Genomic DNA, 47,397 nt, shown 5'->3' on the forward strand with positions numbered 1-47,397 from the left:
CCGCTATCACTACGGCAGCCATGAAGAGCTCCGGCACCACCTGCAGCTCTTCCTCGACGCCTACAACCACGCAAGGCGCCTGAAGACCCTGCGCGGCCTCACCCCCTACGAGTTCATCTGCAAAGCCTGGACGGAACAGCCAGCCAGGTTCATTGCCGATCCGACCCACTACACCCTGGGACCAAACATCCTAGGTCTGCGCCTCGTCGTGATCGAGGTGAAGGGCAGGGCAGCTCTTGAACAACGCTGTTTGCTCAGCTTTCCCCAAGGATCAGTCGGGCGGTGTTCTCGTCGGTGATCAGCCCATTGGCGAGGTGACCTCGGAAGGCGGCCTCCACCGCAGGCGCGCGATTGGTGCCCGAGGCGACGATGATGGTCGGCCGGTCCGGCGGCGGCCGCAGCGCGAACGAGGTAAGGCGCGGGTGATACGCCGCGTCGACGATCCGGCCATCCGCGTCGATCGCCCGGCCGAGCAGTTCGCCCACGGCACCGCGCTCCATCGCCTGCCCGGTCTCGGCCGCGGTGATGAAGCCGTCCACATAAAGGGACGCCTCCGGCCCCCAGTAACCGATGCCCATCATCAACAGGCTCGCCTCGCCGACCAGCGAGCGCAGCGTCTGGTAGCCCGGCTGCGCCTGCAGCACCTCGCGCTCCTCGCGCGAGCCGGTCACGACCGGCATGGGCAAGGGATAGCATTGCGCGCCGATGCGCTCGGAAAGCCAGGTGACCACGTCATAGTGGCTGGCCCGGCCATCACGGGTCAGGTTGCCCATCAGCGATACGCATTTGTGCTGCGGACGGCTCATCGGGCGCAGCCGCCGGGAGACTTCCCGCATGGCCTTGCCGTTGCCGATCGCGATGGTCAGCGGGGCCTTTTGTTGCAGCACCGTCTCAAGGTGCAGCGCCGCGAGCAGGCCGACCGATGGGATATCCTCCGTCGTACCGAGCTCGTTCAGTGCCACCTCGCAATATTGCAGCTCGAAGCGGTCCTTCAGCCGCTCGGCAAGCTCGATGCAGTCGCTCAGCGGATGAACGAGCTGGAAGCGGATCAGCCGCTCGCTCTGCGCCAGGGCGATCAGGCGCTGGACGATCTGGCGCGATACCCTCAGCTCGGCCGCGATCTGATCCTGGGTGCGGCCCTTGTCGTAGTAGAGCCAGGCCGCGCGCGCCGCCATGTCGAGCCGCCGGTCGCCGTTCACGTCATGCCGCTCACCGGTCCCGCTCATGCCGAGATCGTCTCCGACTGCAGTGCCACAGGCCCGCGGCACGCGGCCCGGCCGAGCATCGCTGCCAAGCTCGCGCTCGATGCAGTGGCACAAGTCACAGCTTGAGAAGCCGGGCGATGTTGCCGCCCACGATCTTCGCGTAGCCGTCGCGATCCGCGGTCGCCCGATCCATCTTCTTGAACTCCCATTCGTAGTCCACGAACGGCGAATCCGTGCCCCAGATCACCTTGTCCGGGCCGAGCTCCCGCACCGCTGTCTGGATCTCGAAGATCGGCGCGCGCGAGGTCTCCAGATAAAGGTTCGGGTACTGGCGGGCGAACGAGATCGCCTGCTCGACCGACCAGAAGAAGCCCATATGCGCCATGAGCAGCGAGACCTTGGGGAAGCGGGCTGCCATCAGCGCGAACTCGGGCGGGCTGTTGTACAGGTCGCTGGCACCGTGGACGATGACCGGGATGTCGAACTCCTCGGCCACCTGGAACAGCGGGTCGACCAGATTGCTGTCGGAGAGGTGAAAGCCGTTCAGGGTGGGATGCAGCTTCAGCCCCTTGAAGCCCCACTCGACGACGCAGCGCCGAACCTCGGCGGCGGCATCCGGTTGCCACGGGTTGACGGCGCAGAACGGGATCAGCCGGTCCGGGAACTGGTCATAGGCTTCCTTGATGGGATCGTTGGTGAAGTTGCCCTCGACGAAGGGGAACATGACGGCCTTGTCGACACCAGCGGCGTCGATCTTGGCCACCAAGTCCGCGCCGGTCTGACGGGCGCCCGGGCGGATCCCCAGGTGGTTGTGGGCGTCGATGACGAGCATGGCGATCCTCCGTGTCAGTTCCGGCGCTTCAGTGCGCCTACAGCCATGGCCAGCAGGATGAAGGCGCCGTTCAAGGCGAAGCGGTAGGGCGCGCCCAGGCCCATCATGGTCAGGCCGTTGCCCAGGAAGGCGATGAACAGGGCGCCGATGAAGGTCCCGAGGATGTTCATGTCGCCGTGGCGCGAGGCCAAGGTGCCCAGATAGGCGGCGGCGAACGCATCCAGCAGGTAGGGCTCCGCGCCGCGCGGCATGGCGATGCCTGTACGCGAGACGAGAGCCACACCGGCAATGGCGGAAAGCAGACCCGCCACCACGAAGCCCAGACCGAATACCCGGCGGACATCGATCCCGGCGAGAAAGGCCGCGCGGACATTGTTGCCCACTGCCCTGGCCTGCCGCGCGAACGGCGTGAGATGCATCAGCACGAGGGTGAGCAGCAGGATGGCCGCCGCCAGCAGTGTCAGGACGGCGACCGGCCCGACCGAGCCCTGTCCCAGGAACAGGAAGGGCGCAGTGATCCCGCGCGGCAGGGTGAACAGGATCTGCGGCTCGGCGCCGTTAGTGGCAAGCAATTCCCCTGAGCGGATGACGAACATCATCCCGAGTGTCCCGATGATCGCGGGGATGCCGACATAAGCCATGAGGATGGCATTGATGCCGCCTACCGCCAGGCCGAAGCCCAGCGGCAAGAGGAACGCCAGCCAGACGGGATAGCCGTTGATGATCAGGATGGCCGCGATCAGCCCGGCCGCGTCCGCGACCTGGGCGATGGACAAGTCGACGCCCCGCATCGACATGACGATGGTCAGGCCGATGGCGAGAATGATCAGGATCGTGCTCTGACGCAGTACGTTGGCGACATTGGCCGGGCTCAGAAAGCCGGGCTTCAGCGCGTAGAAGATCAGCAGGACAATGATCATGCCGATGATGGCGCCGTAGTCGCGCAAGAAATCGGTCGTCCTGCCGAGCGCCGGGCCGGCGGCTGTCGTAGAACTCATGGGCCGCACTCCTAGAAGATGAGCACCTGACCGATGTCACGGCGACGGATGACACCGAGGGTGATCGCGAGGATGAGCACGGCACCCTGGATGCCAGGCAATGCCTGACTGGAGATGCCGATCAGGATCAGGCCATTGGAGAGCGACGCCAGGAACAGCGCCGTCACCACGGTGCCGGTAACGTTCAGCTCGCCGGAGCGCGACAGCGTGCTGCCCAGGAAGGCGGCTGCCAGGGCGCTGATCAGGAAATCGATGCCGGTCGCGAGCGCCGAGGCGCCATAGCTGTAGGAAGCCAGCACCACGCCGGACAAGCCCAGGACCAGCCCGCCCAGCATGAACGACGCGACCGCATGAGGTCGGCGCGGGATGCCGCGCAGCTGGGCGGCCGCCAGGTTCTGGCCGACGGCGTACATCCGCATGCCGAGCCTGGTGTGGCGCAGGACCACATGCAGCGCGAGCGTAACGATCACCAGCAGGACGAAGACGAAGGGCACCGGGCCGACATAGCCCTGGCCGATGAAGAAGAAGCCTGGCTGATCGGCCAGGGTCATCGCCTGACCGCCATTGTAGAGCAGCGTGGCACCCATGGTCAGGAACATCGTGCCGAGCGTCGCCACGAAGGGCGGCATGCCCAACGCGATGACGAGCAGGGCGTTCAACGCGCCGATCACGAGGCCGACCATGCCGCCCACCAGGATGGCCGCCGCCGTGCCCATGCCGGCCAACAGCGCTCCGGCGGCAAGGTTGGTGGTCAGTTGGCTGACCGCGCCCGCCGACATGTCGAACCCGCCGGCCACCAGCACGATGGTCAGCCCCAGCCCGATGAAGGCCAGCACGCTGCCCTGCTTCAGGACGTCAAAGATGTTGCCGGGGTAGAGAAACTGCGGCGCCAGCATGGCGATGACGGCCAAGGCCAGGACCATGCCGGCGATCGTGCCCCAGCGGGTGAGCGCGCCGCCGACGGTCGGCAAGGTCGCATCAGGCTCGGTCGGCAGCGCATCCTGGGCAGGGGCCGAGCCTTCTCCAGCCGCGCTGTCCGCTGCCGTGCTGCCCGAAGCCCAGTACAGCAGGGTTTCCGGATCAGCCTCGTTGCGATCCAGCAGTTGGCTGATCCTGCCCTTGTGCATCACGGCCACGCGATCGCACATGCCGGCGATCTCTTCGAGATCCGACGAGATGAAGATCACCGCGGCGCCCCGACGGGCCAGCTCGGTCATCTGCCGGTAGATCTCCACCTTCGAGGCGACATCGACCCCGGTGGTCGGCTCGTCGAAGAGGAAGATCTCGGCGTCCCCGGTCAGCCAGCGGCCGATGACGACCTTCTGCTGGTTGCCGCCGGAAAGGTTCTTGGCGGGCTGCCGGATGGTGGGAGGCTGGATCGCCAACCGACGCACCAGATCCAGGGCGTCGGCCTTCTCGCGCCTCAGGTTCAGCAGGCCGAACGGCGCCCAGCGCGCGATGTTGGGCAAAGTGAGGTTGTCGCGCACGCTCAGCTGGGTGATCAGGCCCTCGTGGCGGCGGTCCTCCGGAATGAGCGCGAAGCCCTGGCGCTTGGCGGCGCGCGGGTTGCGCGGGGTCGAGGGGGTGCCATGCACGGTCACGCTGCCGCCGCTGCGGGGCAGGGCACCGATCAGCGCCATGGCGAGCTCGGAGCGCCCGGCCCCCATCAGGCCGGCGATGCCGAAGATCTCGCCGCGGCGCACCGTCAGGTCGACGCCGCGCACGGCGGCCGCCTGGCTCAGGCCGCGCACCTCCAGGAGCGGCGCGCCGATCGCCACCGGCTCCTTGGGATAGAGCTGGGCGATCTCGCGCCCGACCATCATGGCGACGATGTCGGCGCGCGACATGCCCGCGGCATCCCTGGTCGCGATCAGCCGCCCGTCGCGCAGCACCGTGATCCGGTCGACGAGATCCAGCACCTCGTCCAGATAGTGCGAGATATAGATGATCGTGACGCCCTGGTCCCTCAAGGACCGGACGATGCCGAACAGCAGCTCCGCCTCGGTCTCGCTCAGGGAAGCGGTCGGCTCGTCGAGCACCAGGACCTTGGGGTCGCGCAGCAGCGCCGCCGCGATCGCGACCTGCTCGCGCTGCGCCACGGTCAGGTCGCGGGCCAGCGTGTCCGGGGAGAAGCCGGCACCGACCCGGGCGAGCACCTGCCGGGTCGCCTCCCGCATTGCCGCCAGGTCGAGCAGGCCAGTAGCCGAGACGATCTCGTGGCCGAGAAAGGCGTTCCGCGTGACGTCGAACTGCGCGACGAGCTGCTGGTCCTGGTGGACGATGACAATGCCATTGGCCTCGGCATCGCGCGGATCCCGCATCCGGACGGGGCTGCCGTCGACCAGGATCTCGCCGCCGTCCGGTCGATAGACGCCGGTCAGCACCTTGACGAGGGTCGATTTGCCGGCGCCGTTCTGGCCGAGCAGGGCGTGGATCTCGCCCTTGCGGACCGAGAAGCTCACCTCGTCGAGTGCAACGACCCCTGGGAAGGTCTTGCGGATGGCGCGGCATTTCACGGCAAGCGGGAAGGTCGCGTCCGCGGGTCGTTCGACTGTGTCCGGATGCATCGATGCGTGCTCACGGCAGAAGGCCGCGCGGGGTGGCCACCAGTGCCGCCCCGCGCTCGCCGTTCGTCAGGGAAGGATCGGATGGACGATCTGCAGCTCGCCGTCCTGCGGCCAGCGTGCCTCGACATCGGCGCGGTCGATCGCCAGATCCTCCCACACCGTACTGCCCCAGCGCTTCTCGGCGGCGGCCACCGCATTGGCATGGGTGGCCAGCCAGGCATCGGTGAAGAGCGTGCTCGGGAAGTCTGCCTTGCCGCCGATGCCCTGGATCAGGATCTCGGCCGCCAGCGAGCCGATGCGGGGAACATCCTGCACGACGGTGGCGATGAACGGGCTGTCCTGGTCGAGCAGCATCTGGAAGCCAACGCGATCGCCGTCGATCGCGGCGACCTTGATCTCGCTGCGCCCGTTGCGCCGGATGGCCTCGACCGCACCGGACACCAGCAGGTCGTAGGCTCCCCAGACCGCGGCGACGCTGCCCGGCTCGGGATTGGCGACCAGCAGGTCCTCCATCTGCGTCTGCACCCGCGCGGCGCTGTGCTCGGTCGGCACTTCATGCAACCGAACCTGCGGATAGTCCTTCGCCAGGGCCTCCAGGACGCGCTTACGGGTCTCCAGGATCGGTGCCCCCGGCACCCAGAACACGTAGACGTCGCCCTGATAGTCGATGCTCGACAACAGCGCCCGGCTCATCAATGCCGACATGAGCGCATCGTCGCCGCCGACATCGGCCAGGGCGCCGCTGGTCTTCGAGCCGACCGAAGTCGTCACCACCGGGACGCCGGCGTCACTGGCCTTCTGCACCACGGGCGCCAGCTGCTGGGCGTCCCCGAGTTGCACGACGACCCCCGCCACGCCGGAATTGATGAGGCTCTCGATATTCTCGTTGTGCTTGCGCGGGTCCGCGCCACCGTCGGTCACGACTACCTCGGCGCCGGCGGCCTCGAGCGTCTTCTGCGCGCCAGAGATGATGTCGCGATTATAGTCGTTGGTGATCTCGCGCGCGGCGATGCCGATCTTCTTGCCGGCGAGCTCCTGCGCGGGCGCGACCAGAGGCGCAAACGCGATGGCCGCGGAGACGGCGGTCGCCGCCAACGCCTTCAGAAACGTCATGAATGCCTCCCTTGAGACCCAGAGGACGATGTCTTGATGACCTCCGGTCGATCATTTGACCGATGCCCGAGTAACTGCTCGACAGCTGTCCTGGTGTCAAGGCAGCGTTGCCACCCAATGCGCGTTGCGAAGATTACGGCAGATGCTATCGGTTGCTCTGTTGCCCGGCACCATACGCTCACGTCTCCAATGCCCGAACACCGAGCACTTACGTCGCCTCAACGCTGCCGGAGCGCTGATGTTCTGATACGTTTGTACGTCATAATGTCACTACAAGAATCGCCGCCTCGTTCTCACTCATGCTGGTCGTCAGGCCGACGGCAGGCAGTCCGTGGATAGGTATGCAGTCATTGACATGGAGGAACATCAATATATGGATGCTGATTCAGCATATGATACCACATGATGATCATTGGCAGGGTTTACTCGATGGTCCATCCTCCGTATTCCGCTGCGGCATCGTCCGGATACCGGCATCCAAGGAGCATTGTCCTGAGCTGTTGTGCCGCGTTCGTACGGTCTCACGATGCTGGCTCCGGCTGACGGGCCGCACGCTTGCGCCTGCGCCGCCATCAGGAGGAGGTCGAGCGCGTGTGCCGCGGCATCGCGACGGGCGCCCTGGCTTGCACCGATATCTTGGCCGCGGTCACGCCGGGTGGCGGCAAGTCGGCGCTGCCGGTGATCGCGGCGGCCCGGCTGCTCGGGGCCACTCCGCCGGGGCAAGCCCAGCCGATCGTCGAGCGGATCTGCTGGGTCGTGCCGCGGGACACGCTGCGCCGCCAGGCCGAGGAGGCGTTCGTCGACCCGACCTGGCGGCACGTGCTCGGCCACCAGCATGCGGTCCGGGCTGCCGACAACGCGCCTGACCCCTGCCGCGGGCTGGCCGGCTATGTCACCACCTATCAGTCGATCGCGGCCGCACCCGCCCTGCACCTGGCCGAGTTCCGGCGGCACCGCTACCTGCTCTGCGTCGACGAGCTGCACCATCTGCCGGGCCTGAGCGATCTGGATGCGGCCGCCCTGGCCGCCGAGGACACGGCCTGGTCGCGGGCCCTGCTCCCACTGTTGGAGAATGCCGGGCTGCGTCTGCTGATGTCCGGGACGCTGGAGCGCTCCGACCGGCGGCCGATCCTGTGGCTCAACTATCGCCGGGACCGCCTGACGCCAGGCCAGCACCGGGTCGAGCTGGGCATCCCGGGCTGGGCGGTGGTGGGCTACGACCGGCGTGCGGCACTTGCGGAGCGGGCGATCATCCCGATCCGGTTCGGCGCCCTGGACGGCCGTGCCGAGTGGCTGCTCAACGGCGAGTTCTCCTCGGTCGAGTCGTTCTCCGCGGCCAGCGACAAGCTGCGCCCGATGCTGTTCACCGCGCTGCGCACCGGCTACGCCGAGGCAGTCCTGCGCCGCGCGTTCGCCGACTGCCGCGCGCATCGTGCCCGGCGCCGTGCCGCCCTGGGGCTTGGGCCAGCCCAGGCGGCAGCCGGTCTGGGCAAGCTTCTGGTAGTGGCTCCGGACCAGGCGGCCGCCCGGCGCTACACCGAGATCCTGCGCGGCTGGTTGAACCCGAAGGGAGCAGAAGCCGGCGTGGCCCTGGCCATCTCGGATGAACGCGACGCGGCCGAGCGCATCGCCCGCTTCCGGCTGCGGCCCGACCCGTCGGTGCTGGTCACGGTCGGCATGGCCTATGAGGGCATGGACGCGCCCGAGATCAGCCATGTCGCCTGCCTGACCCAGATCCGCTCGGTGCCCTGGCTGGAGCAGATGGCGGCCCGCGCCACCCGCTTCGATCCGCATGGCGGCAGCTACGAGGAGCAGCGGGCGCTGATCTATCATCCCGACGACCCCCTGTTCCGGATGTTCCGTCGTGCCATCGAGATCGAGCAGTCCGGCCGCGCCCGGACCCGCCGGCGCGGCGACCAGGCGGAACTGCCGCTGGGCGATCAGGACGACGGCATGATGCGTCATGGCTCGGTCCTGCGGCCGCTCTGGTCGGAGGCGACCGAACTGCGCTTCGAGACGGTGCTGCCGCGCGGTGCAGCCGGAGCGCTGCCCAGCAGCATGGCCCCGGCCGGCGACCGCCTGCCGGAGACGCCGACCCAGGCAGAGCAGCGGCTGCGTCGCCAGCTGGGCCAGCTGGTGGCCGCGCAGGTGATCGAGGACGCGGAGACGCGCCTGCCGGGCCAGCCCTGCGACTACCACGCCTACAACGCCGTGCTGAAGCGGCTGTTCGGCAAGGCGCGGGGCAGCATGACCCAGGCCGAGCTCGAGGCCGAGATCGGCTGGCTGGAGCGCAACCGGATCCGCAGCCAGCTCGAGCTGATCCGGGACGACCCCCGCTATGGCTGGTCTGCACGGCAGCGCCGGACGAGCGTGCGGCCGGGCCCTGATCAGCCGGGCAGCCGTGCTTCGGTCAGACGCGAACGCGGCAGGGTTGCCGGGGAAGCGGGATAGATGAACCTGGAGGAGCTGGCACGGATGCTGGCGGCGAGCGGTGGCCACTGCGGGCTCCGCTGTCCGGTACCGAACCGGCAGCCGCACCCCTGGCGCAGGACCTGACACGTCTTTGCGTAAGACCATGGCCGCGAGGATCCGCCGAAGGCGCACAGATGTCGCCGAACGACCGGATGGGCCGGTACCATGCAGCCGGCCTCTCGATGCCGACGAGGCGACAGGGACGCCGGGCTAGCGCTTACTCAAGCAGAAACCCATGAGCCCGCTTCAGCCCAAGTCACGCGTATCGATGCCTATGGCCGCTTCACCTCTGGGTCGAGGTTACGGACGGTGAGGCTGGCCGTCGCTCCATCTGCCGGTCTTTCTGTCAGTTGCGATGCGATCGATGATAGCTTGAGCGCTATAATTGGCGACGGGCATCGACTCGGTCGGCGGATGCACCTGGACCGAGTTTTACGAGCGCGCCGGCCTCGACATCCTGTGATCCCGGCAAGGTAGCACCCGTCATCTCCTTGAACAGCTTGGCCAGCGGCTTGTCCGCTGGCAGGGCTGCCTGATCCTTTCCGGAGAACGCGAACCAGGGAAGTCCGGCCTGGGCATAATCCTCGGCGGATGGCGGGTGATTGGATGCCACCCGCCAGTGGCCGGCTTTCAGAACTTGGCGTGCAGGAGGGTGACGCAGACCCGGTCCGCCTGGGCCATATCCCAATCACCCAGGTCGAACGGATCGGGATGGATCACCTGCCGCATCCTGCCGCCAAGCCCATGGTTCCAGATGGCAGCATACGGGCAGATACTTCCATCCGGGCACGAAGGCAGAGCGCATCCTGCGCTTCCTCCCAGGCGTGCCATCGCCTCGGCCTACCAGATCGGTAGGATCACACCGCCGCGCGCGGCAACCTGGCCCGGCAGTCTGCCGGCATGATCGTCCGCATGACGCAGCGGGAAGGCAGCGAGCCTGGGCGGGAGGTCATAGGTCCGATCCGTGTCCGACATCCGCAGCATGCGCTGGAAATCGATGGAGAAGCTCGCTTCCGCCTCGATCTGCGGAAAATGGAAGGCAAGCTGGTCATCCTCGAGCGTGAGCTGAGCAGGCAAGCTCCACCAGGAGCTGATGACGGTACGCAGGTACCGTGCTGGCGCAGGATCCATGGCGCCGGAGGAATCCGTCGTACGCGGCCTGAGCCATGAAGATCTGCTGCCGCAGCGCCTCCTCCCAGCAGGAAGCAATCCACCAGACAGCCCCGGACCCGCGCGAGACGCGCAGGTTGCAGCTGCAACCATCGCACCCGCCGCCGCAACGGCTCCGCAACGTCAGGGGCCGACTTTGACCTCTACTGCTTCTGACGGAGAGGTCACGTGCAAACCAGATGCGGAACACGGGCGGTGGTCGTTGGGTCCGGGATCGCAGGTCTGGCAGCAGCCCAGGCCCTGGCGGACCATTTCGATCTCGTGCTCATCCTGGAACGGGATGCGGAACCCCTCGATGGCCAGCCCCGCCCTGGCGTCCCGCAAGGCCGGCATCCCCACCTGCTCCTGTGCGGGGGAATGAACGCGCTCTCGACCCTGTTCCCGGGCCTGGTCCAGGATCTCCATGCCGCCGGCGCGGTCCCGCTCGACGTGGGGCGGGACCTGCAATTGGAGCTGCCGGAAGTGGGTGCCCTGCCCAGGCGGGAGCTGGGGCTTGCCACCTTCTCGATGACCCGTCCGCTCCTGGAGCAGGCGCTGCGCCGGCGGGTCACCCACCGCGGCAACGTCGAGATCCGCTACCGCACACGGGTCATCGGCATCCTGAACGCGCCGTCCGACGGCAGGGTGACCGGCGTGCACTACCAGGAGGGGCTGGGCCGCTACGGCATGACCGGTGCCGACCTGGTCGTGGATGCCTCCGGCTGGGCCAGCCCCACGCTGGACTGGCTTGAGACCAACGGGATGACGCTGCGGCAGACGGTCGTAGGCGTCGACATCGGCTACTCGTCCGCGGTGTTCGCCCCGCCCACTGCACCTGATGCGGACTTCGTCGGTGCGGCGACATTTGCCGACGCACCGGGAAGCAGCCGGTCCGGCTATGTGCTCCAGGCCGAGAATGGCAGTTGGCAGGTCCTGCTGGTGGGGCGGGGCGACGATCGTCCGCCCACCGATCCCCGCCAGTTCATTGCCTACGCCCAGGGCCTGCTGACCCCGACGATCGCCGACTTCCTGGCGCGTGTGGGTCCACCGCCGCATGTCAGCTGCTTCGCGTTTCCCAAGAGCGTCTGGCGGCATTTCAGGGGTGCGACCCGCCTGCCCCGCGGCCTCCTGCCGATCGGTGACGCCATCTGCCGGTTCAACCCGGTCTATGGCCAGGGCATGAGCGTCGCGGCGCAGGAGGCGGTGCTGCTCCGCGACCTGCTGGAGCGACAGGCGGGCTCCGCTGATCCGCTGGCGACGCTGACCGACCAGTTCCTCGCCGGTGCCGAGCGGTTCATCGAGACGCCATGGGCAGTCTCCACGCTCCCGGATTTCGTCTATCCGCAGACCAAAGGCGAGCGGCCGGCGCGGCTCGAGGAGGAGCTGCAGCAGCAGGCGGCGCTCCGGCGACAGGCACTGGTCGATCCCGACGCCTGCCGCCTGCTGTCCGAGGTCCATCACCTGCTCAAGCCCCTGCAGGCGCTGCGCACCGCCGGGCTGGTGGCCGCCTAGCTTCCGCAGGATCCGCGGTCGCCGGGCACGGCAGGCGGCCCGGCGACCGTTCCCTGAACCTCCTTCTTCGCAAGAGCCGATCCGGCGACGGGTCGGCTCTTGCCGTGCATGGGCCGCCGGTGTCGCTGTGACCGACATCACTGCCTCGATCGCAGGCGCAGCTATGAGCGCCGCGGAATGCTGTCCTCGGCGGCTCCGACGGTGCCGCCCGGGGCAGTGCGGCCGGACCCGCCATGGCCCGGCCAGACGAGGTAGTGCGACTGCATGCTCATGATGGACCATGCTACCGGCTGGCAAGCGCGGCCGCGGGGACCCGGCATGACCGACGACAAGGGGGACCGGGCGCGCATCCTGGTGATCGATGACGACCCGGCGATGCGGCAGATGCTCACGACCTACCTGGAGCAGAACAATTTGGCGGTCAGCTCCGCCCAGGGGCGGCGGGACATGTCGAGCCATTTCATGCGCCGCGAGCCGGATCTGGTGATCCTCGATCTCCATCTGGGCCGTGAGGAAGGGCTGGATCTCCTGCGCGAGATCCGGGCTTCCTCGGACGTCCCGGTGATCATCGCCACGGGACAGCGGCACGAGGAAGTGGACCGTGTGTTGGGCCTCGAACTCGGCGCCGACGATTTCGTGACCAAGCCCTTCGGCCTGCGCGAGCTGCTGGCGCGGGTCCGTGCCGTCCTGCGCCGCCGAAGCCCGGCGCGCGCTGGCGGCTCGGCCGGCATCGACCGGCGGCGCTTCCTGTTCGGCGGCTGGCAGCTCGACTGCACCACCCGCCGCCTGACCGGCCCGGATGGGAGCGCCGTGCCCCTCACCAAGGGAGAATATGCGCTGCTCATCGCCTTTCTGGAGGCGCCGCAGCGGCCGCTCACCCGCCTGCATCTCCTACAGGCGACCAGGGTCCACGAGGATGTCTTCGACCGGAGCATCGACGTGCAGATCCTGCGGCTGCGGCGCAAGCTGGAGACCGAGCCCGGCATGCCCGGCATCGTCCAGACCGTGCGCGGCATCGGCTACATGTTCGCGCTGCCGGTCGAGATCGCCTGACCCGGCTACCGATGTAACCGTATCGGTGCCGGTGGAGAGCGTCGTGTAATCTGACCTGGGCAGGATCGTCTCCGTCATCGGACGGAGAGTATCATGCAGTATCGATGTCGATCATCTTCGGCGGCCCGAAGTCGGTGGCAGCGAAGCGTTGCCACCATCGCCCGCCTCGGCAAAGCTGTGATCGGAAGCCTCGTGGCCAGCTTTGCCACCGCGGCCGTCGCCCTGCATCCGGAACTGATGCTGCCTTCGACGGAGTGGTGCCAGGACGAGGCTCCTCCCGATCCGGATCCGGTCCCGGAGGATCCAACACCGGCAAGAGGAGCCTGAGCCATGGCGATCTCGTACAATCAGCCGAACCTTTCGCTGGACCAGGTCCAGCGGCGGAACCAGCCCGTGCCATGGTGGCAGGCGCTCCTCCACCCTGCCCGCCGGCTGTGGTGCGGCATGCGGCGTCGCATCGTCATGCACCGCACCCAGGCCCTTCTGGAGGAGCTCGACGACCGTACGCTCAAGGATATCGGCCTCAACCGGATGGACGTCCGGTGCCTGTTCCAGGAAGGTGGGCAGCTCAGCGACTGGCGAAGCCGGGACCTGACGCGGCGATAGATGATGGCACGTGCGGGATGGACTTCGTTTGCCGGGGCGGCAGCGGCGATGGTGGCGGGAGCCTTGCTTCTGCCTGCCCTGGGTTTCCCCTCCCACGCGCAGCCTCCGGTGCCACCGGCCGCGGACGGAGCGATCACGCCAGCCGTCCTGCCGCCATGGGCACCGCATGCACCGGTGGCGGAAGTGGCGCTGGGAAGGAAGCTGTTCTTCGAGCGGCGCCTTTCGCGCGGCGACCGGTTCGCCTGCAGCACATGCCATGACCTGGACGCGGCAGGCACCGACTCCCGTGCCGTCCGCGAAGGCATCGATGGCCAGCCTCTCCGCCGGGACACGCTGTCGGTGTTCAATGCCGGCCTCAGCGCCACCCTCGGCTGGACCGGCGCCTTTTCGAGCCTGGAGGCCCAGGCCATGGCCTCCATCGAAGCATCTGCGATCATGAGCGCGAACTGGCAGGAAGTGATCGCCAAGCTCGAGGACGATCCCGGCTACCGGACGGATTTCTCCACCGTCTATGGAACTGGTCCGAACCCGGGCAACATCGCCAGCGCGCTGGCTGCCTTCGAGCGGACGCTGGTGACGCCCGGCAGCCGGTTCGACCGCTACCTGGAAGGCGACGAGACGGCGCTCACCCCGCCCGAACTGGCCGGCTACCGGCTGTTCCGGGAGATCGGCTGCATCAGCTGCCACCAGGGGCGCAACATCGGCGGCAACCTGTTCGAGCGGTTCGGCCTGTTCATGTCGCCGGGAACCGGCGGGAAGCAGACCGATCCGGGGCGCCAGGAGGCTACCGGGCGCGAGGCCGACCGGCATGTGTTCCGCGTCCCCAGCCTGCGCAATGTCGCGGTCACTGCACCCTATTTCCATGATGGCAGTGCCGCGAGGCTGAACGAAGCCGTCACCGTCATGGCGCGCACCCAGCTCGGCCGCTCGCTCGGGCCGGTCGAGATCGACCGCATCGTCCAGTTCCTGGGCACGCTCACTGGCCGCTACCAGGGGCGCCCGCTGCGCGCGGCGGAGGTGCCACCGGAGTGACCACCCTGGTCCGGCCGTTCCTGACAGTTGCAGCCCTGCTAGCGCTGATCACCTACCTGATGCTGCAGGGCATGGCCCCCTACCTACCGGAGCAGGAGCAGCGCCTGCATGCCGTGGATGCCATCGTCCTCAATCAGGCGGCCCTGGAGCGCGACGCGCTGCGGATCCGGGCCGGCCTGCTGGCGAACTACGATCCGCTGGTCGATGCCAATGCAGGGCTGCAGCACGCTCTCCAGCAGCTGCAGACGGACCTGCCGGACTGGCCACAGGTGGCGGAGCGGTTCGCCGCCATGCGCCAGGCGGTGGCGCAGCAGGAGCCGCTGATCGACGCGATCAAGACCAGCAATGCACTGGTGCAGAACTCGCTCGCCTACTTCACTTTTCTCGTCTCCGGCCAAGCCGCCGCCCATGGCGGCCTGGGTGCCGAACTCGCCGGTCTCGCCACCGGCATGCTCCGCTTCAGCAAGGGTGTGGGGCATGTGGATGCCGACACGCTGACCAGGGCGCTCGACCAGTACGATCGGGTGGTCCGGGACGAGCCGCCGGGGGCCTGGCACTCGATCGGCGCGCACGGGCGCATGATCCTCCGGCACATGGCGATTCTGGACGAGAAGCTGGTGGAACTCGGCCGGTCACCGGTCGAAGCCAGCACCGTCGCGTTCCGGGCTCTGCTGGTCGAGCGCTATGCCGCACTGGATCGCGAGGCATCGACCTATCAGGGCCTGCTCTACCTCACCGCAATCCTGCTGCTGGGCTACCTGTCGGTCCTCTACCTGAAGCTCCGCCTGAGTGCTCACGACCTTGGTCGGCATGCGCAGGAACTGGAGATCCGCGCGGCGGCCCAGTCCATGATCGCCGAGCTGTCCACCTCATTCATCGACATTCCGCCGGAGCAAATCGGGCCTGGCGTCAGGGATGGCATCGCGCTGCTGGGGCAGCGGCTGGGGGTCGACCGGGCTTATCTGCTGTTCGCCGCCGACAGTGGCTGGGAGGCGTGCTGCACGACCGTCTGGCCAGCCGGGCACGGGAATGGCGACTGGCCGGACCCTGCCTTGAGCCTTCTCGCGGCACCCGAGCTGATCAGGCTGGAACAGGACGGCTGCATTCCGATAGCCTCGGTATCGGCTCTGCCACCGGGCACTGCGCGCACCGCTCTGGAAGCCCACGGCATCCGTGCCTGGCTCGGCATCCCCTTGTGGCAGAAGGGCCAGCGCGTGGGCCTGCTCGGATTCGACCTGACCCGAGGCCCGCGTGACTGGAGCGCCGACGGCCTGCAGCACCTGCGGATCGCGAGCGACATCTTCGCCCATGCGCTGGAGCGGCAGCGTGCCGAGATGGAGCGCGCGGCACTGGCAATACGGCTGGCGCAGGCGGAGCGGATGGAGGCGATCGGCACGCTTGCCGGCGGGATCGCGCACAATTTCAACAACATTCTCGGCGCCATCCTGGGCTATGCCGAGATGGCGGCCCAGGCACTGACGGTCGGCTCCCAGGTCCACCGGCATGTCGAGGCGGTGCATACTGCCGGGATGCGCGCAAAGCTGCTGGTCGACCAGATCCTGACGTTCAGCCGCCGCGGCGAGGGCAACCGGACGCCGGTCGGGATGGCACGGCTGATCGAAGAGACGACCGGGCTCCTGAATGTCGTGCTGCCGGCAACCGTGAAGGTCGAAATCGATCGGCTCGACGCCAATGCCTTGGTGATGGGCGATCCGACGCAGCTTCAGCAGATCATCATGAACCTCTGCACCAATGCCGCACAGGCGATGAACGGTGTCGGCCGGATCAGCCTCGCCATCTCGGTTGTGGAGACTGCCGGACAGCGCAACTTGTCCCATGGCACGATGCCGGCCGGGCGCTACGTCCGCATCGGCGTCAGCGACGAGGGCCATGGCATCGATCAGGCGACGCTTCAGCGGATCTTCGAGCCGTTCTTCACGACCAAGCCATCCAGAGGCGGCACGGGGCTGGGCCTCGCCACCGTTCATGGGATCGTTGCCGACCATGGCGGGGCGATGAACGTGCTGAGCCGCCCGGGCCAGGGAACGGTGTTCGAGGTCTATCTGCCCGCAACCGCCGAAGCCGACCTCCCCCTGCTGCCGGTGGATCCATCCCGCGGGGATATTCCGTTCGGCGCCGGCCAGGTCGTGCTGCTGGTCGACGACGAGGAGATGCTGGTGTCGCTCACGGAGGAGATCCTGGCGGGCCTCGGCTATGAACCGGCAGGCTTCACCGACCCGTTACGGGCGGTTCAGGCCTTCGAGGCAGACCCCGAACGCTTCGATCTCGTCCTGTCCGACATGGTCATGCCCGGCATGACCGGCGACCAGCTCGCCGATCGCATCACCCTCCTCCGGCCGGACGTGCCGGTCGTCCTGATGACCGGTTATGGCGACCTCGTCGCGCCGGAACGACCCGCGGGACGGGACGGTCATCCGGTCCTGCGCAAGCCGCTCTCCTCGATAGACCTGGCCAGGGAGCTGGCCCGGCGCCTGCCCTCAGGAGGCATGCACCCCGCGAACGTGGGCTTAAGCCGCTGATCGTCGAACCGACGGACATGATGCTCTATTCCTTGCGCGACTGCGGCGCCTTCACATGGCAGCCGTCCACCAACGATCAGCGACAATGCCAGCGCCCTCGACGACGCTCAGCGGCCGGCTGCTTTGAGGCCTTGGCCGACGATCTAGGTGCCGTCTTGCGTATGGCGGCGGGGCCCAAGGCCGAACCGAGTGCTGCGATCCTGGACAGTCGGACGCGACGGTCCTCGCCCGAAAGCGGCGACTGAGCCGGCTACGGCGGAGCCGAGCGCAAGAAGGGATCCGAGTTCCCCCTGGCCGTCGACCCGCTCGGCCATTTCCTGGCCCGGCACGTCACGCCTGCCAACACCGACAACCGTGCCGAAGTGGGCGCCTTGCCTGGGCAGGGCAGGACGCCACGGGGCAGGACATCGATCTGGCCTGCGTCGATCAGGACTGCACCGGTCAACAGGCCGCGGAAGCGGCCAGAGCCCATGAGATCGACCGCGAGGTCGTCAAGCTGGCCGAGGTCAAACGCGGTTTCGTCCTGCTGCCGCGGTGCCCTTGGCGGTCTGCCGACCGCCGTCCCTGTGGGAAGCGGATCATCGGCCTGCTGGCCGATGATGGGGGTGGAGAGATCCTGCGCCTGGGCGACCCGCCTTTGGCGTCTGGGGAAGCACGACGAGCGCTACGTCAGCACCTTCGCCGACCTCCACCTCGGCGCGTGCACCTGCATCATGCTCACGCATGACCACCCGACTTAGGGCAGGTCCGTAATAGGCTCTAGCTGCAAGACCGACTTCGTCATGCTCCGCACCACCGCCTCCCGTCCGGGCTCCTTCCAGGCGCGGCCAGCCTCCCGGTCAGCCAGAGGTTTCAACAGAGCAAAACGGGCTCTGAGCACAAGATGTGGCTCTCGATGATATCAACGCCGATTGGGGCGCTTGTCAGCAATCAGGTCCTGGTCATCGATCTCGAAGCCGGTATCGCGCAAGGCGCACAGGACGAGGTACCGGGCGTTGATACATGAACCGTCGAAAGGCGTGGTGTGTCCTGCGAGTGCCGGTCAGGCGACCGCACAGTGATCGGCTGAGCATGGCGGATCGGCTTGTTCACGACCAGGATGCGCAGGGCGAATTCGGTCGATCATGGCCCGAACGTTCGCGCCACAAGGAGGTCATCGTCCCGGCACGTCAACCGGGAGATGATCATCTCGGCAGAGCACGCTGACCTCGGCCGTTGGCCTCTTGCCACGCGATCGGGCCATGGGTGCTGATCTTGGCGACATGGCGCTCACGCTCGCTACCGCCAAGCGCCCTGCCGGTGTCCGATGGAGGAGGAAGCAGGCGGGACGATGATCCTGACTGGTGAGCACGGCGGCCGGTCATCCATGCTGGCAGCCGCAACGTACTGACGAACCGGGTCATGTGGCGTCACTTCGTCCAGTTTCGATTGAACTGGACGATCTTGACGATTGCTGGCCTGATTTTGTCAGTTCCCGATTCATGGACCGTTGGAAGCTGGCAGCAGATCGCGAGGCGAGAACATGCTGCGATCGGCGATGCGGTTCGCCGTCCGACCCGCACCAATACAGCGCCAGTCGTGCCGGCAGAACCACTGCTCGGCCTCATTGAGTGGCAAGAATCATTTGGATCCGATGCTGCACAAGGCCCAGAATATTCGAGCTTCTCATACTTCCCGGTGTGCAATATAGTACCCGCTGGGGATCCGGGGGGCCATCGTCCCCGCCAACGCAGAGGACGCTCGGGCAATGAAGAGCACCTGGGTGGGCGGAAAACCGCGGGCTAATCTTCACGCCAGTCCCTGGCGCTGGATCCGGATACTCGCCATGCTGACCCTTCCAGCGGGGCTCGCTGCCTGCGATGCGGAGCCGGAGGCAGCAGTACCGGAGGTCCGGCCGGTCCGGACGGTCACGGTCGAGAAGCGCGCGGCCGGCATGCCGGTGATCCTGACTGGCCGTATCGAGGCCGAGGACGAGGTAGCGCTGGCCTTTCGCCTTTCGGGACGCATGATCGAGCGGCCGGTGGCCCTGGGTACCAGGGTCGAGCCCGGCGACGTGATCGCCCGGCTGGAGCCACACAACGAGCTCAACGCGCTGCGGGCGGCAGAGGCCAATCTCGCGGCTGCCGAGGGCCAGCTGGTCGAGGCGCGGGCGGAGTTCCGGCGCCAGCAGACCCTGGCCGAACGCGGCTTCGCGGCACAGGCTGTCTATGACCGGGCCCGCCAGGCACTGCAGACCGCGCAGTCGGCGGTGGATTCGGGCCGGGCGCTGCTGAAGAATGCCCAGGATCAGGTGAGCTTCACCGAGCTCGAGGCCGATGCCGAAGGTGTGGTGACCACCATCGGTGCCGAGCCGGGCGAAGTTGTTCAGACCGGGCAGATGATCGTCCGGCTGGCTCGTCAGGGCGGACGCGACGCGGTATTCGACGTGCCAGCCCAAGTGATCCGCTCCGCCCCGGCCGATCCGGTCATCGCCATCACCCTGACCGAGGACCCATCGGTGGTCGCCACCGGGCGGGTCCGCGAGGTCGCACCCCAGGCCGATCCGGTGACCCGCACCTTCGAGGTCCGGGTCGGGCTGGCCGACCCGCCGCCGGACATGCGGCTGGGTGCCACCGTGACCGGGCGGATGGAGGTCGACCAGGGCGAGATCATCGAGCTGCCGGCCTCCGCCCTCACTCAGCACGAGCGCCAGCCCGCGGTCTGGGTGGTCGATCCGGCAGAACAGACCGTGGCCTTGCGCAGCGTCGACGTGCTGCGCTTCTCGCCAGGTGCAGTGGTGGTGGCGGCCGGCATCGATCCCGGCGAGACGGTGGTGACCGCGGGCGTGCAGGCGCTCCATCCCGGGCAGAAGGTCCGCCTGCTCGAGCCCGCGTCGTGAGCGGGTTCAATCTGTCCGGCTGGGCGCTGGGCAACCGCTCCCTGGTCGTCTACCTCATGATCGTGGCCGTGCTCGCGGGCATCGCCGCGTTCATCGGCATCGGCCGCAACGAGGACCCGGCCTTCACCATCAAGACCATGGTGGTGCATGCGGCCTGGCCCGGCGCCACGCTGGAGGACACTGCCCTTCAGGTCACCGAGCGGATCGAGCGCAAGCTGCAGGAGCTGCCGGGCCTGGACACGCTGCGCAGCCAGACCCGACCGGGTCTGGCCACCATCTTCGTCGATCTCGAGGGTTCGGTGACGGCACCGGAGATCCCGGCGATCTGGCAGCAGGTGCGCAACGACATCGGCGACATCCGCCACACCATGCCGGCAGGACTGGTCGGGCCGTTCTTCAACGACCGGTTCGGCGATACATTCGGCATCATCTACGGCTTCACCGCCGACGGCTTCACCCATCGCGAACTGCGCGACCAGGTGGAAGCGGTCCGCTCGGAGCTGCTGCACGTCCCGGACGTCTCGGTGATCGAGATCATCGGCGCACAGGACGAGGTGATCTTTGTCGAGTTCTCGATGGAGCAGCTGGCCAGCTTAGGGGTCGACCGGCAGGCGCTGCTGGCGGCCCTGCAGACCCAGAACGTGGTCCGGCCGGCAGGCGTCATCCAGACCGGCGACGAGCGGATCTCGGTGCGGGTCACCGGCGCCTTCCAGTCCGAGCGCGACATCCTCGACATCACCTTCGTGGCGGGGGGGCGGATGCTCCGGCTGGCCGACATCGCGACGGTCCGGCGCGGCTTTGCCGACCCGCCGCAGCCGATGTTCCGGGTGAACGGCCAGGACGCGATCGGGCTCGGCATCGCGATGCGCGAGGGCGGTGACATCCTGGCGCTGGGCCGCAACGTCAAGCAGGCGATGGCCGGGATCACGCGCGACCTGCCGGTGGGCATCGAGCCGGTCCTGGTGGCGGACCAGCCGGTCACGGTCGACCTGGCGATCGGCGAGTTCACCACTTCGCTCTGGCAGGCGATCCTGATCATCCTGGTGGTGAGCTTCATCAGCTTGGGCGTGCGGCCGGGCCTGGTGGTGGCACTCGCCATCCCGCTCACGCTGGCGATCGTGTTCCCGCTGATGCAGGCGTTCGCCATCGACATGCAGCGCATCTCGCTGGGTGCGCTCATCATCGCCCTGGCGCTCCTGGTCGACGACGCCATGACCACCACCGACGCCATGCTCACCCGGCTGGCCGCCGGCGACGACAAGGTGGCGGCAGCCGAGTTCGCGTTCCGCCACTATGCATTTGCCATGCTGGCCGGCACCTTCGTCACGATCGCCGGCTTCGTGCCGGTGGGCTTCGCCCAAAGCTCGGCCAGCGAATACACTTTCTCGCTGTTCGCCGTGGTGACCATCGCCCTGCTGGCCTCCTGGCTGGTGGCGGTGATCTTCGCGCCGCTGCTGGGCGTGGCGATCCTGACCCGGCCGAAGCAGGCGGTCGCAACCACGCCGCGCGTGGTGCGGTGGTATCGTCGTCTGCTGATCACGGCACTGCGGCTGCGCTGGGTGACGATCGCGATCACGCTTGCTTTGTTCATCGGCTCGATCCTGCTCCTGCCGCTGATCCCCAGGCAGTTCTTCCCCTCGTCCGACCGGCCGGAGCTGGTGGTCGACCTGACCCTGCCGCAGAACGCCTCGATCTACGCCAGCCAGACGATGACCAGCCGGTTCGACGACCTGCTGGAAGACGATCCCGATGTGGTGCGCTGGAGCACCTATGTCGGGCGGGGGGCCATCCGCTTCTACCTGCCCCTCAACGTCCAGCTGCCCAACGACTTCTTCTCCCAGGCAGTGATCGTGGCGGCCGATGTCGAGGCGCGCGAGCGGCTGCAGCAGAAGCTGGAGCAGGCGCTGGCCGAGCGCTTCCCGGAACTGGTCAGCCGGATCTACCCGCTGGAGCTGGGCCCGCCGGTGGGCTGGCCGGTGCAGTACCGGGTGAGCGGCCCGAACCTCGACCGGGTGCGCTCGATCGCCCTGGACCTGGCCCAGCTCGTCGCGGCCAGTCCGCGGGTCGAGACCGTCAATTTCGACTGGATCGAGCCCACCCGGGAAGTGCGCGTCCATATCGACCAGGAGCGCGCCCGGCTGCTCGGGCTCAGCACCGACGCAGTGTCCGGCGTGCTCAACGCGGTGCTCACCGGCACGCCCGTCACCCAGCTGCGCGACGACATTTATCTGGTCAACGTGGTGGCGCGGGCCACGGACGAGCAGCGGGTCTCGCTCTCGACCCTGTCCACCCTGCAGGTCCCGCTGCCGGGCGGCCGGACCGTGCCGCTCAGCCAGTTCGCCAGCTTCGAGTACACCCAGGACTTCCCCCTGATCTGGCGGCGCGACCGCGTGCCGACGCTGACGGTCCAGGCGGATGTGGTCCCGGGCGAACTGCCGGAATCGGTGGCCGACGAGCTGGCGGACGGGGTCGCGGATCTCGGTGCCCAGCTGCCGCAAGGCTACCGGATCGCCGTAGGCGGCACGGTGGAGGAGAGCGCCAAGTCGCAGGCCTCGGTGGTCGCGGTGGTGCCCGCCATGCTGTTCATCATGCTGACCGTGCTGATGGTGCAGCTGCGCAGCTTCCAGCGCCTGTTCATCGTGCTGACCGTGGCGCCGCTGGGGCTGATCGGGGTGGTGCTGGCCCTGCTGGTGTCCGGCCGGCCGCTGGGCTTCGTCGCCATCCTCGGCATCCTGGCGCTGATCGGGATCGTCACCAAGAACGCGGTGATCCTGATCGGCCAGATCGAGAGCGAGCGTCGGCAGGGACGGAGCGCCTTCGACGCGGTGGTCGAGGCCGGCACCGCGCGCTTCCGGCCGATCATGCTGACCGCGATCTCCACCGTGCTCGGCATGATCCCGATCGCACCCACCGTGTTCTGGGGGCCGATGGCCTTCTCGATCATGGGCGGGCTGCTGGTCGGCACCGTCCTGACCCTGATCTTCCTGCCGGCCGTTTATGTCGCCTGGTTCAGCCTGCGCGGCAGCCCGGCCCCAGTCGAGGCACCGGCGGTGCCATCCAGCGCCGCCAGCGGATGAGGAGACGACCGATGATCACGACCAGAGCGCGCCTATGGCCCGTTGCCCTCGTGATGCTGGGGGCCGCCTGGGTACTGCCCGGTGCGGCGGGCGCGCAGGATGCCCCGCCCGCCTATGACTGGGGGCGGCTGGCCTTCGATACCGCCGACACCGACGGCGACGGCCTCATCAACGAGGCGGAGATGACCCGTGATGCCGCGGCCGGGTTCGCGGCACTCGACAAGGACGGCAGCGGCACCCTCTCGCCGATGGAACTGGGCGAGCATGATCCGGCCCTGTTCGCCAAGGTCGATGCGGACGGGGATGGGCTCCTCACCTTCAAGGAGGTGATGACCAACAAGGTCCGGGCATTCGACCAGGGTGATCGGGACGACGATGGCGGCCTGAGCTTCGACGAGATGGTCACGATCGTCGATATCGAGACAGGAGAAGCGCGATGAACCCCGCCAACCCGACGCGCCGGCCCCGTAGCGTCACGATCGTCCTGGCGCTGCTGGCCTCCGGCGCTCTCGTCGGCTGCGAGAATGGCGGCGGCGGGACTGCGTCGCCGGGCGTGGGCACGGTGGGTGGTGCGGTTGCGGGTGCCGGGGTCAGCCGGGCGGTGTTCGGCAACAGCAGCTCGGCCATGCTGATCGGCGGTGCCGTGGGCGGCCTTGCCGGCAACATGACCCTGGACCGCCAGGCCGAGGAGCGCCGCCGCCAGCAGGCGGTCGAGGACCGGCGGACCGCCCAGCAGCTGCAGCTCGACTTCGAGCGCCAGCGGGCCCTGCAGGAGGAGCAGACCCGGCTCGAGATCGAGGAGCAGCGCCTGTTCCGCGAATGGCAGCGCGAGCGGACCGGCAGCTGACACGCGGGCACGACCGGATGCGCCCGGCTGGAGCTGAATGGATGCAGGGCGCATGAGCCGGCTTCGCCGGATCGGTGCACGGACGGGCTGGGCGGCCAAGCGGGTAGCGCTGCTCATGCTGATCGCGCTCGCCACCTTCCTGGCGACCCGCATCTGGGATTCCCAGCGCGGCCTGCCGCTCGAGGTCTGGCACACCTTCGTGCCCGACGAGCTGAGCGTCGAGGAACTCGACCGGGCCGACTGGGCGGCCTACCTCGCCAGGGAGCAGGAGATCTTCGACGAGCTGCGCGTCAAGGTGACCCAGCAGCTCGAGCCGGAAGACCGCGTTCCGGTCAACCGCTACTTCGACCGCAGCCCGATCTATCCCGGCCGCTTCGCCGACGACTGGAACCGCTCGCACCTGCTCGAGCCGGACGGTCCGCCAAGGGGTGCGGCGGTGCTCCTGCACGGGCTGACCGACGCGCCCTACAGCCAGCGTCATATCGGCCAGCTCTACCGGGACCGAGGCTTCGTCGCACTCATCCCGCGCCTGCCGGCGCATGGCACCGTGCCGGGAGCACTCACCGACATCGAATGGGAGAGCTGGGCGGCGGCGACGCGCCTGGCCGTGCGCGAAGCCAGGCGGCGGATCGGGCCCGACCGGCCGCTGCACCTGGTGGGCTTCTCCAATGGCGGGGCGCTCGCCATGAAGTATGCCCTGGACGCTCTGGAGGACCCGGAGCTGAGCCGGCCGGACCGGCTGGTCCTGATCTCGCCGATGATCGGCATCACCGCCTTTGCCCGGTTCGCCGGCGTGGCCGGCTGGCCGGCGATCTTCCCGGCCTTTGCCAAGGCCGCCTGGCTGGCCGTCCTGCCCGAGTTCATCCCGTTCAAGTACAACTCGTTCCCGATCAACGGGGCGCGCCAGTCCTTCCTGCTCACCCGGGCACTGCAGCCCCGGATCGCCCAGCTGGCACGGGAGAACCGCCTCCATGACCTGCCGCCGGTCCTGACCTTCCAGTCGGTGATCGACTTCACCGTCAGCACCCGCGCCATCATCACCGCGCTCTATGCGCAGCTCCCGGAGAACGGCAGCGAGCTCGTGCTGTTCGACCTGAACCGGACCGTGAAGTTCGGCCCGCTCCTGAACACCCGCGTGGATGCAGTCCTGAACCGGGTCCTGCCGTCCGCACCCAGGGCATTCCGCACCACCATCCTGGCCAATGCCGGGCCCGACAGCCTGGACATGGTCGAGCGGGTCACCGAAGCGGGGTCTGTCGAGGAGCGGACCCGGCCGCTGGACCTGCGCTACCGCAAGGACGTGTTCTCGCTGTCCCACGTCGCCCTGCCCTTCCCAGTGGAGGACGGGCTCTATGGGCTGGACCCAGACCCAACTGAGGATTTCGGCATCCATCTGGGTGCCATGGCGACGCGGGGCGAGCGCGGTGCCCTGATCGTCAGCCTGGACTCCCTGCTGCGCATCACGTCCAACCCGTTCTTTCCCTACATGCTGGACCGGATCGCCGAAGAGCTCCCTCCGTCAGTCGAAGCCGCGACACCACCGCGATGAGCGCCATGCGGATGCGCGAGCTGTACCGCGCGATCTGGCGGGTCACCGGCCGCCAGCAGTTCGTCCTGATCACCCTGTCGGTGCTGGTGGCAGCGGTGGCCGCCCTGCCGCTCAGGTTCCAGCAGCTCGCGATCAACAGCCTCGTCTATGGCGGCGAGGTGCGTCAGCTCGCCTGGCTGTGCGCCGGCTTTCTCCTGGCACTGCTGCTCAGCGTCGGGCTGAAGCTGTTGCTGGGCCTGCGCATGGCGAAGGTGGGTGAGCGGGTGGTCCTGCTGATCCGGGAGCGGCTCTACCGCAATGCCGCCCATGATCGGGCATACGAGGCGGGCGACGCGCCCTCACCCGGGACGCTGGTCGCGATGGTCTCGGCCGAGGCCGAGGCGGTCGGCTCGTTCGCGGGTGCGGCGATCGCTTCGCCAGTCGTGCAGATCGGCACGCTGGCGAGCGTGATCGGCTTCATCGTGGGGAGCCAGCCATGGCTGGGTCTGCTGGCACTGGTCGTGGTGGTACCCCAGACGGCGATCGTGGTGATCGTCCAGCACCGGATCAACCTGCAGGTGCGGGCACGGGTCCAGTCCCTGCGCGATGCATCAGGCCGGATCTCCAAAGGCGACCTGACGACCGTGGACGATGCGGTGGTCCAGGACTTTCACGACATCTTCCATATCCGCTGCCGGATCTTCGCCCTCAAGCTGTCGTCCAAGGCCGCGCTCGCGGCGATCAGCGGGCTCGGCAAGGTCGGCATCCTGTTCCTGGGCGGCTGGCTGGTGCTGCGGGGCCAGAGCGATGTCGGCACGGTGGTGGCCAGCCTGACCGGCCTCATCCGCATCGAGGGGCCGTGGCGCGACCTGGTGGGCTTCTTCCGCCAGGCCAGCACGGTGCGGGTCAAGTACGGCATGCTGGCCCAGGCGGTCGCGACCCGGCCGGACCGCTAGAACGAGCCCGCGAGCGAGCCCAGCAGGATCACCGCCACCAGGGCCAGGACCGCGCCCACGATCGCCACCATGAACAGGTCGACATAGCTTTCGCGATGGGTCGAGCCGCAGACCGCGAGCAGGGTCACGACCGCCCCGTTGTGCGGCAAGCTGTCGAGCGTGCCGGCACCGATCACCGCGACCCGGTGCAGCAATGCCGGATCGATGCCGGCCTGCCTGGCGATCTCGAGATAGGTGGCGCCCAGCGCGTCGAGCGCGATGGTGAGGCCGCCGGACGCGGAGCCGGTCAGCGCTGCCAGGATATTGGTGGCGGCGGCCAGCGAGACCAATGGCCCCCCGCCGATCGCCAGTACCCATTCGCGCACCAGGGCGAATGCCGGCATCGCCGCCACGACCGCGCCGAATCCCACCAGGCTCGCCACGCTCAGGATCGGCAGGACGGAGGCGTTGGCACCGGCGTCCATGCTGACCCTGAGGGTGGCGAGCCGGCGGCCGCTCACCAGCAGCAGGACGAGGATCCCGGCCGCGAGGCCGGTCGCCACGGACCAGACGCCGGCCACCACCTCCAGCGAGACGGCGCCGAACCGCTCCTCGGCCAGGTAGCCGGTGTCCAGGCGCGGCAGCACCAGCATCACCATCAGGAAGTTGACGACCACTACGACGGCCAGCGGCAGCACCGCGAACAGGACCGGTGGGCCGTCGGGCGCGCGACGGCCGCGGTCGATCTCGGCCGGATCGAACTCGCGTGCGCTGGTGGCCCGCTCGCGCACCAGCTCATCCGCGGCAGCGTCTTCCGGACGCGCGTCAGGCAAGGTGCCATAGCCCTGGCCGGTCTTCCGGGCAGCGTCTTCCCTGCGGCCGAGCCACCACAGGCCGAAGCCCAGCATGATCACCGAGGCGAGGATGCCCAGGCCGGGTGCCGCGAACGGGGTGGTGCCGAAGAACGGCATCGGGATCGCGTTCTGGATGGCGGGCGTGCCCGGCAACGCCGACATGGTGAAGGTCGAGGTGCCGAGCGCGATGGCGGCGGGCATCAGCCGGCGCGGGATGTCGGCCTGACGGAACAGCGCCTGGGCCATCGGTACCAGGACGAAGATCGCCACGAACAGGCTGACCCCGCCATAGGTGACCAAGGCACCGGCCAGCACCACCGCCAGGATCGCGCGGCGAGCACCCAGCCGCTCGGTCATGAACGACGCGATGGTGGCGACGGAGCCGGAATCCTCCATCAGCTTGCCGAACAGGGCGCCCAGCAGGAACAGCGGGAAGAATTGGGCGACGAACCGGGCGGCACTGCCCATGAAGGTCTGGGTCCAGTGCGCCAGCAGCGGCTCGCCGGAGAAAGCAGCGGCGACCAGTGCCGCCATGGGCGCCAGCAGAAGGACGCTCCAGCCCCGGAACGCCAGCCACACCAGGAGGGCCAGGCCCAGGAGGATGCCGGCCAGCCCCATCGGCTCACACGCCTTCGAGCAGTTGGTCGAGATCGAAGGTGGAGCGCTGGCCCAGTGAGTCGCCATGCTGGGCGAGGAATGCCCCGGCTGCCCGTCGGCCCTCGTCGCGCAGCATGGCCAGGAAGGCCCACTCCGCGTTGAGCTTGGACGAGTAGCCCAACTCCAGCAGCTTGGTGCTGCTCACCCGGTGGATCCGCATGTTCGCCCACGCCGCCGCCTCGTCGTGGCAACTCGACGCCATGCGGCGCAGCAGGGCGATCATCCGTAGCTCCTTGAGCAGGACGGCGTTGAACGACACCTCGTTCAGCCGGTTCAGGATGTCGCGCGCCGACCTGGGCGTGCCCGGCCGTTCCACGGGGTTGATCTGCACCAGGATCGTGTCCCGCGACGAGCATTCACGGACCAGCGGCGTGATGGTCGGATTGCCGGAATAGCCGCCATCCCAGTAAGGCTCGCCATCGATCTCCACTGCCTGGAACAAGGTGGGCAGACAGGCCGAGGCCAGCAGCACTTCGGGCCGCACCTCGTTATTGCGAAATACCCGCCCGCGCCCGGTGCGCACGCTGGTCGCGGTGACGAACAGCCGGATCGGCGCATCCGCCAGCCGATCGAAATCGATTTGCTCGGCCAGGATCGCCTCCAGCGGGTTGCTGCCGCCCGGGTTGAGGTCGTAGGGCGAGAACAGGCGCGAGGTCAGGTCCAGGGCCACGAACATCGGCGAGTTGTCGAGCGTCCAGCGGCCGAGCAGCACATCGAGCGGACCGCGCTGGAACGGGCTGGCGAGCGCGGCATGTGACACGCTGCGCCAGAACCGCTCCAGCGCCGCCCTGGCGCCTGTGGCCCCGCCGGCGGCATAACCGGCGACCAGGATCGCCGCGTTCATGGCGCCCGCGGAGGTGCCGGTGATGCCGTCGATCGTGAGCCAGGGCTCTTCCAGCAGACGGTCGAGCACGCCCCAGGTGAACGCCCCGTGCGATCCGCCACCCTGCAGGGCGAGGTCGATCAGTAGGCGGCTGCCGGTGGCTGATGCAGTCGGCATGGAACCTCGCCAACGCGAATGAACGGCCCACCTGGGGGCCACGACCCGCCGCATGGCCCGGCTCCAGTTCCGGCCAAGGGCCCGGCGACCAACCCGCCAAGACGTGCACCCGAGCGGAATGCGCCGTCGCTCAGTCGACCAGGGAGCCAACTGTCACGACGGCATCTTCTCATGTCAGCAATCATGCGCTCAAGACAACGATGACATGATCGCGAATACTCTGGCGCTGACTGTTTGACAAGACAAGCCTGCAATAATATGCTCGCCGGGCGACTTCAGAGCTGCGGCAGTCGATGCGTCTAATAGCCTGCCATTGCCGGCCGCACTACGTCCCGCCAAGCCATGCGCCCTGCAGATTGGGCGGGAACCCTGTGCCCCATGGCAACTGAGGCCGATCCGCCGCGTCCTGCCACCCTTCATCCCGGGGTGCGGCTGTTTCTGTGGGTCTCGAAGCTGATCACGCTGATCGGGATCATCTCCCTCATGGTGGCGGCATGCACTCTGCTGACGTTCGGTGCGATCGAGACCGGCCGCTATGTCGCCCTGCTCGTGTGGCCAGGCGACACGCAACTGACCAATCGCCAGATGTTTCTCGCCAGCATCAAGCTGGTCGACCTCGTGCTGCTGGCGACTGTGCTCCAGGTGGTGGCGTTCGGGCTCTACTCGCTGTTCATCGATCGCGGGATCCCGGCACCGATGTGGCTGCGCACCAGCGACTTCGACGGACTGAAGAGCAAGCTCGCCGGGATCGTGGCGGTCATGCTCGGGGTGCTGTTTCTGGAGCAGGTGATCAACGTGCCACCCGGACTGCGCCTCTTGGCCTCCGGCATCGCAACCGCCGCAGTGATCTTCGCCTTGAGCCATTTCATCCAGGTGCAGCCGTCCAAGGACTGAGGCGGCCTGTTCCGTCGTCAACGCAGTTGCCGGTCGCCAAGGGCCGAGCCTCGCTCCGCACCTGATTTCGCGGTGAATCGGCAGCCCGTATTGATGTACAGTAGGGTAAAGTAGTGTATATAGGCTGAATGGAGCCTCCGGTCTGACCAGAAACCGGGAGAGGTGTTCCATTCGTGTCGCGGCCGCTCTGGTGAGCAGGCCGGTTAAATCGTGCGTGCTATTTCTTCCGGTTCCTTGGGGTTCTCGACCTGACTGCATCCTGATCGAACGCTTCGGCCTCGATCCATCCGGCAGAGCTGCATCACGACCCCGTGCAGCCCTTGGCGAACGCAAGACGAGCATCAGCGCCAACCGGTTCGGAGCTGACCCATGTCCACGCCTCGGTCCCTCTACGATGCGGCCACCGGCCCGACCTATGTGTCGACCGGCCACCTGCCGCAGTCGGAGATGGTGCAGCAGCTGGTTGTCGAGGCCTATGAGCGCTACCGGGAGAATCAAGAGGGGCACGTCTCCCAGGTCTACCCGGCGCTCGCAGAAGTCGCAGGTGACCTGTTCGGCATCTGCGTGGTCGGCACCAGCGGCAACGTTTATGAGATCGGCGACACGGCGCATGAATTCTCGATCATGAGCGTGTCCAAGCCCTTCGTCTTTGCGCTCGTGTGCCGGGCGCTGGGGCCTGACGAGTGCCGCGAGAAGCTCGGCGCGAACAGTACCGGGCTGCCGTTCAATTCCCTGGCCGCGGTCGAGTGGAGCGCCGACGGGCGGACGAATCCGATGGTGAATGCCGGCGCCATCGCGGCGACCAGCCTGGTTCCCGGTGCCACCGCCGACGACAAGTGGCAGAACATCTATGCGGGATTATGCGGCTTTGCCGGACGGAAGCTGTCGCTGAACGAGGAGGTCTATGCCTCCGCTTCGGCGACCAACTTCCGCAACCGGAGCATCGCCCGCCTGCTGGAGAGCCTCGGCCGGATCTACTGGGACTGCGACTCGACGGTCGACCTGTACACCCGGCAGTGCTCCTTGAACGTGAGCGCCCATGATCTGGCGGTGATGGGATCGACCCTGGCCGATGGGGGCGTGAATCCGGTCACCCGGGAACGGGTCGTGGACGCGGCCACCTGCCACTACGCGCTGGCGGTGATGGCGACGGCCGGCCTCTACGAGAGCTCGGGCGACTGGCTCTACGACATCGGTCTCCCGGGCAAGAGCGGCATCGGCGGCGGCATCGTCACCGTCTCGCCGGGCAAGGGCGGGCTCGGCACGTTCGCCCCGCCGCTCGACAGCATGGGCAACAGCGTCAAGGGCCAGCTGGTCACCAGGTTCCTGTCCCAGCGGCTGGGCATGGACCTGTTCGTCTCGAAGCCCGAGGTCTGAGCCACTTCGCAGGCCCCGTCCGTGCGGCCTGCCGTCTCGATCGGCACAAAGGAACGACCGTAGCGGGGAAGGACCAAGGTGATGCGCAGCGCAGCGATACCGGCGGCCGGAGCGGAGGACGAGGCGCAGTCGACCTGGCTGCCGATGATCGTCATCGCCCTGGGCCAGGTGCTGATGTCGTTCAATGTCGCCTCCCTGCCCGTCGCCATCGGCGGGATGGTCGACAGCTTCGACGTGCCGCCGACCACGGTCGCCACCGGTATCGTCATGTACTCGCTCTCCGTGGCGGGCCTGGTCATGCTGGGCGCCAAGCTCTGCCAGCGGTTCGGTGCGCAGCCCGTGTTCCGGGGGGTGGTGCTGATCTTCGGGCTGGCCATGGTGCTGATGACGTTCAGCCCGGATGCGACGGTCATGATCGCAGCGCAGGGCCTGGCCGGGATGGCCGGTGCAGCACTGGTCCCCTCCCTGGTGGCGCTGATCGCCAACAACTACCGGGGGCGGCAACAGGCCACTGCCCTGGGCGCGCTGGGCTCGGCCCGTGCCGGGGCCGGCGTGGCGGCCTTCCTCATCGGCGGCGTCCTGGGTACGTTCATCGGCTGGCGCCCGGCCTTCGGCATCCTGATCGCCCTCTCGGCGATCGTCTTCGTGCTGAGCTTCCGGCTCAGGCGGGACGAGGGCCGGCCCGACGTGCAGATCGACCTGGTGGGCGTCGTCCTGGCGGCGGCCGCCATCATCCTCATCAGCTTCGGCTTCAACAACCTGAACCGGTGGGGGCTGGGCCTGGCCCGCTCGGGCGCGCCGTTCGACCTTCTGGGGCTGTCGCCGGCACCAGTCATGATCGTGCTCGGCATCGTGCTGGGCCAGGCGTTCCTGATGTGGACGCACCGGCGGCAGGCGGCCGGCAAGACACCGCTGCTGGCGCTGGAAGTGATCGATTCGCCCAAGGAGCGGGCGGCCGTCTATGCAATGTTCATCATCGTCGCCCTGGAGGCGGCACTCAACTTCACGGTGCCGCTCTATATCCAGATCGTCCAGGGGCGCACGCCGCTGGACACGGCGATCGCCATGATGCCGTTCAACCTGTCCGTCTTCTTCGCAGCCCTGCTGATCGTCCGCCTGTATGACAGGATGGCGCCCCGCCAGATCGGACGGCTCGCCTTTGCGCTGTCCGCCGTGGCGCTGGTCTGGCTGGCGGTGGTCGTCCGCAACGACTGGAGCACCTTCCCGGTGCTGGTCGGCCTCGTGCTGTTCGGCATCGGCCAGGGCTCGCTCGTGACCCTGGTGTTCAACGTCCTGGTCACCGCCTCGCCCAAGGAACTGGCCGGCGACGTGGGCTCGCTGCGCGGTACCACCAACAATCTGGCGGCCGCCGTCGGCACCGCGGTCGCGGGCGCGCTGGTGGTGGGCCTGCTGAGCGCCGGCGTGATGCGCAGCCTCGTCGACAACCCGGTCATTCCGGCGGAGCTGAAGGAAGAGGTCGATCTCGACAATGTCAACTTCGTGAGCAACGACCGGCTGCTGGAGGTCATGGGGCAGACCAGCGCCACGCCGGACCAGGTCGAGGAGGCCATGCGCATCAACATCGAAGCCCGGCTGCGCGCGCTCAAGATCGGCCTGCTGATCATGGCGGGCTTTGCCCTGCTGGCCCTGATCCCGGCAGGACAGCTGCCCGACTACCGGCCGGGCGAGATCCCCCCTCAGCCGAAGCCGGAGGGCAGCTGACACCCTCAAGGAGGAAGAGCAGCCCGGCACCCCGGATCGGCCGATGCAGCATCGATCGGGTGCTGGCGGATCAGCGAGTGCCGGATGCCGGCTCAGCAGCCTACGTCAGTCGACTTCCTTGCTTTCCTTGAGCTCGTCCAGCACCGCTTCCGGAGCAACATCCCGTTTGACCTCTTCAATCGCGGAAGCGTCGTTGACCTTGACATTCAAGTGGGCAGCAATTGCCGTCACGACGTCCGAAAGCTTGGTCAACTCGTGCTCGGTCAGCAGATTGATGTGAAGATCGAGATCGGCGCGTTTATCAGCCGCAGCGGACGTACGATTCTGGCTGATCAGCACGAAGGTGGACAAAAAGATCGCTTCGACCGATGCCACCATCGCCAAGATGACGAACGACGGATCAAACCTCGGCACTCCCGGTATGATCCCCAGATTGATCACGATCCATGAGCCGTAGAGTGCCAGATGCAGGTACACGAAGCGCATGCTGCCGGTGAATGACGTGATCGCCTGGGCTAGCCGTTCTTCGCGTGTTGCCGAGGCTGCTTCCTGCCGGCGCCGCTCGGTGATGGCGTCGATGTTGCGTTTGAGCGCGCTGTTCAGATTGGGCGGCGGCGGCGGAGGGACAGTCGGTGTCGTGTTGGGCATAGCGACCTGAGCTCGATCTTGGCTTCACCGTTCAAATCCTGCTGCACGCTCAGGGTTGCATGGACCAGCGCCACGCGAAGCCGGCTGCGCGTGCTCAAGATCGGCCTGCTGATCTTGGTCAGCTTCACCCTGCTGGCCCTGTTCCCGACAGGGCAGGTGCACGGCTGCCGCCGGGTGATACCCCGCAGCCAAGGCCGGAGGGTAGCTGAACCCGTTCGAGTTGCCTGACACGCGGCGGCGGGGCACTCCCCGACCGGGACGGGATCGGGCAGGATTGCGCCTGATCCGGCCCGCCGGTGCGCAGCCGATGCGTCCGTCAGCCGTTCGATCATCATAGGGACCTGGGACCATCGCTGCGAGCCGCAATGAAACCGACGCATCCGGGCGCGTTCATCCGCAACGAGATCCTGACCGATCTGGAACTGTCCATCGAACGGGCAGCTGACATCCTGGGTGTCGGCAGCGACAGCCTGGCGGACCTGCTCCACGAGCGGACCAGCCTGTCGCCGGAGATGGCGCTGCGGGTGGAAAAGGCATTCGGCCTCAGCCTGGAGACCTTGCTGCGTCTTCAAGCGCGCTTCGACGCCTGGGCGATCCGGCAGCGCGCGGACGAGATCGAGGTGAAACGTTACCAGCCACGGTGATGGCCTGCGGTGCGGCTTTGACAGGATCGAGGATCTCCGGCTAGCCTTGTACAAAGTTATCTAGCAAAGAACATAAGTTCAGGGAGTGTCACCGGCTGATGGACACGGTCATCGGCGTCGACAGCAGCACCACCGCGACCAAGGCGATCGCCTTCGACCGGGCCGGCACGCCCCTGGCAGAAGGTCGGGCGGCGATCCCGATGAGCCAGCCGGGCGCGGGCGCGTTCGAGCAGGAGCCGGGCGCCTGGTGGACAGCCCTGGTGGACGCGCTCTCCGATCTCGCCGGCAAAATCGATCTCGCCACGGTCCGGGCGCTCACCATCGCCAACCAGCGCGAGACGGTAGGATTTCTCGACGCGGCCGGCGAATCGGTCCGGCCGGCACTGGTCTGGCTGGACGAGCGCGGGCGACCGGACATCGAGATCATGGCGGACGCTCTCGGTGCGGACCGGCTGCACCGGATCAGTGGCAAGGCGCCGGACCTCACGCCCGCGGTCTACAAGCTCAACTGGCTGCGCCGCGCCGAGCCCGCCGCGTTCGCCAGGGTCGCGCACGTGGTCGATGTCCACGGCTACCTCGTCCGGCGCCTGACCGGCAACGGCCGGACCAGCTGGGCCAGCGCCGACCCGCACGGCTTCTACGACCTGGAGCACAAGCGGCTCTCGCCGGAGATCCTGGGCTGGCTCGGCCTGACCGAAGGCCACTTCCTGCAGCCCGAGCGCCCCGGCACCGTGCTCGGCACTGTCACCGAAGAGGCAGCGACCGCGGCCGGCCTGCCGGCAGGCATCCCGGTCGCGGCCGGCGGGGGTGACGGCCAGTGCGCCGGACTCGGCTGCTCGATCCTCGAGCCGGGTGCGGCCTATCTCAACCTCGGCACTGCCACCGTGCTCGGCGTGTACAGCCAGGACTACGTGGTCGATCGCGCGTTCCGCACCGTGTCGAGCCTGACCGGCGCCGGCTATCTGTGCGAATACGTGCTGCGCACCGGCGCGTTCCTCACCGACTGGCTGATGGCCAGCCTGCTCCGCCAGGGCACCGACCCCGCCTCGTTCGCGCGCATGGAACAGGAGGCCGCCTCCGTGCCGGCGGGATCCTGCGGGCTGCTGCTCCTGCCCTATTGGAGCGGCGTGATGCAGCCGCACTGGGACCCGGACGCGCGCGGTGCCCTGGTCGGCCTGAGCGCCGAGCACCGGCAGGGGCATGTGTACCGGGCGCTGATCGAGGGCATAGCACTGGACCTGGCCTCCGGCTGCCAGGCGATCGAGGCGGCGGGCGGCATCCCGATCGACCGGTTCGTCGCGATCGGCGGCGGCGCGCGCAGTGAGCTCTGGCGCCAGATCGTGGCAGACGCCACCGGCAAGGAAGTGCAGGTATCCGACACGGTGGAAGCCTCCTGCCTGGGAGCGGCGATGGTCGCGGCGACCGCAGCCGGCTGGTACCCTGACGTCGCCGACGCGTCCCGCGCCATGGCCGGCCGCCTGCGCGAGCGCCGGCTTCCCGACCCGGCCACCCATGCTCGCTACCGGAAGCTGCGCGAGCTCCATGCCGGCCTCTACCCGGCCCTGCAGCGGACCTATGCCGGTCTCGCCGCCTTTCGCGAGGAATCCAGAACGTGAGCGATGTCGTCCGGGACGTGGTCGAGGGCCGGTTCTTCGCGCCCGAGCTCGGCCAGAACCTGCCCTCCCCGATCCAGCTCCTGGAGATCGCGCCGTCGCTGGCCGGCCGTGAGCGGGCACTGGTCGAGCGCGTCGGGCTGTCCGGCCGGCTTGCCGTGGTGGCCGACCAGAACACCATGCCGGTGATGGGCCGGCGGGTCCACGAGGCCCTGGAGCGCGCCGAGCTCGTGGTGCTGGACCATCCTAAGGCGGACGAGGCGACCGCGGCACAGCTCCAGGACCGCGTGGCCGGCTGCGACCACCTGATCGCGGTGGGCTCGGGCACGATCAACGACCTGTGCAAGTATGTCTCGCACCGCACTGGCCGGGCCTGCGCGGTGTTCGGCACCGCGGCGTCCATGGACGGCTATGTGACCACGACCGTGTCGATCACCCGTGGCGGCTACAAGCTGACCCTGCCGGCCCAGGCGCCCCGGGGCGTGTTCTTCGACCTGGAGGTGATGGCCGCAGCGCCCGAGTTCGCGACACTAGCCGGCTTCGGCGACACGATCTGCCGCAGCGTCTGCCAGGTCGACTGGCTGCTTTCCCACCTCCTGCTCGACACGGTCTATGCCGAGACGCCCTATGCGATGATGGCTGCCGACGAGCAGCCGCTCTACGAGCTGGCCGGGCGGCTGAAGCAGGGCGACCAGGCGGCCGTGCTGCAGCTGGTCCGACTCTCCGTCCTGTCCGGCTGCGGCGTGCTGGTCACCGGGACCAGCCATTGCGGCTCGATGGGCGAGCACCAGATCAGCCACTATATCGACATGCTGCTGCGCCCCCACCCGGGCACGCTGCATGGCCAGCAGGTCGGCATCGCCACCTGGACGATGGCACGGCTGCAGGCGCGCTACCTGGCAAGCGACACGCCGCCCGTCCTGGCACCGCTCACCTTCACTGACGCCGAGCTGGCCCGGCGCTATGGCGAGCTGGCCGGCGGGGTGAAGGAGGCGATCGGGCGCAAGCCCTTCGATCCGGCGGCAACTGCCAGGATGAACCGGCGCCTCCAGGCCCGCTGGCCGGAGATCCGGCAGAAGCTCCTGGCGGTCATGCTGCCACTGGAACGGATGGAGGACGCGATCGCGCGTGCCGGCATGCCGAGGACGGCCGCCGAGATCGGGATCGATCCCGCCTTCTACCGCCAGGCGGTCCGCCACGCGCTGGAGATCCGCGACCGCTACGGCTTTCTCGATCTCGCCGCGCAGGCCGGCGGGCTCGACGGGTTCGCCGCCGAAGAGACATGATCGACCAGGACGAGCAGCGGCGCACCCGGATCGCCTGGCTCTATTATGTCGAGGGCCGCACCCAGGCCGAGATCGCAGCGTTGCTCGGCATCAACCGGGTGAAGGTGCTGCGCGACCTGGCAGCCGCGCGCGAGTCCGGGCTGGTGCAAATCCGCATCCATGGTCGCCTCGCCGGCTGCGTGGCCCTGGAGCGGGAGCTGTGCCGCCGCTTCGGCCTGCGCGACGCGGTGGTCCTGCCCACGCCAGGGGACCCGGCGAGCCTGCCCGTGGTGCTCGGCACCGCGGCCGGCCATTATCTTTCCGACCGCCTGGGCCCCGGCATGACCGTGGGCATCGGCTGGGGCCGCACCCTGCGCTGGAGTGCCCACTCGATCCAGCGCCGGAGCATCCAGGATCTCACCATCGTCTCCCTGATGGGCGGCCTCGGCCGGGCCTCGGAGTTCAACACCTACGAAACCGCGGCGCGCCTCGCCGAGGCCCTGGATGCCACCTGCCTGTACATGGCGGCCCCCACCTACGCCTCCACCCCGGCCCTGCGCGACCTGCTGCACGAACAGGACTCGCTGGCGGAGGTTCGCACCCGCGCGATGCAGGCGCAGCTGATCCTGTTCAGCGTCGGCACGCTCGGCCCCGACGCACCGACCCTGACCCGCGGCCTCCTGACCGACGCGGAACAGGCTTCGCTCCAGACGGCCGGCGCGGTCGGCGACCTGCTCGGCCATTTCCTAGGAGTCGACGGCCGGCTGCTCGACCACCCGGTCAATCGCCGGGTGGTTGGTGTGGCGCCGGACGAGTTGGCGGCGGTGCCGACCCGTATCCTGGCCTCGGGCGGCCCGGAGAAGGGCAAGGCCATGCGCGCGGTGCTGGCCGCCGGCTATGCCAACCTGCTGATCACCGACCAGCAGGCGGCGGAGTCATTGTGTATCGAGCCTTGCTAGATGGCCTGCCTGTATCATGCCGCGTGCGGAGGGAGTGGATTGCCTAAGAGTGGCGGCCAAGTTCTCGTCCTCACCGGCCCACCGGGCGTGGGAAAGACTACGACGGCCCGTGCGCTCGCCGCACATGCGGACAGGCCGGCCGTGCATCTGCATGCCGACGACTTCTGGCACTTCATCAAGTGCGGTGCGATCCCTCCTTATCTTCCCGCTGCCGACGAGCAGAACCAGACCGTGATGCAGGCCCTGGCGCAGGCGACAGCGGCCTATGCCCGAGGCGGGTTCTTCGTCGTGGTGGATGGCATCGTGGGACCGTGGTTCCTCCAGCCGTTCCGCGCCATCGCAGCGCCGCTGCACTACGTGGTCCTGCGCGTGCCCCTGCCGACCGCGCTGGAACGCTGTCGCCGCCGTGGCGGCGACACGCTCACGGCATCCGGTCCGATCTCATCCCTGCACGAGCAGTTCGCCACGCTGGGTGCGTTGGAGCACCACGCGATCGACCTGGACGGACACCGGCCCGAGCAGGCCCAGGCCGCCGTCCGGGAAGCCCTGACCAGCGGCAGGTTCCGCCTGCCGCCTCAGCTCCCGTAGCGCCCTGCGCGGTCCATGATCGCCTTGGCGCGCTCCAGGATCGGGTAGTCGATCAGCTTGTTGTCGACCGTGAACGCGCCATGACCCTGCTCCTCGGCCTGGCGCATCCCGTCCAGCACGCGCCGTGCCCAGTCCACCTCCTGTGGCTCGGGCGCGAACACGCCCTGGATGATGCCGACCTGGTCCGGATGGATCGCCAGCTTGCCCTGGTAGCCCATGGCCTTGACCCGCCGGGCATTGGCCAGGAGGCCGTCGCTGTCGCGGATGTCGGCGAACACGCTGTCGATCGGGCTGGGCAGGCCGCCGGCGCGCGAGGCGATCACCACGGCGGCACGCGCATGCTGGCACTCCGCCTCGCCGCTGGTCCATTCGACGCCGAGATCGCCCGTGAAGTCGCCGGCACCGAAGGCCAGGCAGAACGGCCGGGCGATCCGCGCCTGCACGATGTCGCCGAGGTTCAGGATGCCCTTGGCGGTCTCGACGATGCCGATCAGTTCCAGCGTGCTGCACGGCACGCCGCGAGCCCGCTCCCAGGCGCGCAACAGCGCATCCAGCTCCAGCACGTCGGCGGCCGCCTCGATCTTGGGCAGGACGATGCCGCGCAGGCCGGGATGCACCACGCCCGCCAGATCCTCCTCGCCGCAGGCGACGGTGAAGGCGGTCGAGGCACGCACCGGGTTGATCCGCACGAACGCCCGGCCCGGGTACGCGCCGACGAACCCGGCCGCCTTCTCGCGGGCCAGCGGCTTCTCGGCCGGCGGCACCGCGTCCTCCAGGTCGAGGATCAGGGCGTCGACGGCGAAGCCAGTGGCCTTCTCGCGGAAGCGGTCGCGATGGGCGGGCACGAACAGGAGCGCGCGCGGCGGCACGTACATGAGGTCACTCCGAGGGCGGGGCCGGAGCGCGCCGTTGCGGCGGCTCCGCGGATGAAGCGGTGGCATGATCCGGCGCCGGCAGGACCGCTTCGTCCACACGCTGTGCATCGCGGATCGAACTGCGCAGGGTCTCGCCAGCACTCAGGATGTGCTCGCGCATCAGATGCTCGGCCCGCACCGCCTGGCGGTCGATGATGCATTCCAGGATCTTCTTGTGCTCCTGGTTGTACTGGGCGAGTTCCTCCGCCGTGTAGGAGGCGAAGATCGGCGGATAGACCGAGGGGATCTGCCGGACCATCTGCAGCATCGGCTGGAGGAAGCGGTTCTCGACCGATTCGATGATGCTCTGGTGGAACACCTGGTTGTGCTGACGCCAGGAATCGCGGGCATGGTTGTCGAGCGGGCCGGTCTTGCGCAGCAGCTTCTCGACCTGGTCGATCGCGTGACGGGCCGAGCGTTCCGCGTCCAGCTTCATGCCGCGCTCGGCGGTCACCCGGCAGGCCATGCCCTCCAAGAGCGCCCGCATCTCGTAGGCTTCGATGATGTCGCGGACATGGAACGGCCGGACGATGAAGCCGCGGTTGGGGTTGTATTCGAGCAGGCCGTCCTTCTCGTTGGCGGCAAGGGCCGCCCGCACCGGCGTGCGGGAGACGGCGAACTGCTCGGCCAGGGCCGCCTCGCGCAGGTGCTGGCCAGACGCGAACTCCCCGCGCAGGATCATGTCGCGGATGCGCGCGGTCAGCTCTTGGGACGTCAGTTTCATGCGGTCTCCGGATCGAGATGCGGGCGGCGCTCAGATAGCACCCTTGCCGCGCAACTCTTCTATGCGCGCCGCATCCAGGCCAAGCAGGTCGCGCAGCACCTCGTCGGTATGGGCACCCAGGGCCGGGCCGAGCCAGCGCACGGCACCAGGCGTGCCGCTCATGCGTGGGATCACGTTCGGTATCGCGACCTCCCCTGCCCGCGGATCAGCCACGCGCAGGATGTTGCCGCGCGCGGCGTAATGCGGGTCGGTGAAGATCTCGTCGATCCCGTAGACCGGACCGCACGGCACCTCGGCTCCTGAGCAGCGGGCCAGCACCTCGTCGCGCGGCATCGAGCCGGTCCAGTCGGCGACCATGCCGTTGACCTCGCCGCGCCGCTCGATCCGCGCCTTGTTGGTGGCGTAGCGTGGATCCTCCTTGAGCTCCGGGCGGCCCATGGCGTCGGCCAGCCGGCCGAAGATCTTGTCGTTGGTGCAGGCGATCGCCACCCAGCGGTCGTCGCTGGTCGGGTAGTGGCTGTGCGGCACCACGATCGGGGTCTCTGCGCCCTCGCGCCGGCGCACGAAGCCGAACCGGTCATAGGCCGGCGCCACCTCGTCCAGGATCCGGAAGATCGCCTCGTAGAGCGCCATGTCGATGACCTGGCCCTTGCCAGTCCGGTGGCGTGCCTGAAGCGCCATCTGCACGGCGAGCGCGCCATAAAGGCCGGCCATGTAGTCGGCGAGCGTGGCCGAGCCGGGCTGGGCCGGCGGGCGGTCCGGCTCGCCGGACAGGAACGAGATGCCGCCGAACGCGTTGGCGATCCGGCCAAAGCACGGCCGGTTGGCGTAAGGTCCCGTCTGGCCGTAGCCGGACACGCGCAGGAGGATCAGCTTCGGGTTGACCTCCGACAGGACATCCCAGCCCAGTCCCCAGCGCTCCAGCGTCCCGGCCTGGAAGTTCTCGCACACCACGTCGCTGACGCGGACCAGGTCCTTGAACAGCTCCGCCCCTTCCGGCGTGCGCAGGTCCAGGCAGACCGACTTCTTGTTGCGTGCCTCGCTCAGCCAGACGAGCGTGTCGCCGCACTCGGTCAGGGTACCCAGACGCCTTGCGTGGTCGCCGATCTTCGGCAGCTCGATCTTGAGCACCTCCGCGCCGAACTCGGCCATGATCGTGGCAGCGTAGGGAGCGGCGATGAAGGTGCCGATGTCGAGGACGCGCAGACCGGCCAGCGCAGCTTCGGCGGCCGCTTCGACGGGATGGGTTGCTTCAGCAGAGGTCATGATGGCGGTTCCGGCAGGTCAGTAGCTGGCCAGGATCGGGAAGGCCCAGACGAGCACCAGCAGCAGGCACTGGAGGAAGGTGAAGGGCCAGAATGCGTTGAAGATCGTCTCGAGCGTGATGTGCGGCGGAGTCACGCTCTTCATGTAGAAGGCGGCCGTGCCGAACGGCGGGGTCAGGTAGCCGATCTGGCAGGTGATCGCGAACAGCACGCCGAACCAGACCAGGTCGTAGCCAAGACCGGTCACTACCGGCCCGAAGATCGGCACGGTGAGCAGGCAGATCGCGGTACCTTCCATGAAGGCGCCGAGAAATACCCAGATCGCCAGCATCACGCCGATGATCGCCCAGGGCGGCAGGCTGGAGCCCAGGAACAGGCCCTTCACGAAGCTGGTGCCACCCAGCAGGTTGTAGACCCCGATCAGGGCCACCGCGCCGAACACCAGCCACAGCACGATGCCCGAGGTGCGGATCGTCTGCATGGAGACGTCGACCAGCATCGACCAGGTGAGCTCGCGGCGCAGGGCCGCCACCAGGATCATCGCGGCAGCGCCCAGTGCCGCGGCCTCGGTCACGGCGGCCACGCCCAGATAGATGCTGCCCAGCACGCCCGCACCGATCATGAGCGGCAGGACGATGCGGCGGAGCAGCGCCAGCTTCTCGGCGAGCGGCATGTTGCGGCGCTCGTCCGCGGGCGGCGGGCCCATGGCCGGGTTCAGGCCGCAACGGACCAGGATGTAGACGATGAAGCTGCCCGCCATCAGAAAGCCCGGCAGGAACGCCGCGGTGAACAGGTCGCCTACCGAGACGTTGGCGGTCAGGCCATAGATGATCAGGTTGATGCTGGGCGGAATCATCGAGCCCAGCGCACCGCCGGCGCCGATGGTGCCCAGCGCCAGCTTCTCGTCGTAGCCCATGCGCAAAAGCTGCGGCAGGGCGATCATGCCGAGCAGCATGATCTCGCCGCCGACCACGCCGGTCATCGCCGCCATGATGATCGCGACCACCGTGGTCATCGCCGCCAAGCCGCCCGGGCGCTTGGCGCCCCAGACGCTCATCGCGTCGAACAGGTCGCGGGCTACCCCGGTACGCTCCATCATCCCCGCCATGAAGATGAAGAACGGCAGGGACACGAGCACATAGGTGTTGATGAAGCTGTAGATCCGGCCGGTGATCAGGATCAGGCTGTTCAGCCGGTCGAAGTCCAGGATGAAGAAGGTGGCGATGATCCCGGTCACCACGCCCAGCGGAACGCCCAGCACCATGAGCAGGATCATGCCGCCGAACATCAGGACGGTGATGAGCTCAATTTCCATGGACGGCCTCCAGCCGGCGCGCCGCCCGCACGAAGTTCACGACCGCCTGCAGCAGCAGGAGCGCGCAGGCGAGGAACAGCACGCCGCGGACCAGGGCCGGCAGCGGCACGTCCCAGGCCGAGCCCAGCGTCTCCGGGCGCCATCGCCCGCCGCGGAAGCGGAAGATCGAGGCTGCAGCCTGGAGCCAGGCGGCATAGGTCAGGACCAGCCCCCACAGGATCAGCAGGACCGACGAGAACAGGTCGATCACCCGCCGGATCCTTGGGCCGAACCGGTCATAGACGAAGGTGACGCGGATGAATTCCTGGCGCTGCAGGACATAGGGGCCTGCCAGCACGAAGGTCAGTGCGCACAGGCTGGTGGTCAGCGGATGCACCCAGTTGGTCGGCTGGCTGAAGCCATAGCGCGCGATCACCTCATAGGTGGAGATCGCGATCGCCGGGACGATCAGTGCTGCCGCGAGGGCACCGGACGCCTTCGACAGGCGGTCGATCCACATGTCGCGAAATCCCGGGACAGAGGCGAGAACGCATCCAGATGAGGAAGGCGGAGGACAGGGGCTCGCGGCTCCTGCCCTCCTTCAGGTCAGAGCAGGCCGATTTGCTGCATGAAGGCGATATGCGCCTCGTAGGCCTTCTTCGCGAGCTCGCTGCCCTCGGCATATTCCTTCACCGCGTCGGCGGCGATGGCGCGCAGCTTCTGGCGCTCCTCCGGGGACCAGTCGATCAGCTCGACCCCCTCCTCCGCGACCACGGCCTTGGCGGCCTTCTGGTCGTCGATCAGGGTCTGCGCGTTCATGTCCGCGGCGAACTGCTTGGTGGCGGTCTCGACGATCGCCTTCAGGTCGTCCGGCAGCTCGTTCCAGCGGTCCAGGTTCACCGAGATGTCGCAGGCCGGCATCGAGCTGATGCCGGGATAGAGCGAATACTTGGCGGTCTGGTAGAGGCCCACCTGGGCGTTCTGGCCGAGCGTGCTGTAATCGGTGGCGTCGATCACACCGGTGCTGAGTGCCTGGAAGATCTCGCTGCCCGGCAGAGAGACGACGCTGGCATCCAGGGCGGAGAACACCTGACCCACCACACCACCGGGTGCACGGATCTTCACGCCCTTGAAGTCTTCGGTGCTGCGGATCGGCTTGCGCGCCGGGATCGACTCGGCCTGCCAGAACGAGGGCCCCACGAAATGGACGTTGTAATCCTGGTAGAGCTCGCGGGCGATCTCGGTGCCGCCGCCATATTCATAGAACATCTGGAACTGCAGCGGCGTGTCGTAGCCGGCCATGAACGAGCCCAGCACGCCGAACGCCGGATCCTCGCCTGCAAAGTAGCCGGGCGAGCCGAAATGGCCATCCAGGATGCCCTGGCCGATCGCTTCCAAAGTCTGGTCGGCGGCCACCACCGCATCGACCGGCATGACCTCGATCTTCAGCCGGCCGCCCGACATGGCGTCGACGTTCTTGGCGAAGTCCTCGAACACCCTGTTGGCAGTCGAACCCGCCGGCATCAAGGACTGCATCTTCCAGTTGATGGTCTCGGCCTGGGCTGCCGAGATGGACAGGGCCAGTGACAAAGCACTGCCGAGGACTGCTCGCTTCCACATGTTAGCCTCCGTTGCTCTTGCTTGTTCGATATCACCGGAAAGCTGCTCGCTTCCTCAGCCAGGGATGTTCAGCATCGCCCTGGCCTCGGCGGGCGTGGCGATCTCCCGTCCGCAGGCCTTCGCCAGATCGACGATCCGGCGCACGAGCTCGGCGTTGGTGGGCGCGCCCAGCTCCGCATAGGGATTGTCGCCGATCCCGATCGCCACGTGCCCGCCCGCCTGGATCGCCTGGGCGGCGATCGGGAACAGGTTCCCGGGCTTGGCGTTCACGGTCCACTGGACCGGCCGGTGCTTGGGCAGGAAGTCGAGAAACGCACGCAGCCCGGCCGCGGTGGGAGGATGGCCGCCCAGGATGGCGCGGTCGGTATGGACCAGGAGCAGATAGGCCGGATCGTCCAGCAGTCCCATCTCCTGGAACGCCTCGACATAGCGCAGGAACGGGATGGTCCAGCAGGCGAGTGCCGGCTTGACGCCGATCTCGCGAAAGGTCTTCGCGAAGAAGAGCAGCGTCTCGGTGCTGTTGACGTAGCTCTTGGACGTGGTGGTGAACCGCTTCGCCACCGGATCGTAGACATCGATGTTGGTGCTGCCGATGTCCATCGATGCCAGTTCCGGGCGAAGCGCCGGATCCTGGACCAAGCGCCGGATGTGCGCGACGCGCGCCTCGTCCCCCTGCACCGTGATCTGGCCCAGCGTGGAATGGATCAGCAGGTCGCTGCTGTTCCGGATCGCCTGGATCGTATCCGCATAGGCCTCATAGCCGTGCGCAGGCGACCCGTCCGGCTGGCGGGCGTGGAAATGCAGGATCGAGGCGCCGGCCGCCCGGATGGCAGCCGCATCCCGGCCGATCTCCTCGGCCGTCCACGGCACGTTCGGGTTGCCGTCGCGCATCGCGTACTCGTTGACGCGAACCTCGATGATCAACTTCTCCACGCCGCGCTCCGTCACCGCCTGCACACCTGATGACGGAGCGGCGTACATTGTTCTGAAATTGCATGCAATGACTCGATTGCGCATGCGAACCTGCGCCAACCCTGCCTCTGGCAGGCAGGCAGCTGGGCGATCGGTCATGCGCAATGGCCAAGGGCCCAGCCGTGCACAGCACGGCCGAGCTCTGCATCATGGGAAAAACGGTGGCGCGGCGCCTTTAGGCCCCGGTCACCCGCCAGATCACGTCGCCCACGTCATCGGCGACCAGCAGGGACCCGTCCGGGCCGATGGTGACGCCCACCGGGCGGCCGTAGGACGCCTTCTCGTCGGGTGCGAGGAAGCCCGTCAGGATGTCGCGCGGCGGGCCGGCGGGCCGGCCGTTCTCGAACGGCACGAACACCACCCGGTAGCCGCTGAGCTTGCTGCGGTTCCAGGAGCCGTGCTGGCCGATCACCATGCCGTCGCCGAAGCCCGGCAGGGTGCGGGCCGGCAGCCAGCACAGGCCGAGCGAGGCGGTATGCCCACCCAGCGCATAGTCCGGCTGGATCGCCCGGGCCACCAGTGCGGGGTCCTGCGGCACCCGGTCATCGACGGTGCGGCCCCAGTAGCAATAGGGCCAGCCATAGAAGCCGCCGTCCTGGACCGAGGTCAGGTAGTCGGGCGGGGTCTCGTCGCCCAGCCCGTCGCGCTCGTTGACCACCGTCCAGAGCACCCCGGTAGTGGGCTCCCATGCCAGACCCACCGGATTGCGCAGGCCGGATGCGAAGATCCGGCAGGCACCGCTCGCCACGTCGAACTCGTAGATCGCCGCGCGCCCTTCCTCGGCCGCCATGCCGTGCTCGCCGATATTGCTGAGCGAGCCGACCCCGACATAGAGCTTGGCACCGTCCGGGCTCGGCAGGATGCTGCGGGTCCAGTGCCCGCCCGGCTTGAACTCGGTGAGCTTGCGGCCGGGCCCGCTGATCCGGTCGGCGCCCTGTTGGTAGGTAAAGGCGACCAGCCCGTCAGTGTTGCCGACATAGAAGGTATCGCCCAGCAGGGCCATGCCGAAGGGCTGGTTCAGCCCGTCCAGGAACACGTGCCGGGTCTCGGCCGTCCCGTCGCCGTCCTGGTCGCGCAGGAGGGTGATCCGGTTCGGGCTCTCCCCGACCGCGGCAGCCCGCTTCATCGTGCTGTACTGGGCAAAGTCGAACGGGCTCTTGACCGGCCCCGGCAGGGTCAGCGCCTCGGCCGCCAGCACGCCGCCGTCCGGCAGCACATGGATCCAGCGCGGGTGCTTTAGGCCCGAGGCAAACGCGTTAACCTTGAGGCCGGGGGCGGCCGTCGGGGTCTGCCCGGCGCTCCAGCCCTGCGCCGTCGGCATCTTCAGGGTCGGCAGCGCCCCTTGCGAGCGGGCCGGCGGGATGGCCGGCGTCGTGCCGGTGGCCTGGGCGCGGATCCCGTCGTTGCGGTGCCGCACCAGGATCGTCCCGGCACCGATCAGCGCGACCAGGCGGCCGTAGAGATCCGTCAAGTTCATCGCGTTCCCCTTCCTGCAGGCGCCGGGGAAGCTAGCCCTCCGTGCCGCCGCTGGAAATCCGCGATCGCACCGGCCTGACCGATCTCCCTAGGGCCTCCCCTCCACCCGGGATGGTCGCCGCGCCACAAGACAATACACAGGCGGGGCGGCTCTCGCCGCCCCGCCTCACTTTTTAGACCTCAGCTCCGCTGCGGATCTGGCGCAGCCAAGCCGGCTCTGCGCCTCAGGCCTTGCAGGCGCTGGTATAGGCGACGGTGCCATACTCGCCGGCATAGTTCTTGGTGAAGCCCCACCAGTCCTTCTTGGCGTCCCATGCGTCCCAGCCGCCGCCCTTCTTGACCGAGCCCCAGATGGCGATGCCGTCGCTCAGCTCGTAGATGGTGTTGAGCTGCAGCTCCCAGTACTTGATCGGCAGGTATTCGGTACCCTTGCCCAGCATGGTGTCGTGGTACTGCGGCCAGACGAACGGGATCACCGGCTTGCCGTACTTGCGCGCTTCCGCGATGTTGGCCTTGGCGAACGTCACCCACTGGTCGCGGTTCTCGGTGATGGTGTAGAGCGAGGGG

Annotated in this window: 38 protein-coding genes and 1 pseudogene; 21 read left to right on the forward strand and 18 right to left on the reverse strand. The window is 68.0% G+C overall.

Going from position 1 to position 47,397, the window contains the following annotated elements; all coding sequences use genetic code 11:
* Nucleotides 1–187, forward strand: a pseudogene (locus VNS22_RS28695) (IS481 family transposase); the annotation flags it as partial.
* A 67-nt stretch (nucleotides 188–254) separates the two neighbouring features.
* Here the strand turns inward: VNS22_RS28695 and VNS22_RS08405 are convergent.
* From VNS22_RS08405 to VNS22_RS08425, 5 genes are all read right to left on the reverse strand, one after another.
* Nucleotides 255–1,226, reverse strand: a complete 972-nt coding sequence (locus VNS22_RS08405; protein ID WP_325731489.1) for a sugar-binding transcriptional regulator — start codon at nucleotides 1,224–1,226, stop codon at nucleotides 255–257.
* A 94-nt stretch (nucleotides 1,227–1,320) separates the two neighbouring features.
* Nucleotides 1,321–2,037, reverse strand: a complete 717-nt coding sequence (locus tag VNS22_RS08410) for an amidohydrolase family protein (RefSeq protein WP_325731491.1) — start codon at nucleotides 2,035–2,037, stop codon at nucleotides 1,321–1,323.
* A gap of 14 nt (nucleotides 2,038–2,051) precedes the next feature.
* Nucleotides 2,052–3,035 carry an ABC transporter permease gene (locus VNS22_RS08415; RefSeq protein ID WP_325731493.1) on the reverse strand — a complete coding sequence of 328 codons (984 nt, stop codon included), beginning with the start codon at nucleotides 3,033–3,035 and terminating at the stop codon, nucleotides 2,052–2,054.
* A gap of 11 nt (nucleotides 3,036–3,046) precedes the next feature.
* Nucleotides 3,047–5,602, reverse strand: coding sequence for an ATP-binding cassette domain-containing protein (locus VNS22_RS08420; RefSeq protein ID WP_325731495.1), 2,556 nt, complete (start codon nucleotides 5,600–5,602; stop codon nucleotides 3,047–3,049).
* Between the two features lie 66 nt (nucleotides 5,603–5,668).
* Nucleotides 5,669–6,715 (reverse strand): substrate-binding domain-containing protein, encoded by a 1,047-nt coding sequence (locus VNS22_RS08425; RefSeq protein WP_325731497.1) that lies wholly within the window; start codon nucleotides 6,713–6,715, stop codon nucleotides 5,669–5,671.
* Nucleotides 6,716–7,270: 555 nt separating this feature from the next.
* Here VNS22_RS08425 and VNS22_RS08430 point away from each other — a divergent pair.
* The gene (locus VNS22_RS08430; RefSeq protein ID WP_325731499.1) at nucleotides 7,271–9,166 is read left to right on the forward strand and encodes a hypothetical protein; all 1,896 of its coding nucleotides are present in this window, start codon (nucleotides 7,271–7,273) and stop codon (nucleotides 9,164–9,166) included.
* Nucleotides 9,167–10,027: 861 nt separating this feature from the next.
* On the opposite strand, the gene VNS22_RS08435 is transcribed toward VNS22_RS08430, so the two are convergent.
* Nucleotides 10,028–10,264, reverse strand: a complete 237-nt coding sequence (locus VNS22_RS08435; RefSeq protein ID WP_325731501.1) for a hypothetical protein — start codon at nucleotides 10,262–10,264, stop codon at nucleotides 10,028–10,030.
* Between the two features lie 288 nt (nucleotides 10,265–10,552).
* On the opposite strand from VNS22_RS08435, the gene VNS22_RS08440 reads away from it, so the two are divergent.
* From VNS22_RS08440 to VNS22_RS08490, 11 genes are all read left to right on the forward strand, one after another.
* Nucleotides 10,553–11,848: an NAD(P)/FAD-dependent oxidoreductase gene (locus tag VNS22_RS08440; protein WP_325731502.1), complete on the forward strand. Its 1,296-nt coding sequence runs from the start codon at nucleotides 10,553–10,555 to the stop codon at nucleotides 11,846–11,848.
* Between the two features lie 318 nt (nucleotides 11,849–12,166).
* Nucleotides 12,167–12,901: a response regulator gene (locus tag VNS22_RS08445; protein ID WP_325731503.1), complete on the forward strand. Its 735-nt coding sequence runs from the start codon at nucleotides 12,167–12,169 to the stop codon at nucleotides 12,899–12,901.
* Between the two features lie 330 nt (nucleotides 12,902–13,231).
* Entirely contained in the window at nucleotides 13,232–13,507 is a 276-nt protein-coding gene (locus tag VNS22_RS08450; protein ID WP_325731505.1) for a DUF1127 domain-containing protein, read from the forward strand.
* A gap of 63 nt (nucleotides 13,508–13,570) precedes the next feature.
* Entirely contained in the window at nucleotides 13,571–14,539 is a 969-nt protein-coding gene (locus tag VNS22_RS08455; RefSeq protein WP_325731506.1) for a cytochrome-c peroxidase, read from the forward strand.
* Entirely contained in the window at nucleotides 14,536–17,079 is a 2,544-nt protein-coding gene (locus VNS22_RS08460) for a two-component system VirA-like sensor kinase (protein ID WP_325731508.1), read from the forward strand. The genes VNS22_RS08455 and VNS22_RS08460 overlap by 4 nt, the downstream gene beginning before the upstream one ends.
* A gap of 1,825 nt (nucleotides 17,080–18,904) precedes the next feature.
* Nucleotides 18,905–19,957, forward strand: coding sequence for an efflux RND transporter periplasmic adaptor subunit (locus VNS22_RS08465; RefSeq protein ID WP_325731510.1), 1,053 nt, complete (start codon nucleotides 18,905–18,907; stop codon nucleotides 19,955–19,957).
* Nucleotides 19,954–23,034: an efflux RND transporter permease subunit gene (locus VNS22_RS08470; protein ID WP_325731512.1), complete on the forward strand. Its 3,081-nt coding sequence runs from the start codon at nucleotides 19,954–19,956 to the stop codon at nucleotides 23,032–23,034. Before VNS22_RS08465 ends, VNS22_RS08470 begins: the two co-directional genes overlap by 4 nt.
* Before the next feature lie 11 nt (nucleotides 23,035–23,045).
* On the forward strand, nucleotides 23,046–23,474 hold the full coding sequence (locus tag VNS22_RS08475; protein WP_325731514.1) for an EF-hand domain-containing protein: 429 nt from the start codon (nucleotides 23,046–23,048) through the stop codon (nucleotides 23,472–23,474).
* Nucleotides 23,471–23,881, forward strand: a complete 411-nt coding sequence (locus VNS22_RS08480; protein ID WP_325731516.1) for a glycine zipper domain-containing protein — start codon at nucleotides 23,471–23,473, stop codon at nucleotides 23,879–23,881. Before VNS22_RS08475 ends, VNS22_RS08480 begins: the two co-directional genes overlap by 4 nt.
* A 52-nt stretch (nucleotides 23,882–23,933) precedes the next feature.
* Nucleotides 23,934–25,430: an alpha/beta hydrolase gene (locus tag VNS22_RS08485; protein ID WP_325731518.1), complete on the forward strand. Its 1,497-nt coding sequence runs from the start codon at nucleotides 23,934–23,936 to the stop codon at nucleotides 25,428–25,430.
* Complete coding sequence (locus tag VNS22_RS08490) at nucleotides 25,427–26,365, forward strand: ABC transporter transmembrane domain-containing protein (protein WP_325731520.1); 939 nt, start codon at nucleotides 25,427–25,429, stop codon at nucleotides 26,363–26,365. Before VNS22_RS08485 ends, VNS22_RS08490 begins: the two co-directional genes overlap by 4 nt.
* Here VNS22_RS08490 and VNS22_RS08495 read toward each other — a convergent pair.
* Complete coding sequence (locus VNS22_RS08495; protein ID WP_325731522.1) at nucleotides 26,362–27,816, reverse strand: GntP family permease; 1,455 nt, start codon at nucleotides 27,814–27,816, stop codon at nucleotides 26,362–26,364. The two genes, VNS22_RS08490 and VNS22_RS08495, sit on opposite strands and share 4 nt — an antisense overlap.
* A gap of 4 nt (nucleotides 27,817–27,820) precedes the next feature.
* Nucleotides 27,821–28,855, reverse strand: a complete 1,035-nt coding sequence (locus VNS22_RS08500) for a patatin-like phospholipase family protein (protein WP_325731524.1) — start codon at nucleotides 28,853–28,855, stop codon at nucleotides 27,821–27,823.
* Between the two features lie 378 nt (nucleotides 28,856–29,233).
* On the opposite strand from VNS22_RS08500, the gene VNS22_RS08505 reads away from it, so the two are divergent.
* The 3 genes from VNS22_RS08505 to VNS22_RS08515 all read left to right on the forward strand — a co-directional run bounded on the left by VNS22_RS08505 (nucleotide 29,234) and on the right by VNS22_RS08515 (nucleotide 32,848).
* Nucleotides 29,234–29,749: a YqhA family protein gene (locus VNS22_RS08505; protein WP_325731526.1), complete on the forward strand. Its 516-nt coding sequence runs from the start codon at nucleotides 29,234–29,236 to the stop codon at nucleotides 29,747–29,749.
* A 369-nt stretch (nucleotides 29,750–30,118) separates the two neighbouring features.
* Entirely contained in the window at nucleotides 30,119–31,126 is a 1,008-nt protein-coding gene (gene glsA, locus VNS22_RS08510; protein WP_325731527.1) for a glutaminase A, read from the forward strand.
* 81 nt (nucleotides 31,127–31,207) lie between these two features.
* Nucleotides 31,208–32,848 (forward strand): MFS transporter, encoded by a 1,641-nt coding sequence (locus VNS22_RS08515; protein WP_325731529.1) that lies wholly within the window; start codon nucleotides 31,208–31,210, stop codon nucleotides 32,846–32,848.
* Nucleotides 32,849–32,953: 105 nt separating this feature from the next.
* Here VNS22_RS08515 and VNS22_RS08520 read toward each other — a convergent pair whose 3' ends face one another.
* The gene (locus VNS22_RS08520) at nucleotides 32,954–33,496 is read right to left on the reverse strand and encodes a DUF1003 domain-containing protein (protein ID WP_325731531.1); all 543 of its coding nucleotides are present in this window, start codon (nucleotides 33,494–33,496) and stop codon (nucleotides 32,954–32,956) included.
* A gap of 365 nt (nucleotides 33,497–33,861) precedes the next feature.
* Here VNS22_RS08520 and VNS22_RS08525 point away from each other — a divergent pair, with 365 nt between their 5' ends.
* The 5 genes from VNS22_RS08525 (at nucleotide 33,862) to VNS22_RS08545 (ending at nucleotide 38,565) form a co-directional block, all read left to right on the forward strand.
* Complete coding sequence (locus VNS22_RS08525) at nucleotides 33,862–34,140, forward strand: HigA family addiction module antitoxin (RefSeq protein WP_325731533.1); 279 nt, start codon at nucleotides 33,862–33,864, stop codon at nucleotides 34,138–34,140.
* Between the two features lie 98 nt (nucleotides 34,141–34,238).
* On the forward strand, nucleotides 34,239–35,756 hold the full coding sequence (locus VNS22_RS08530) for an FGGY-family carbohydrate kinase (RefSeq protein WP_325731535.1): 1,518 nt from the start codon (nucleotides 34,239–34,241) through the stop codon (nucleotides 35,754–35,756).
* On the forward strand, nucleotides 35,753–37,039 hold the full coding sequence (locus VNS22_RS08535) for a sn-glycerol-1-phosphate dehydrogenase (protein WP_325731537.1): 1,287 nt from the start codon (nucleotides 35,753–35,755) through the stop codon (nucleotides 37,037–37,039). The genes VNS22_RS08530 and VNS22_RS08535 overlap by 4 nt, the downstream gene beginning before the upstream one ends.
* On the forward strand, nucleotides 37,036–37,977 hold the full coding sequence (locus VNS22_RS08540; protein ID WP_325731539.1) for a sugar-binding transcriptional regulator: 942 nt from the start codon (nucleotides 37,036–37,038) through the stop codon (nucleotides 37,975–37,977). Before VNS22_RS08535 ends, VNS22_RS08540 begins: the two co-directional genes overlap by 4 nt.
* Nucleotides 37,978–38,565: an AAA family ATPase gene (locus tag VNS22_RS08545; RefSeq protein ID WP_325731540.1), complete on the forward strand. Its 588-nt coding sequence runs from the start codon at nucleotides 37,978–37,980 to the stop codon at nucleotides 38,563–38,565. It begins immediately after the preceding gene.
* Here VNS22_RS08545 and VNS22_RS08550 read toward each other — a convergent pair.
* From VNS22_RS08550 to VNS22_RS08590, 9 genes are all read right to left on the reverse strand, one after another.
* Nucleotides 38,553–39,440, reverse strand: coding sequence for a CoA ester lyase (locus VNS22_RS08550; protein ID WP_325731542.1), 888 nt, complete (start codon nucleotides 39,438–39,440; stop codon nucleotides 38,553–38,555). The two genes, VNS22_RS08545 and VNS22_RS08550, sit on opposite strands and share 13 nt — an antisense overlap.
* A gap of 4 nt (nucleotides 39,441–39,444) precedes the next feature.
* Entirely contained in the window at nucleotides 39,445–40,203 is a 759-nt protein-coding gene (locus VNS22_RS08555; protein ID WP_325731544.1) for a GntR family transcriptional regulator, read from the reverse strand.
* A 30-nt stretch (nucleotides 40,204–40,233) separates the two neighbouring features.
* On the reverse strand, nucleotides 40,234–41,469 hold the full coding sequence (locus VNS22_RS08560) for a CoA transferase (protein WP_325731546.1): 1,236 nt from the start codon (nucleotides 41,467–41,469) through the stop codon (nucleotides 40,234–40,236).
* Nucleotides 41,470–41,487: 18 nt separating this feature from the next.
* On the reverse strand, nucleotides 41,488–42,783 hold the full coding sequence (locus VNS22_RS08565) for a TRAP transporter large permease subunit (protein WP_325731548.1): 1,296 nt from the start codon (nucleotides 42,781–42,783) through the stop codon (nucleotides 41,488–41,490).
* Nucleotides 42,773–43,282 (reverse strand): TRAP transporter small permease subunit, encoded by a 510-nt coding sequence (locus tag VNS22_RS08570; protein WP_325731550.1) that lies wholly within the window; start codon nucleotides 43,280–43,282, stop codon nucleotides 42,773–42,775. Before VNS22_RS08570 ends, VNS22_RS08565 begins: the two co-directional genes overlap by 11 nt.
* Nucleotides 43,283–43,368: 86 nt before the next feature.
* On the reverse strand, nucleotides 43,369–44,382 hold the full coding sequence (locus VNS22_RS08575; protein ID WP_325731552.1) for a TRAP transporter substrate-binding protein: 1,014 nt from the start codon (nucleotides 44,380–44,382) through the stop codon (nucleotides 43,369–43,371).
* A 54-nt stretch (nucleotides 44,383–44,436) separates the two neighbouring features.
* Nucleotides 44,437–45,315: a 3-keto-5-aminohexanoate cleavage protein gene (locus VNS22_RS08580; RefSeq protein WP_325731554.1), complete on the reverse strand. Its 879-nt coding sequence runs from the start codon at nucleotides 45,313–45,315 to the stop codon at nucleotides 44,437–44,439.
* 214 nt (nucleotides 45,316–45,529) lie between these two features.
* A complete protein-coding gene (locus VNS22_RS08585) occupies nucleotides 45,530–46,831 on the reverse strand; it encodes a sorbosone dehydrogenase family protein (protein WP_325731556.1) in 1,302 nt (433 codons plus the stop codon).
* Between the two features lie 223 nt (nucleotides 46,832–47,054).
* Nucleotides 47,055–47,397: hypothetical protein (locus tag VNS22_RS08590; RefSeq protein ID WP_325731558.1), on the reverse strand; the 343-nt coding region annotated here is incomplete at its 5' end.

This window comes from Geminicoccus sp. (genome assembly GCF_035556675.1).
Lineage (GTDB): Bacteria > Pseudomonadota > Alphaproteobacteria > Geminicoccales > Geminicoccaceae > Geminicoccus.

Bases quoted from the DNA above. Each gene is read 5' to 3' on its own strand.
- VNS22_RS08405 (WP_325731489.1), bottom strand. From the start codon at position 1,226: ATGAGCGGGACCGGTGAGCGGCATGACGTGAACGGCGACCGGCGGCTC.
- VNS22_RS08410 (WP_325731491.1), bottom strand. From the start codon at position 2,037: ATGCTCGTCATCGACGCCCACAACCACCTGGGGATCCGCCCGGGCGCC.
- VNS22_RS08415 (WP_325731493.1), bottom strand. From the start codon at position 3,035: ATGAGTTCTACGACAGCCGCCGGCCCGGCGCTCGGCAGGACGACCGAT.
- VNS22_RS08420 (WP_325731495.1), bottom strand. From the start codon at position 5,602: ATGCATCCGGACACAGTCGAACGACCCGCGGACGCGACCTTCCCGCTT.
- VNS22_RS08425 (WP_325731497.1), bottom strand. From the start codon at position 6,715: ATGACGTTTCTGAAGGCGTTGGCGGCGACCGCCGTCTCCGCGGCCATC.
- VNS22_RS08445 (WP_325731503.1), top strand. From the start codon at position 12,167: ATGACCGACGACAAGGGGGACCGGGCGCGCATCCTGGTGATCGATGAC.
- VNS22_RS08450 (WP_325731505.1), top strand. From the start codon at position 13,232: ATGGCGATCTCGTACAATCAGCCGAACCTTTCGCTGGACCAGGTCCAG.
- VNS22_RS08465 (WP_325731510.1), top strand. From the start codon at position 18,905: ATGCTGACCCTTCCAGCGGGGCTCGCTGCCTGCGATGCGGAGCCGGAG.
- VNS22_RS08475 (WP_325731514.1), top strand. From the start codon at position 23,046: ATGATCACGACCAGAGCGCGCCTATGGCCCGTTGCCCTCGTGATGCTG.
- VNS22_RS08480 (WP_325731516.1), top strand. From the start codon at position 23,471: ATGAACCCCGCCAACCCGACGCGCCGGCCCCGTAGCGTCACGATCGTC.
- VNS22_RS08485 (WP_325731518.1), top strand. From the start codon at position 23,934: ATGAGCCGGCTTCGCCGGATCGGTGCACGGACGGGCTGGGCGGCCAAG.
- VNS22_RS08490 (WP_325731520.1), top strand. From the start codon at position 25,427: ATGAGCGCCATGCGGATGCGCGAGCTGTACCGCGCGATCTGGCGGGTC.
- VNS22_RS08495 (WP_325731522.1), bottom strand. From the start codon at position 27,816: ATGGGGCTGGCCGGCATCCTCCTGGGCCTGGCCCTCCTGGTGTGGCTG.
- VNS22_RS08500 (WP_325731524.1), bottom strand. From the start codon at position 28,855: ATGCCGACTGCATCAGCCACCGGCAGCCGCCTACTGATCGACCTCGCC.
- VNS22_RS08505 (WP_325731526.1), top strand. From the start codon at position 29,234: ATGGCAACTGAGGCCGATCCGCCGCGTCCTGCCACCCTTCATCCCGGG.
- glsA (WP_325731527.1), top strand. From the start codon at position 30,119: ATGTCCACGCCTCGGTCCCTCTACGATGCGGCCACCGGCCCGACCTAT.
- VNS22_RS08515 (WP_325731529.1), top strand. From the start codon at position 31,208: ATGCGCAGCGCAGCGATACCGGCGGCCGGAGCGGAGGACGAGGCGCAG.
- VNS22_RS08520 (WP_325731531.1), bottom strand. From the start codon at position 33,496: ATGCCCAACACGACACCGACTGTCCCTCCGCCGCCGCCGCCCAATCTG.
- VNS22_RS08525 (WP_325731533.1), top strand. From the start codon at position 33,862: ATGAAACCGACGCATCCGGGCGCGTTCATCCGCAACGAGATCCTGACC.
- VNS22_RS08530 (WP_325731535.1), top strand. From the start codon at position 34,239: ATGGACACGGTCATCGGCGTCGACAGCAGCACCACCGCGACCAAGGCG.
- VNS22_RS08540 (WP_325731539.1), top strand. From the start codon at position 37,036: ATGATCGACCAGGACGAGCAGCGGCGCACCCGGATCGCCTGGCTCTAT.
- VNS22_RS08545 (WP_325731540.1), top strand. From the start codon at position 37,978: ATGGCCTGCCTGTATCATGCCGCGTGCGGAGGGAGTGGATTGCCTAAG.
- VNS22_RS08550 (WP_325731542.1), bottom strand. From the start codon at position 39,440: ATGTACGTGCCGCCGCGCGCGCTCCTGTTCGTGCCCGCCCATCGCGAC.
- VNS22_RS08555 (WP_325731544.1), bottom strand. From the start codon at position 40,203: ATGAAACTGACGTCCCAAGAGCTGACCGCGCGCATCCGCGACATGATC.
- VNS22_RS08560 (WP_325731546.1), bottom strand. From the start codon at position 41,469: ATGACCTCTGCTGAAGCAACCCATCCCGTCGAAGCGGCCGCCGAAGCT.
- VNS22_RS08565 (WP_325731548.1), bottom strand. From the start codon at position 42,783: ATGGAAATTGAGCTCATCACCGTCCTGATGTTCGGCGGCATGATCCTG.
- VNS22_RS08570 (WP_325731550.1), bottom strand. From the start codon at position 43,282: ATGTGGATCGACCGCCTGTCGAAGGCGTCCGGTGCCCTCGCGGCAGCA.
- VNS22_RS08575 (WP_325731552.1), bottom strand. From the start codon at position 44,382: ATGTGGAAGCGAGCAGTCCTCGGCAGTGCTTTGTCACTGGCCCTGTCC.
- VNS22_RS08585 (WP_325731556.1), bottom strand. From the start codon at position 46,831: ATGAACTTGACGGATCTCTACGGCCGCCTGGTCGCGCTGATCGGTGCC.